The organism is Campylobacter sp. JH23 (genome assembly GCF_017846595.1).
Lineage (GTDB): Bacteria > Campylobacterota > Campylobacteria > Campylobacterales > Campylobacteraceae > Campylobacter_D > Campylobacter_D coli.
The window spans coordinates 1-57,671 of record NZ_JAEQBP010000001.1; the positions used below are offsets into that span (position 1 = coordinate 1).

At 31.8% G+C, this 57,671-nt stretch carries 55 protein-coding genes and 1 pseudogene (1 of these 56 running past the window's edge); 49 read left to right on the forward strand and 7 right to left on the reverse strand.

The window, feature by feature from the left end:
- The 3 genes and pseudogenes from tet(O) to KAR88_RS00015 all read left to right on the forward strand — a co-directional run.
- Positions 1-699, forward strand: a pseudogene (gene tet(O), locus KAR88_RS00005) (tetracycline resistance ribosomal protection protein Tet(O)); the annotation flags it as partial.
- Between the two features lie 51 nt (positions 700-750).
- Positions 751-924 (forward strand): cysteine-rich KTR domain-containing protein, encoded by a 174-nt coding sequence (locus KAR88_RS00010; RefSeq protein ID WP_002779755.1) that lies wholly within the window; start codon positions 751-753, stop codon positions 922-924.
- 203 nt (positions 925-1,127) lie between these two features.
- Positions 1,128-1,790 (forward strand): hypothetical protein, encoded by a 663-nt coding sequence (locus KAR88_RS00015; protein WP_002909884.1) that lies wholly within the window; start codon positions 1,128-1,130, stop codon positions 1,788-1,790.
- On the opposite strand, the gene KAR88_RS08760 is transcribed toward KAR88_RS00015, so the two are convergent.
- Together KAR88_RS08760 and KAR88_RS00025 are read right to left on the reverse strand one after the other, a co-directional pair.
- The gene (locus KAR88_RS08760; protein WP_228761999.1) at positions 1,749-2,588 is read right to left on the reverse strand and encodes a GNAT family N-acetyltransferase; all 840 of its coding nucleotides are present in this window, start codon (positions 2,586-2,588) and stop codon (positions 1,749-1,751) included. The genes KAR88_RS00015 and KAR88_RS08760 overlap by 42 nt on opposite strands.
- Positions 2,589-2,599: 11 nt before the next feature.
- Positions 2,600-3,688: a CinA family protein gene (locus KAR88_RS00025; protein ID WP_002805021.1), complete on the reverse strand. Its 1,089-nt coding sequence runs from the start codon at positions 3,686-3,688 to the stop codon at positions 2,600-2,602.
- 90 nt (positions 3,689-3,778) lie between these two features.
- On the opposite strand from KAR88_RS00025, the gene ileS reads away from it, so the two are divergent.
- From ileS to KAR88_RS00170, 30 genes are all read left to right on the forward strand, one after another.
- The gene (gene ileS, locus KAR88_RS00030; protein ID WP_002831201.1) at positions 3,779-6,535 is read left to right on the forward strand and encodes an isoleucine--tRNA ligase; all 2,757 of its coding nucleotides are present in this window, start codon (positions 3,779-3,781) and stop codon (positions 6,533-6,535) included.
- Positions 6,528-6,650, forward strand: a complete 123-nt coding sequence (locus KAR88_RS08960) for a hypothetical protein (RefSeq protein WP_002824878.1) — start codon at positions 6,528-6,530, stop codon at positions 6,648-6,650. Before ileS ends, KAR88_RS08960 begins: the two co-directional genes overlap by 8 nt.
- Positions 6,647-8,014 (forward strand): Asp-tRNA(Asn)/Glu-tRNA(Gln) amidotransferase subunit GatA, encoded by a 1,368-nt coding sequence (gene gatA, locus KAR88_RS00035; protein ID WP_002786374.1) that lies wholly within the window; start codon positions 6,647-6,649, stop codon positions 8,012-8,014. Before KAR88_RS08960 ends, gatA begins: the two co-directional genes overlap by 4 nt.
- Entirely contained in the window at positions 8,011-9,465 is a 1,455-nt protein-coding gene (guaB, locus tag KAR88_RS00040; RefSeq protein WP_002786377.1) for an IMP dehydrogenase, read from the forward strand. Before gatA ends, guaB begins: the two co-directional genes overlap by 4 nt.
- Positions 9,462-9,635: an exodeoxyribonuclease VII small subunit gene (gene xseB, locus KAR88_RS00045; protein ID WP_002786379.1), complete on the forward strand. Its 174-nt coding sequence runs from the start codon at positions 9,462-9,464 to the stop codon at positions 9,633-9,635. Before guaB ends, xseB begins: the two co-directional genes overlap by 4 nt.
- Complete coding sequence (locus tag KAR88_RS00050; protein ID WP_002834633.1) at positions 9,628-10,404, forward strand: carbon-nitrogen hydrolase family protein; 777 nt, start codon at positions 9,628-9,630, stop codon at positions 10,402-10,404. Before xseB ends, KAR88_RS00050 begins: the two co-directional genes overlap by 8 nt.
- A 63-nt stretch (positions 10,405-10,467) precedes the next feature.
- On the forward strand, positions 10,468-10,719 hold the full coding sequence (locus KAR88_RS00055) for a hypothetical protein (protein ID WP_041161590.1): 252 nt from the start codon (positions 10,468-10,470) through the stop codon (positions 10,717-10,719).
- A gap of 203 nt (positions 10,720-10,922) precedes the next feature.
- Positions 10,923-12,437 (forward strand): LTA synthase family protein, encoded by a 1,515-nt coding sequence (locus KAR88_RS00060; protein WP_002794126.1) that lies wholly within the window; start codon positions 10,923-10,925, stop codon positions 12,435-12,437.
- A 262-nt stretch (positions 12,438-12,699) separates the two neighbouring features.
- Positions 12,700-13,053 carry a hypothetical protein gene (locus tag KAR88_RS08765; RefSeq protein ID WP_002829840.1) on the forward strand — a complete coding sequence of 118 codons (354 nt, stop codon included), beginning with the start codon at positions 12,700-12,702 and terminating at the stop codon, positions 13,051-13,053.
- 9 nt (positions 13,054-13,062) lie between these two features.
- The gene (locus KAR88_RS00070) at positions 13,063-13,269 is read left to right on the forward strand and encodes a hypothetical protein (protein ID WP_002779115.1); all 207 of its coding nucleotides are present in this window, start codon (positions 13,063-13,065) and stop codon (positions 13,267-13,269) included.
- A complete protein-coding gene (locus tag KAR88_RS00075) occupies positions 13,239-13,694 on the forward strand; it encodes a hypothetical protein (protein ID WP_002829842.1) in 456 nt (151 codons plus the stop codon). The genes KAR88_RS00070 and KAR88_RS00075 overlap by 31 nt, the downstream gene beginning before the upstream one ends.
- 178 nt (positions 13,695-13,872) lie before the next feature.
- Positions 13,873-15,171: a UDP-N-acetylmuramate--L-alanine ligase gene (gene murC / locus KAR88_RS00080; RefSeq protein ID WP_023890496.1), complete on the forward strand. Its 1,299-nt coding sequence runs from the start codon at positions 13,873-13,875 to the stop codon at positions 15,169-15,171.
- Positions 15,164-15,514, forward strand: coding sequence for a hypothetical protein (locus tag KAR88_RS00085; protein ID WP_002779109.1), 351 nt, complete (start codon positions 15,164-15,166; stop codon positions 15,512-15,514). The genes murC and KAR88_RS00085 overlap by 8 nt, the downstream gene beginning before the upstream one ends.
- Positions 15,507-17,714 carry an endonuclease MutS2 gene (locus KAR88_RS00090; RefSeq protein ID WP_060785245.1) on the forward strand — a complete coding sequence of 736 codons (2,208 nt, stop codon included), beginning with the start codon at positions 15,507-15,509 and terminating at the stop codon, positions 17,712-17,714. Before KAR88_RS00085 ends, KAR88_RS00090 begins: the two co-directional genes overlap by 8 nt.
- Before the next feature lie 8 nt (positions 17,715-17,722).
- Entirely contained in the window at positions 17,723-21,685 is a 3,963-nt protein-coding gene (locus KAR88_RS00095; protein ID WP_192801870.1) for a restriction endonuclease subunit S, read from the forward strand.
- 42 nt (positions 21,686-21,727) lie between these two features.
- The gene (locus KAR88_RS00100; protein ID WP_192801346.1) at positions 21,728-22,429 is read left to right on the forward strand and encodes an NAD-dependent deacetylase; all 702 of its coding nucleotides are present in this window, start codon (positions 21,728-21,730) and stop codon (positions 22,427-22,429) included.
- Positions 22,422-23,024, forward strand: coding sequence for a LysE family transporter (locus KAR88_RS00105; protein ID WP_192801345.1), 603 nt, complete (start codon positions 22,422-22,424; stop codon positions 23,022-23,024). Before KAR88_RS00100 ends, KAR88_RS00105 begins: the two co-directional genes overlap by 8 nt.
- Positions 23,025-23,027: 3 nt before the next feature.
- The gene (gene dapE / locus KAR88_RS00110) at positions 23,028-24,125 is read left to right on the forward strand and encodes a succinyl-diaminopimelate desuccinylase (protein WP_004283989.1); all 1,098 of its coding nucleotides are present in this window, start codon (positions 23,028-23,030) and stop codon (positions 24,123-24,125) included.
- A 9-nt stretch (positions 24,126-24,134) separates the two neighbouring features.
- Positions 24,135-26,198 (forward strand): N-6 DNA methylase, encoded by a 2,064-nt coding sequence (locus tag KAR88_RS00115; RefSeq protein ID WP_002853051.1) that lies wholly within the window; start codon positions 24,135-24,137, stop codon positions 26,196-26,198.
- Positions 26,198-27,262: a DUF262 domain-containing protein gene (locus KAR88_RS00120; RefSeq protein WP_050396265.1), complete on the forward strand. Its 1,065-nt coding sequence runs from the start codon at positions 26,198-26,200 to the stop codon at positions 27,260-27,262. Before KAR88_RS00115 ends, KAR88_RS00120 begins: the two co-directional genes overlap by 1 nt.
- A gap of 4 nt (positions 27,263-27,266) precedes the next feature.
- Entirely contained in the window at positions 27,267-27,968 is a 702-nt protein-coding gene (locus KAR88_RS00125; RefSeq protein WP_032598636.1) for an MAE_28990/MAE_18760 family HEPN-like nuclease, read from the forward strand.
- Positions 27,961-29,388, forward strand: coding sequence for a restriction endonuclease subunit S (locus KAR88_RS00130; protein WP_052782679.1), 1,428 nt, complete (start codon positions 27,961-27,963; stop codon positions 29,386-29,388). The genes KAR88_RS00125 and KAR88_RS00130 overlap by 8 nt, the downstream gene beginning before the upstream one ends.
- Positions 29,385-29,576, forward strand: coding sequence for a sulfur carrier protein ThiS (gene thiS / locus KAR88_RS00135; RefSeq protein WP_044260438.1), 192 nt, complete (start codon positions 29,385-29,387; stop codon positions 29,574-29,576). The genes KAR88_RS00130 and thiS overlap by 4 nt, the downstream gene beginning before the upstream one ends.
- Positions 29,573-30,376 carry a thiamine biosynthesis protein ThiF gene (gene thiF, locus KAR88_RS00140; protein WP_072216280.1) on the forward strand — a complete coding sequence of 268 codons (804 nt, stop codon included), beginning with the start codon at positions 29,573-29,575 and terminating at the stop codon, positions 30,374-30,376. The genes thiS and thiF overlap by 4 nt, the downstream gene beginning before the upstream one ends.
- A gap of 3 nt (positions 30,377-30,379) precedes the next feature.
- Positions 30,380-31,156, forward strand: coding sequence for a thiazole synthase (locus KAR88_RS00145; protein WP_052782680.1), 777 nt, complete (start codon positions 30,380-30,382; stop codon positions 31,154-31,156).
- 2 nt (positions 31,157-31,158) lie between these two features.
- On the forward strand, positions 31,159-32,304 hold the full coding sequence (gene thiH / locus KAR88_RS00150; protein WP_052782681.1) for a 2-iminoacetate synthase ThiH: 1,146 nt from the start codon (positions 31,159-31,161) through the stop codon (positions 32,302-32,304).
- Entirely contained in the window at positions 32,294-32,899 is a 606-nt protein-coding gene (locus KAR88_RS00155; protein WP_002780305.1) for a thiamine phosphate synthase, read from the forward strand. The genes thiH and KAR88_RS00155 overlap by 11 nt, the downstream gene beginning before the upstream one ends.
- Positions 32,900-32,913: 14 nt before the next feature.
- On the forward strand, positions 32,914-33,804 hold the full coding sequence (locus tag KAR88_RS00160) for an AraC family transcriptional regulator (RefSeq protein ID WP_002779082.1): 891 nt from the start codon (positions 32,914-32,916) through the stop codon (positions 33,802-33,804).
- A 62-nt stretch (positions 33,805-33,866) separates the two neighbouring features.
- Positions 33,867-34,721, forward strand: coding sequence for an ATP-binding protein (locus KAR88_RS00165; RefSeq protein WP_002783315.1), 855 nt, complete (start codon positions 33,867-33,869; stop codon positions 34,719-34,721).
- Positions 34,722-34,728: 7 nt separating this feature from the next.
- Entirely contained in the window at positions 34,729-35,889 is a 1,161-nt protein-coding gene (locus KAR88_RS00170) for a CynX/NimT family MFS transporter (protein ID WP_002779078.1), read from the forward strand.
- Here KAR88_RS00170 and murG read toward each other — a convergent pair.
- The gene (gene murG, locus KAR88_RS00175; RefSeq protein ID WP_002779076.1) at positions 35,882-36,898 is read right to left on the reverse strand and encodes an undecaprenyldiphospho-muramoylpentapeptide beta-N-acetylglucosaminyltransferase; all 1,017 of its coding nucleotides are present in this window, start codon (positions 36,896-36,898) and stop codon (positions 35,882-35,884) included. The two genes, KAR88_RS00170 and murG, sit on opposite strands and share 8 nt — an antisense overlap.
- Entirely contained in the window at positions 36,895-38,058 is a 1,164-nt protein-coding gene (gene ftsW, locus KAR88_RS00180; protein ID WP_002779074.1) for a putative lipid II flippase FtsW, read from the reverse strand. Before ftsW ends, murG begins: the two co-directional genes overlap by 4 nt.
- Before the next feature lie 134 nt (positions 38,059-38,192).
- Here ftsW and KAR88_RS00185 point away from each other — a divergent pair, with 134 nt between their 5' ends.
- The 4 genes from KAR88_RS00185 to KAR88_RS00200 are packed head-to-tail and all read left to right on the forward strand — an operon-like array spanning position 38,193 to position 41,398.
- Positions 38,193-39,635: an acetyl-CoA carboxylase subunit A gene (locus KAR88_RS00185; protein WP_002779072.1), complete on the forward strand. Its 1,443-nt coding sequence runs from the start codon at positions 38,193-38,195 to the stop codon at positions 39,633-39,635.
- Positions 39,635-39,871 carry a hypothetical protein gene (locus tag KAR88_RS00190; protein WP_057030710.1) on the forward strand — a complete coding sequence of 79 codons (237 nt, stop codon included), beginning with the start codon at positions 39,635-39,637 and terminating at the stop codon, positions 39,869-39,871. Before KAR88_RS00185 ends, KAR88_RS00190 begins: the two co-directional genes overlap by 1 nt.
- Complete coding sequence (locus KAR88_RS00195; protein ID WP_002779070.1) at positions 39,871-40,590, forward strand: arginyltransferase; 720 nt, start codon at positions 39,871-39,873, stop codon at positions 40,588-40,590. Before KAR88_RS00190 ends, KAR88_RS00195 begins: the two co-directional genes overlap by 1 nt.
- A 1-nt stretch (position 40,591) precedes the next feature.
- Positions 40,592-41,398, forward strand: coding sequence for an adenylosuccinate lyase (locus tag KAR88_RS00200; RefSeq protein ID WP_002779069.1), 807 nt, complete (start codon positions 40,592-40,594; stop codon positions 41,396-41,398).
- Positions 41,399-41,421: 23 nt separating this feature from the next.
- Here KAR88_RS00200 and cmeF read toward each other — a convergent pair whose 3' ends face one another.
- From cmeF to cmeD, 3 genes are read right to left on the reverse strand one after another with little or no spacing between them, the layout of a single operon-like run.
- Positions 41,422-44,439 (reverse strand): multidrug efflux RND transporter permease subunit CmeF, encoded by a 3,018-nt coding sequence (gene cmeF / locus KAR88_RS00205; RefSeq protein ID WP_002829852.1) that lies wholly within the window; start codon positions 44,437-44,439, stop codon positions 41,422-41,424.
- A gap of 2 nt (positions 44,440-44,441) precedes the next feature.
- A complete protein-coding gene (gene cmeE / locus KAR88_RS00210; protein ID WP_002779067.1) occupies positions 44,442-45,182 on the reverse strand; it encodes a multidrug efflux RND transporter periplasmic adaptor subunit CmeE in 741 nt (246 codons plus the stop codon).
- A complete protein-coding gene (cmeD, locus tag KAR88_RS00215) occupies positions 45,179-46,453 on the reverse strand; it encodes a multidrug efflux RND transporter outer membrane subunit CmeD (protein ID WP_002779066.1) in 1,275 nt (424 codons plus the stop codon). The genes cmeE and cmeD overlap by 4 nt, the downstream gene beginning before the upstream one ends.
- A 125-nt stretch (positions 46,454-46,578) precedes the next feature.
- Between cmeD and lepA the strand changes: the two genes are divergently transcribed.
- The 12 genes from lepA to KAR88_RS00275 all read left to right on the forward strand — a co-directional run.
- Positions 46,579-48,375, forward strand: coding sequence for a translation elongation factor 4 (gene lepA, locus KAR88_RS00220; RefSeq protein ID WP_002837927.1), 1,797 nt, complete (start codon positions 46,579-46,581; stop codon positions 48,373-48,375).
- Between the two features lie 90 nt (positions 48,376-48,465).
- A complete protein-coding gene (gene mapA, locus KAR88_RS00225; RefSeq protein WP_002779064.1) occupies positions 48,466-49,110 on the forward strand; it encodes an outer membrane lipoprotein MapA in 645 nt (214 codons plus the stop codon).
- Positions 49,107-49,682, forward strand: coding sequence for a phosphoribosyltransferase family protein (locus KAR88_RS00230; protein ID WP_002779063.1), 576 nt, complete (start codon positions 49,107-49,109; stop codon positions 49,680-49,682). Before mapA ends, KAR88_RS00230 begins: the two co-directional genes overlap by 4 nt.
- A 39-nt stretch (positions 49,683-49,721) precedes the next feature.
- Positions 49,722-52,289, forward strand: a complete 2,568-nt coding sequence (gene gyrA / locus KAR88_RS00235) for a DNA gyrase subunit A (protein ID WP_002788054.1) — start codon at positions 49,722-49,724, stop codon at positions 52,287-52,289.
- Between the two features lie 67 nt (positions 52,290-52,356).
- Positions 52,357-52,878: a flagellar assembly lipoprotein FlgP gene (gene flgP / locus KAR88_RS00240; protein ID WP_002779060.1), complete on the forward strand. Its 522-nt coding sequence runs from the start codon at positions 52,357-52,359 to the stop codon at positions 52,876-52,878.
- Positions 52,854-53,303 (forward strand): hypothetical protein, encoded by a 450-nt coding sequence (locus KAR88_RS00245; RefSeq protein WP_002779058.1) that lies wholly within the window; start codon positions 52,854-52,856, stop codon positions 53,301-53,303. The genes flgP and KAR88_RS00245 overlap by 25 nt, the downstream gene beginning before the upstream one ends.
- Before the next feature lie 48 nt (positions 53,304-53,351).
- A complete protein-coding gene (locus KAR88_RS00250; RefSeq protein WP_002790196.1) occupies positions 53,352-54,650 on the forward strand; it encodes a sigma-54 dependent transcriptional regulator in 1,299 nt (432 codons plus the stop codon).
- The gene (locus tag KAR88_RS00255) at positions 54,650-55,681 is read left to right on the forward strand and encodes an aspartate-semialdehyde dehydrogenase (RefSeq protein WP_192801221.1); all 1,032 of its coding nucleotides are present in this window, start codon (positions 54,650-54,652) and stop codon (positions 55,679-55,681) included. The genes KAR88_RS00250 and KAR88_RS00255 overlap by 1 nt, the downstream gene beginning before the upstream one ends.
- A gap of 13 nt (positions 55,682-55,694) precedes the next feature.
- Positions 55,695-56,201, forward strand: coding sequence for a YqhA family protein (locus tag KAR88_RS00260; protein WP_002779051.1), 507 nt, complete (start codon positions 55,695-55,697; stop codon positions 56,199-56,201).
- A 53-nt stretch (positions 56,202-56,254) separates the two neighbouring features.
- Positions 56,255-56,455 (forward strand): mini-MOMP protein, encoded by a 201-nt coding sequence (locus tag KAR88_RS00265; protein ID WP_002779049.1) that lies wholly within the window; start codon positions 56,255-56,257, stop codon positions 56,453-56,455.
- 9 nt (positions 56,456-56,464) lie between these two features.
- Positions 56,465-56,896: a c-type cytochrome gene (locus tag KAR88_RS00270; protein WP_002779047.1), complete on the forward strand. Its 432-nt coding sequence runs from the start codon at positions 56,465-56,467 to the stop codon at positions 56,894-56,896.
- A 35-nt stretch (positions 56,897-56,931) separates the two neighbouring features.
- Positions 56,932-57,671: the 5' portion of an ABC transporter substrate-binding protein gene (locus KAR88_RS00275; RefSeq protein ID WP_002783301.1), read on the forward strand. 376 nt of this gene lie beyond the right edge of the window; only the first 740 of its 1,116 coding nucleotides appear in the window; the start codon lies at positions 56,932-56,934; its stop codon lies off the right edge, out of view.

The window sequence follows — 57,671 nt, forward strand, 5'->3', positions numbered from 1 at the left end:
CATGTGGAGGCAGAAATAAAAGAGCCTACTGTTATATATATGGAAAGACCGCTTAGAAAAGCAGAATATACCATCCACATAGAAGTCCCGCCAAATCCTTTCTGGGCTTCTGTCGGGTTGTCCATAGAGCCGCTCCCTATTGGAAGCGGAGTGCAGTATGAAAGCAGAGTTTCACTTGGATATTTAAATCAATCGTTCCAAAATGCGGTTATGGAGGGGGTTCTTTATGGCTGCGAGCAGGGGCTGTATGGATGGAAAGTGACAGACTGTAAAATCTGTTTTGAATATGGATTGTATTATAGTCCTGTAAGTACCCCCGCAGACTTTCGGCTGCTTTCCCCTATCGTATTGGAGCAGGCTTTAAAAAAAGCAGGGACAGAACTATTAGAGCCATATCTCCACTTTGAAATTTATGCACCGCAGGAATATCTCTCACGGGCGTATCATGATGCTCCAAGGTATTGTGCAGATATTGTAAGTACTCAGATAAAGAATGACGAGGTCATTCTGAAAGGAGAAATCCCTGCTAGATGTATTCAAGAATACAGGAACGATTTAACTTGTTTCACAAATGGGCAGGGAGTCTGCTTGACAGAGTTAAAAGGATACCAGCCAGCTATTGGTAAATTTATTTGCCAACCCCGCCGCCCGAATAGCCGTATAGATAAGGTTCGGCATATGTTCCACAAGTTAGCTTAACAGCTTGCAAAAGTCATATAAAATGAGATTTGAAAGGATTAGAGACTAATTATGATGAAATGCGAATGGATATTGTGTCCTGTTTGTGGGAGCAAAACCCGTAATAAAATTAGGAAGGACACTGTTTTGGAGAATTATCCCCTTTATTGTCCAAAATGCAGACAAGAAAGATTGATTAAAGTTGACAACTTGAAGATAACTGTCATCAAAGAGCCAGACGCTTAAGACGCAGAGCCGATGAAATTGTGGAACAATTCACGAATCATCGGCTCTTTTTGTTTCGTATTTGAAAGAACAAACTCACCAAATAAAAAAAACGATATTCGGGTGGGTTATTTTGTTATACCCTAAATTACCCTCTGAGTAAGCACGACCTTAAAGACTTAAAGGAACGGTGCAACGAGCAGAGCTGGGAACAGGGCTTGCATGTGCCGGAGAAAGGAAAGACATTTGCTGGAGAAGTCCGGGAAGAAACGGTGGCATGGAGCAAAGACACCTACCAGCTTTTGAAACAGGCAGAGCAGGGAAAGGTCAAAAGCTATGTGCAGGATATTGCCCTTGCGGTGCTGGATTGTAAGGAAACAGCGACCAGCCGGGAAACCTTTATCCGGCTGATGAATGAAAGAGGGTACGGGGTGGACTGGCAGGACAGCCACAAGTACATCACATATACCGACTTAGCCAGGGAACAGGCAGGAGAAAAGGCTTGTAAAATCAGGGATAACAAGCTGGAAAAATACTACAATATGGATTTTGGAAAGGAGAGTATGGAGCATGAGTTTGAGAGAAATGCACGAACAGCAGAAGCAGAGCAGTCCAAGAGAGCAGCTTCAAGAGTTAAACCGACAGAGCCGGACAGAGCTGGAAAACAGTCTGCTCAAAGAAGCGTTGGCGATGTCGAGCGAGAACTGCGAGGAATTGATGAAGCAGTCAAATCAAGAACAAGTGAGGGCAGAGCAGAACAGGCAGAGAGACGCAGAGCAGAACAGGAAGCTCATCAGCGAGCTGAAGCAGAGCGTAGAGCTGCTGAAGAACAGCAACGAATTGCTTCAAGACGCTATATCGGGCGAGATTGGGAGCCTGAAAGATGAGGTTAAGGAAAACACCGTCCAAGAGGTTAGAAAGGCGTTACAGGCGAATATAGAGGCTATACAGAGGGCTACAAAGCTTCTTGAGAAGCAGTCTGATACACTTACGAGCGTGATGAAGCAGAAGATCCGGGAGCTTGAGGAAAGTAAGAACAGTTTTTTTAGATATGAGGGCTTGAAGTTGTACCTGTTTTGGGGCGGTATGGTCTGCAATATTTTAGTGTTTCTTATGCTGTTGTATGGTATGATTAGTAAGTAAAAAGAAATCGATAAATTAGAATTTGACGGGGAGGTCTCATGAGGACAGAATATAAACACAATCCGCCCATTCCATATAGTCTGCATGATATGCGGGTCAAAAAGATTATAATTCAAGATAAAACAATAGTCCTTGAATTCGAGGACGGATATGAAAAACTTACAGAACCTTTTGAACAGGTCGAGGGAAACATCACAATCGAAGGTGTGGATTTTGATTGTACCTGCGTTATATCCTTGATTTTTTGCCCAAATTTGGATTTTTTTCAAAAAAGCTTGACCTATACCTTTTCCTCTTAAAGTTTCATCTACGACAAAATCACAAATATAAAGACAATGATTATGATAAAGTACATTAAAGGGCATAACTCCACAAGCTGCTTTGAAAGCTCCCTTGTCTTCATATGCAAAAAGTTTATAATGTTGAGTTTTTTTAGCAAGTTGAAATTTTTCTAAAAAATCCTCTAAAGACAGATTATTTCTTAATTGTTTTATTAAGGGATAAATTTTTTCTAAGTCTTCTTTTAAATTAATTTCTCTCACTATCAATCCCTTTAAAATTCAAATATTTCAGGTTTTAATTTTAAAAGCAAGCAAAAAGTCGCTAAAGTAGCTTGTTTTTGCATAAATTCACGGTCGCCACTTAAATAAAGAGTTTCTTGGACGAATGTTCCATCTTTAAACATCGCTCCTATATAAACTGTGCCTGATTTTACCAACCCTTCATCTTGCTCTCCCGTAACACCGCTAATAGCTAGTGCAAAATCAGGTTTTGCGGTCTTAAAGATACCTTTAAGCATAAAATACACACAACGCTCGCTGTATTCGCCTTGATTTTCTAAAATGCTTTCACTAATACCCAACCATTCGTGTTTGATTTTATTAGAATAGCTTACGATAGAACCTTCAAAAATTTCACTCACTCCACTAAATTTTGTAAGAGTGCTTGCGCAAAGTCCGCCTGTGCAGCTTTCTGCAAAAGAAATTTTGATCTTTTTTTCTAAAAGTTTTGAAACGATAAATTGTATAGGATCTTTGCCTAAAAATACTTTTTGTCCAAAAAGATTTTTTACACTCGTTAAAAAACCATCTAGCTTGCCAAAATTAACACAACTTGCTTTAATAAGAGTAAGATTTTCTAATATCTTGCTTGATTTTATACTGACTTCGTAAGACTTGGTTAAGGTATCAAGCAGTAAAACAGCACTCTCATCATCTATGCCTAATAAACAAAAATAAGCAAAATTAGGAAAAATATCTCCAAGCAAAGGAGGAAGTTTTTGTCCTGGATTTGTTTTAATAACATTGATTTTTGAATTGATAAAATCACATATAAAACTATCCTTTTGAAAATAAGCTTTATCGGGGACTAGATTATCCTCTTTTAAGACTAGATTGTCTTCGCTTAGGGTGGCTAAAATTTTTGCTATGGTAGCATAGTGGTTTGGCGTGGTAAAAAGAGTTATGAAATCATAATTGTCTAGTAATTTTTCAAGCAAAAAGGGTAATTCTTTATCGGTTTTATTTTGAAAACGAGTTTCATGAATTTCTTTAAATTTATTTTCATAACTACGATAAATATAATCCTTAAAATTTTCATTCATTATAAGTTCATCACCGATAAGAAAAAGCAAATGTTTCATAATTTTTTCCTTTTTTATAGTAATTATAGCTAAATTTTAAATTATTTTGAGTAGAATTTAAGATTATAAAAACTTCATCTAGGTGGAACAATGGATTATAAAGATACCCTGCTTTTGCCAAATACTACTTTTGCAATGCGCGCTAATTTGGCAGAATTTGAGCCAAAGAGATTTGAAAAATGGTTTAGCAAGAATTACGCTTATGAAAAAATGAAAACAAAACGCAAAGAGGCGAAGAAAGCTTTTACTCTTCATGATGGCCCTCCTTATGCTAATGGACATATCCACATAGGACATGCTTTAAATAAAATCTTAAAAGAAACGATTATCAAAACGCATTATTTTAATGGAGAAAGCATTCGCTTTACTCCAGGTTGGGATTGTCATGGCTTGCCTATAGAACAGCAAGTTGAAATCAAACTTGGAGATAAGAAAAAAAGCTTGAGTAAAAAAGAAATTCGATCATTTTGTAGAGAGCATGCAAACGAATTTGTGAACATCCAAAGAGATGAATTTAAAAGTCTTGGTGTGATTGCGGATTGGGATAAGCCGTATCTTACGATGAAATTTGAATTTGAAGCGGCGATTTACCGCACTTTATGCGAGATTGCTAAAAAAGGTTTGCTTTGCGAGCGTTCTAAACCTGTTTTTTGGAGTTGGGCGGCTAAATCAGCTCTTGCTGAAGCTGAGGTAGAATACGAAGATAAAGAGGATTATTCTATTTTTGTGGCTTTTGACTTAGATGAGCAATCTTGTCAAAAATTGGGCATTTCAAAAGCAAGTGCAGTGATTTGGACTACTACTCCTTGGACTTTGGTGGCAAATCAAGCTATCGCTTTAAATCCAAATGAAAACTATGTTATCACTAAAGAAGGATTGATTTTTGCTAGTGCTTTGCTTGAAAGTATGATAGCTAAAGGTTTGACAAAGGGTGAAATTCAAAAAGAGCTTAATGCAAAAGAGTTTGAAAAATTAGAAGCTATCAATCCTTTAAATTCAAGAAAATCCATCTTGATTATGGGCGAGCATGTTTTAATGGAAGGTGGAAGCGGACTTGTACATACAGCTCCAGGACATGGCGAAGATGATTATTATGCTTGTTTGAAATACGATATAGAAGTGATCATGCCTGTGGATGATGGTGGATGTTATGATGAAACCTTACGCCACAAAGGACTCTTGCCATCTGATTTGCTTGATGAGTTTATAGGACTTCATATCTTCAAGGCTAATGAAAAAATTTTAGAGCTTTTAGGAAATCATCTTCTACAATCTTCTAAATTCATACACTCCTATCCATTTTGTTGGAGAACTCACAAACCTGTGATTTATAGAGCGACTAAGCAATGGTTTATTTTAATGGATGAGCCAAAATTAAAAGGCAAAACTTTAAGAGAATGTGCTAAAGAGCAAATTTTAAAAACAAAATTTTATCCACAAAGTGGAGTAAAAAGAATAGGCTCTATGGTGGAAAATCGTCCTGATTGGTGTATTTCAAGACAAAGGGATTGGGGGACGCCTATAGCTTTCTTTAGAGATAAAAGCACTAAAGAAGTGATTTTTGATGCTGAGCTTTTTGATTTTGTGGCAAATATATTTGAAAAACATGGAGCAGATGCTTGGTGGGAATTTGAAATTAAAGATTTAATACCACAAAATTCAAAATACAATGCAGACAATTTAGAAAAAGTTTATGATATTTTAGATGTTTGGTTTGATAGTGGAAGTACTTGGAATGCAGTTTTAAATAGCGGAATTTACGATGCAGGAGAGAAAAGAGCAAGTATGTATCTAGAAGGAAGCGATCAGCATAGAGGTTGGTTTCAAAGCTCTTTGCTTGTAGGAACAGCTATCAATGAATTTGCTCCTTATGAAAGTATCTTAACCCATGGCTTTACCACGGATGAAAAAGGGCAAAAAATGTCAAAATCCAAAGGTAATGTTATAGCTCCTGAGTATGTAGCTAAAACTTATGGGGTGGAAATTTTAAGACTTTGGATACTTTTGAGTGATTATTCTACTGATTTAAAAATTTCAGACAATATCTTAAAACAAGTAGGCGAGCAATACCGAAAAATAAGAAATACCATAAGATTTTTACTTGCAAATACTAATGACTTGGAAAATTTAGAAGTAGAGGAATTTAGCTTTATAGATAAATGGATACTGACTCGTGCTACACGCGTATTTAAAAGTGCTAAAGAAAATTTCTTAGCCTATGAATTTGCAAAAGGTTTTAATGTGCTTTTAAATTTCTTAAGCGCTGATTTAAGTGGAATTTATCTTGACATAAGCAAAGACAGGCTGTATTGTGATGCTAAAAATAGCAAGCGCAGAAAATCCGCACAAGTGGCAATGGCTTTAATCGCTAGAGAACTTTTAAATTTATTAGCTCCAAATTTAACCTATAGTGTAGATGAGGCTTTAGAGCATGCTAATAGCTTGATAAAAGGCGATGCTAAGGATGTATTTGATTTGAGCTTGGAAGAAAAATTTGAATATGATTTTAATATAGATGATGAATTTTTATTGAGCGTGCGTGAGAAATTCTTTGAAAATATCGATATACTAAAAAAAGACAAAGTGATCAAATCAACATTAGAACTCAATCTTGACACAAATTCAAAACTTTTAAATTCTATACCTAAAGATGAATTAAATGATTGGTTTATGGTAAGTTTTGATGAAAATTTACAGGGTGAAGTTTTGTGTGAATTTGAAGTGGAGAATGAGAGCTTTAGGATTATGAAAGCTACGCTTTGCAAATGTCCTAGATGTTGGAAAGTAGAAAGCGCTAAAGAGGATGAGCCTTGCATGCGTTGCGCTGAGGTTTTAAAACATGCTTGATAATCCTATCCCCAATTCCATTATTATAGCTACTATAGCAATCACCGCTATTTTTTGTGCAGTGGTGGTTGTTTTTATTAAAAATTTGGCAAAGAAACAAAAGGAAAAAGAATGATAACCTTAAAAGAAGCTTTGAAATACTCTAAAGAAGAGCTTGAAAATCTAAAAAAAGAACTCAATGATAAGGCTAAGAAAGAAAATAAAATAGGTGCTTATATAGAGCAATTCTTAGGTAAAGACTTAAGCGATGGGGGTGAAGGTATACCTATAGCGATTAAAGATAATATCAGTGTAAAAGACTGGGAATTAACTTGCGCAAGTAAAATTTTACAAGGATATGTAGCTCCTTATGATGCTACTGCTATTAAAAATTTAAGATCTAAAGGTTTTAGTCCTTATGGACGGACTAATATGGATGAATTTGCCATGGGAAGCTCAAGTGCAACTTCATTTTATGGAAAAACCCTAAATCCTTTAAATTTCGCTCGAGTTCCAGGTGGTTCAAGTGGTGGTAGTGCTGCTGCTGTAGCGGGTGGTTTGGCTTTGGCTAGTTTGGGTAGCGATACGGGTGGTTCAGTGCGTCAACCAGCTGCTTTTTGTGGTTGTGTGGGGTTTAAGCCTAGCTATGGAAGAGTGAGTCGATATGGGCTTGCTTCTTATTCTTCAAGCCTTGATCAAATAGGCGTTTTAACGCAAAATGTAGAAGATGCAGCTATTCTTTATGATGCCATTGCAGGTTATGATAAGATGGATAGCACAAGTGCGAAAGTAGATTTTACACCTACTGCTCCTAATTTAAATGCAGAGAAAAAATTGAGAATTGCTGTGATAGAAAATTATGTCAATGAAGCAAGCGCTGAAGTAAAAGCCGCGCTTTTAAAAAGTATAGAGATGTTAAAAGCAAATGGACATGAAATTGTTTATAAAAATATGCTTGATTCTAAGTTTGATATCGCAGCGTATTATATCATCGCAACAGCTGAAGCGAGTGCAAATTTAAGTCGTTATGATGGGGTGCGTTATGGAAAACGCTCGCAAAATACAGAAAATCTTAAAGATATGTATATTAATACTCGTAGCGAAGGTTTTGGTGAAGAGGTAAAAAGAAGAATTTTACTAGGAACCTTTGTTTTAAGCAGTGGTTATTATGATGCTTATTATATAAAAGCACAAAAAGCTAGGGCTTTTATCAAGGCAAAATATGAAGAAATATTACAAGATTGTGATCTTATTTTTATGCCTGTAACTCCTACAACGGCTTTTAAATTTGATACTCAAAAAAGCCCTATGCAAACTTATTTAGAAGATGTTTATACTATCTCTGTAAATTTAGCAGGACTTGGGGGTATTAGTGTGCCTGTGGGCGAGGATAAAGAAGGGCTTAATATCTCAGCCCAGCTTATTTGCAAGGCTTATGATGAGCAAACCTTGCTAGATGGAGCTTTAAGTTTAGAAAAAATTATAAAGGAAAATAAATGAATATAATTAAGCGCGCTTTGACTTTTGAGGATGTACTTTTACGCCCTTGCTATTCCGAGGTTTTACCTAAGCAGGTAAAAATTCATACCAAACTTACTAAAAACATCACTTTAAATATGCCTTTAATCTCTGCTGCTATGGATACAGTGACAGAGCACAGAGCTGCTATCATGATGGCAAGACTTGGTGGACTTGGTGTAATTCATAAAAATATGGATATAACTTCACAGGTAAGAGAAGTAAAAAGAGTGAAAAAAAGTGAAAGCGGGGTGATCATAGATCCTATTTTTGTAGGTCCTAAAGCAAGTGTAGCAGAGGCTTTGGAAATCATGGCAGAATATAGAATTTCAGGAGTTCCTGTGATAGATAGCGATAGAAAGCTCATAGGCATTCTTACTAATCGCGATTTGAGATTTGAAAATGATTATTCAAATTTGGTTGAAAATATAATGACTAAGGCTCCTTTGATCACAGCTCCTAAAGGGTGCACTTTAGATGATGCAGAGAAAATTTTTAGCAAAAACAAAGTAGAAAAACTTCCTATAGTTGATGAGCAAGGACGCTTAGAAGGACTTATCACCATAAAAGATCTTAAAAAACGCAAAGAATATCCAGATGCAAATAAAGATAGTTTTGGAAGATTGCGCGTAGCGGCTGCGATTGGAGTAGGGCAAATGGATCGAGTAGATGCTTTGGTAGAAGCTGGAGTAGATGCTGTAGTTCTTGATTCAGCGCATGGGCATTCTAAAGGTATCATTGATACAGTAAAAAGCGTTAAAGAAAAATATCCAAATTTAGATTTAATCGCGGGCAATATCGCTACCGCAGCTGCTGCAAAAGCACTTTGTGAAGCAGGCGCTGATGCTGTTAAAGTGGGTATTGGCCCAGGAAGTATTTGTACTACGCGTATCGTTTCAGGAGTAGGTGTGCCACAAATTTCAGCCATTGATGAATGTGCTATGGAGGCTAAAAAATATGGTGTTCCTGTGATCGCTGATGGAGGGATTAAGTATTCAGGTGATATTGCAAAGGCTTTGGCAGCGGGTGCGAGTTCGATCATGATAGGTTCTCTTTTGGCAGGTACTGATGAGAGTCCAGGTGAGCTCTTTACCTATCAAGGAAGACAATACAAATCCTACCGTGGCATGGGATCGATAGGGGCTATGCAAAAAGGAAGTTCAGATAGATATTTTCAGCAAGGAACTGCACAAGATAAATTAGTTCCTGAGGGTATAGAAGGACGCGTGCCTTATGTAGGAAGTATAAAAAATGTCGTGCATCAGCTTTTAGGAGGACTTCGCTCTTCTATGGGTTATGTGGGTGCTAAAGATATAGAAGATTTTCAAGCAAGGGCTGAATTTGTCGAAATCACAAGTGCGGGACTTAAAGAAAGCCATGTTCACGATGTAACGATAACTCATGAAGCGCCAAATTATAAGGTAAATCAATGAGTTTTGAAGAAAACTTAAAAAATGCAAACGAATCCTTAGAAAAGCTCAATGATAAAGAACTAAGCTTAGATGAAAGTGTGAAAATTTATAAAGAAGGATTAAAAAGCATTGAAAAAGCAAGGCTTGCTCTTGAAAAAGCAAGGCTTGAAGTGGAGCAAATCGATGAGTAAAATAGCAGCTTTGCAGTTTCCGACTTTAGCATTGAGCGAATCAAGGCTTGATTATTATCTAAAAGCTTCTAAGGATAGTGGAGCAAATTTAGTCGTTTTGGGCGAATATGTGCTTAATAGTTTTTTTACAGAACTTTTACACATGCCAAAAAATATGATAAAAGAACAAAGCGAAGCTAAAAAAGAAAGCTTGATTAAACTTGCTAAAAAATACGAATTAGAAATCATCGCTCCTTATGTTAGCGTTGAAGCTAAAAGTTATAAAAAACTCTGCTTAAAAGTTACTCCAAATGGTGTTAAAAGTTATGAACAGCAAATTTTAATGCCTTATGAACATTGGAATGAAGAAAAATTTTTCAGCAACAAAACTCCATCAGAATTAAAAATTTTTACTTTTAATTATGAAAAATTAAAATGTGCTTTGCTTTTTGGTTTTGAGACACATTTTGATATTTTTTGGCAACAAATTATGGCTAAAAAGATTGATTTAGTTATCGTTCCTAGTGCTTGCACCTTTGAAAGCAAACAAAGATGGGAAGAGCTTTTGAAAACAAGAGCTTTTTTAAATTCTACAAATATCTTAAGGGTAAATCGCATAGGCACTACAAAAGATGAATGGAGCTTTTATGGCGATAGTATGCTTATCAATGCTTTTGGAGAGATAGAAAGCAGACTGGGCTCTGAAGAAGAAATGCTTATCGTAGAACCTAAAAAAGCAGATGAAGCTAGAAAAATTTGGGCTTTTGATAAGATAGTTAAAAACTTTTAAGACTAATTTTATTAGATATATAAAAATTTTTTACATAATGTGATTTTATTTTAAAGGATAATAATGAGAAAGATTTTATTGCAAATTTTTTCTTTTAGTTTTATTTTTATGGGAATTTTTGCTTTGGTTAGGTCTTTAATGGTAAAAAATTTAACCAATGAAAGTGAAAATAGCCTAATGGTGTATATGTATGGATTAGGCCATGATATGAGAACTTTTAGTGCTATTTTTTTACCTTTATTTTTGTGCGGTTTATTTTCTTATATAGGTTTAGCCTTTAAAAATAGAAAATATAATATCATGGGGGGGGGGTAATCTCTAAATTTTATTTCTACCTTTCTAGTCTTTATATAGCTTTTATATCTTTTATTGTTTTAATTTCTACTTTTATACATTATTATTATTTTCAACTCTATGCGAGTAAAATTGATATTTTTATTTTTGGTTTAAAAGATGACGATACTAAAGCTATACTATCTATAGTCTTTTCTGATTATCCTATTATAAGAATGCTTCTTTTGGCTGTGATTTTTAGTATATTTTGCATTTGGATCAATATTAAAATTCTTAATTTAAAATTAAAAGAAATACAAATAAAGCCAATATTTTTTATCTTTTTAAATATTTTACTAATCTATGCTTATGTTGTGGCATTGCGAGGACATTTTACTTACAATGCCTTAAGGGTTTCAAGCTATGAATTTAGCACTATAAAGGCTTTTAATGAAATTTCAACAAATCCTTTGATGGCTTTTTCTTGGGCATATAAAGAGTACAAAAATCAACAAGAATTTAAAAGTGTAGATACAAAACAGCTTAATCAATTAGAGGAAAAACTTTTTCCTATGTTTGACACTACTTTACCACATCAAAATCATGCCAAAAATCACATTTATGTTAATATCATGGAAAGTTTTGGTTTAAATTTGGCGGAGTTTAGCACTAAAAAAATTGATCTTTTTGGAAACTTAAAAAAACATTTTGAGCAAGATATTGTTTTTACTAGGTTTTTATCTAGTGCAAATAATACTATAGAAAGCCTTAATCGTTTGATTTTTTTAAGCCCAAATACTATTTCAAATGGTTTATATCAAAAAGAAGAGTTGGCCTTCACACCTTTGCAAATTTACAAAAACGCAGGATATAGAATAATATTTGTTTATAGTGGTAATGCTTCTTGGTATAATCTTGGAAATTATTTTAAAAATCAAGGTGCGGATCAAATCATAGATGAAAATACACTTATGCAAGATTTTCCACAAGCTAAAGAAACAAAACATAAATATGGCATAGCTGATGAGTTTATGTATAAAAAAATATATTCTATTTTTGAAAATGCTAAAAGTCCCACGCTTGTCATCTCTCTTAGTATTTCCACTCATAGGCCTTATATACACAAAAGTAAAAAACAGCTTATTGATACAGAAAATCTAGATGAAAAAATATTAAATCAATTTATTATTGATAATTCCACAGAAGCTTTAAATACTTATGCGTACGCAAATGATGAATTTGGAATGTTTTTAGATCGCATAAAAGAAAGTAAATTTAAGGAAAATATTATTATTGCTGCTACAGGCGATCACAGGTTTAGAGATATTAAGATGGATATAAACTCTCAAAAAGCTTTTGCTTATAGTGTGCCTTTTTATTTATATCTTCCAAAGTATTTAAAAAATGATATTTATTATGATAAAAACCGCGTAGGTTCACATAAGGATATTTTTCCAACGCTTTACAATCTTACTCTTAATAACACAAAATATTTAAGCCTAGGTGGAAGAAATATGCTAGCACCTATAAAAAATCAAAAATTAGAATTTGGTTTCAATGAGGTTGTTTGGATTGATCAAGATGGAGTATATGATGGAAATAAAGGTTATTATTTTGAAAATAATGCTAGTATAAAAGATACAAATAAAGCTTTTGAGTTAGATTTATATCATAAGAATTTTTCAAAAATTTATAAAGAGTTGTTTCAAAAACAATTAAGCTATAGATTGGTTAATTTAAAAACTAAAAACAATGAATAGATTTTGTATTTAAGGGTTTTTCTATATTTTTTAATAAAAAAGTATTAAAGGCTTAAATAATGAAAAATATCCATTTTATCGGTTAGGTGGTATAGGAATTTCCGCTTTTGAAAAATTAGTAGGATTAAGCAATACTTTAAATGTAGGAGTAGATAATAAAGTAAGAATAGCTAAAAACTCTCATGAGTTTGTAGGAGAAAACAAAGACATAGAAATAGGTGCTAATCAAAATACTATTATCCATAAAGATGAGATAAGGAATGTGAAGGGAGAAAATAAATTATTAATAGAAAAGTCTTTAACCCAAACAATAGAAAAAGAATTTTTCCTTAATGTTCATCAAAATTTATCCGCCCATATACAAGATAACACATCTTTAAAGTCTAATTCCATGCAAACAAAGATAGAAGAGCAATATTCTTTAGAATCAGACAATTCAACTTTTGACTTTCAAACAGATTGTGAAGTAAAAGCAGGCAATCAAATCCTCCATCAAGTAGGTGATACTCAAATTGTTACTAAGAAAGATTGTGTTATTATTAAAGCAGGCGGAGTAGAAGTGATTATAGACTCTAATGGACTTGTGGTTAATGGTGGAGAGCTTAAGGCAGAGTAAAGGATAAAAATGAGCCAAACAAACAATAACACAGAAATCAAAGAACAAGACACTCAAGATGAAATCATTTGGGAAGGAAAAAAGGATATACTTTCGTTTTTGCTTTATTGGATAACATATATTGTATTTTTATGTTTTTTTCTTTATTTATTTCCTAGATTATTTAATAAAGAAATAGATTATAAATGGTTTATAGTTTTTTTACATTTCTTTTAGGCATATATGCATTTGCACGAGCGATCTATAAAATGGCAAATATTAAAAGAATTTATATCACAAAAGAAAAACTTGTGATTGAGTATTATATTAAAAATGATTTGATTTTTCCTTTAGGAACTTTTTTTGTGTATTATCGTAAAATTTCATATTCACCTTCTCCAGGACATATAGTGATACATACCTTTGGAGATAAGGCCAAAGAATACCTTGAACCTGGTTTATTCAGTGATGGCGATGATCCAACAAAAGGTTGTTTTGAAAGAATTAATGCCATTATAAAACCCTATGTAATGCCTTATTTGCTAGGCTTAAGTGATGAAGAATTTGAAAAAATCTTTTTCCATGTAAACGCTACTAGTGAAATTGATACCACTTTCCTTAAAGAAGCAATGGAACTCAGAAAAGAGAAAAAAGATGAATGAAAATAATACACAAGGAAATGAAAAATTGATTTTTTTAAAAATGAAATGATTTGGGAGTTAATAAAGAATATATAAATTTTTAAAAATAATGCTTTTTTATAAAGTTTTAAGAGCTTTTTTATATTTTTATTTTAGTAAAAAAGTGTTAAAATTTAAGCTTTACAATACAAAGGCTTAGATAATGCAAAATATCCATTTTATCGGCATAGGCGGTATAGGAATTTCCGCTTTAGCAAGATTTTTAAAAGAAAAAGGCTTTAAGATTAGCGGGAGTGATCTTAAAGAAAGTAAAATCACTAAAGAACTAGAAAAAGAAGGGGTTAAGGTCAGCATCCCTCATCATAAAGACAATATTTTAAATAAAGATTTAGTTATTTATTCTGCCGCTATCAAAGAAGAAAATCCTGAATTTAAACACGCTAAAGAATTAGGCATTGAATGCCTTTCACGCAAGGAGGCCTTACCTCTTATCTTAGAAGATAAGCGCGTTTTTGCAGTTGCAGGAGCACATGGAAAAAGCACAACTTCAAGTATTTTGGCTTCTTTGCTTGATGATGCTTCTGTGATCATCGGAGCGATTTTAAAAGAATTTGGTTCAAATATGATTTATAAAGAAAGCCAAAACCTTGTTTTTGAAGCTGATGAGAGCGATAGTTCTTTTTTAAATTCAAATCCTTATTTGGCTATAGTTACTAATGCAGAAGCAGAGCATTTAGATCATTATGGCAATGAAGTTTCAAAACTCCATCATGCTTATACGCAGTTTTTAGATGTGGCTAAAATTCGCGTGATTAATGCTGAAGATGAGTTTTTGAAAAATTATAAAAATGAGTCAACCAAGCTTTATCCGAGCAAAGATATCAAAAACTGCACCATGTGTATAGAAAATTTCAAACCTTTTACAAGCTTTGAGTTGAAAGATTTAGGTGAATTTAAGGTTTTTGGCATGGGATATCATTTAGCCCTTGATGCGTCTTTGGCGATTTTGGCGGCTTTAAATTTCTTAGATATAGAAACGATAAGAACTAGGCTTAAAAATTATCAAGGTATTAAAAAGCGTTTTGATATTTTACATGCTGATGAAAATTTGGTTTTAATCGATGATTATGGTCATCATCCTACCGAAATAAAAGCGACTTTAAGCGCAGCACAAGAATACGCAAAATTAGGTAGATATAAAAAAATTACAGCCATTTTTGAACCTCACCGCTACACGCGTTTGGCTACAAATTTAAAGGAATTTGCAAAGGCTTTTGAAGGTGTTGATGAGCTTGTAATTTTACCTGTTTATGCTGCAGGAGAAGAGCCTATAGAACTTGATTTAAAAGCGGTTTTTCCTAAGGCTTTATTTGTAGAAGATATCAAAAGAGAGGGTAAATTTTTGGTGGCTTCTAAGGGGCAAGTTTTTGAAGAAGGGCTTATTATAGGTTTTGGTGCAGGAGATATCAGTAATAAATTAAGGCAAAAAAATGAGTAGGTTTTTTTTATATCTTTTAATTATTTTAATTTTAGCCTTAATCACTTTTGCTTTGCGTGAAAAATTAGGCAAAAAAACTAAACCTTTTTTTGGTATTTTGCTTGTGATTTTTATTGTTTTAGCGGTATTTTTTGAATTTGAAAACACGCAAAAAAGTCATTTAAGAACAGATATTATCGTAGCTTTTAATCAAAATAAAAATATTTTATGTAAAGATATAAATATCTCTAAAGCTTATTTTAATTACGAATTTGGGACAGGAAGCTTTATATCAAAGGATAATAATCAAAGCTTTAATTCGTTGATTATCGATATTAGAGATTGTAGGTTAAACGATGAATGAGATCAAAGAAGAATTACTTTTAAAACTTGATTTAAATACTTATTTGTATGAATTTAAGTCTTGTTTTGCAAGGGATAAAGAAATTTTTTTACAGGGGGATTCTCACCTTCATTTTAAGCGTATCAATGAGCTTTGCGAGACTGAATTTCCAAATTTGCCCGAGCTTTCAAATTTGGATAAGGCTTTGGTACATTTAAGCAAACAAGGAGTTTTACATTTAGATGAGATTTTTGAATTTGTAAAAATTTTTCGCTATTTTGAAAAGATCAAAAAGCTCAATTTAGGCAGCAATTTAAATTCATGGCTTGAAAAGATTGAATTTGTCAATGGAATTTTAGATCTTTGTGAAAAATTTGATGAAAAGGGCGAGTTAAAAGAAAGCTTAGATGAAAGATTGGTAAATATCAATACAGCTCTAAGATTAAAAAATGAAAGCATAATAGCTGAGTTTAAGAAATTTTGCTATACAAAAGCTTTAATGCCTTATCTTATAGATACACAAATCCATCTTATAAACAATCTTGAAGCCTTGCTTGTAAGAGGGGGATTTAACCACGCTATAAAAGCTAAAATCATAGGTAGAAGTAGTGGGGGAGGATTTTACATCGTTCCGCTTAGTGTTGAAAATTTGCAAAATGATATAGAAAAAATCAAAAATCAAAAAGAAGAAATTTATTATGAATACGCTAAAAATTTCTCAGCTTTTTTGGCAAAAAATCTACCTTTTTTAAAATTTATCAATACAGCCTTTGATCTTTTTGATCATTATAGTGCTAGGGTTTTGCTTGCTAAAAAAAGGGATTTTGAATTTGTTTTGTGTGATCAAAGTACGGATTTAGTGCTTAAAAATTTCGCTCATCCTGCCTTAAAAAATCCAAAAAGCGTGAGTTTGGAATTTAAAAAACAAGTTTTAATCATCACAGGGGTAAATGCAGGCGGAAAATCCATGCTTTTAAAATCCATGCTAAGCGCAGCATTTTTAGCTAAACATCTTTTGCCTATGCATATAAAAGCAAGTGAAAGTAAAATCGGTACTTTTAAAGAATTTGATGCCATCATAGAAGATCCGCAAAATGTTAAAAACGACATTTCAACTTTTGCAGGAAGAATGTTGCATTTTTCTAGACTTTTTTCTAGGAAAAATTTGCTTTTAGGTATCGATGAAATAGAGCTTGGAACAGATTTTGAAGAAGCGGCTTGTTTATATAGTGTGTTGATTTCAAAACTCATAGCTAATAATCTTAAAATCATCATTACTACACACCACAAACGCCTTGCCATGCTTTTAGCAAAGAATGAGCAAGTTGAACTCATCGCTGCCTTATATGATGAAGAGCTTTCACGCCCAAAATACGAGTTTTTAAAAGGCACCATAGGAAAATCTTATGCCTTTGAAACCGCTTTGCGTTATCAGATTCCGCCGAATTTAGTTAGCGAGGCTAAAAAGCTTTATGGCGAGGATAAAGAAAATTTAGAAGAGCTTGTGGGTAAAAATATCAATCTTGAATTAGAACTAAAAGCTAAGCTTGAAAATGTCGAGAAAAAAGAGCAAAAAGTCGATGAAATTTTACTTTCCTTAAAAGAGCAAAAAGAAAAAAATGAACAAGAATTTCGTACGAGTTTGAGAAATTTAGAATTTAAATTTCACAAAGCCATAGAAGAAGCTAAAAAAACCATACAGCTTAAAGATATGAAAGACAAGCAAAGAAGTCTTAATAAAGCCAATGAACTTAAAAAAGAAATCATCTTGCCAAGTATGGAGCAAAACGAAGAATTGCGTGTGGGGGATTTTGTAAAATATGAAAAAATTAAGGGTAAAATCATAAGCATTTCTAAAAATGATGCTATGGTTGAAAGTGATGGGATCAAACTTCGTGTGCCTTTAAAACTGCTTAAAAAAAGTGGCGCAATGCCAAAAAAAGTAGCAAAAACAAGTATAAGCATAAGCAAACCAAGCAATCTAAGTGTAACTTTGGATTTGCATGGACTTAGGGGTGATGAGGCTATTTCAAGGCTTGATAAATTTATTTCAGATGCTTTGCTTGCAGGATTTGATGAGGTTTTGATCTATCATGGCATAGGCACAGGAAAGCTTGCCTTTGCGGTAAGAGAGTTTTTAAAAACTCATAAAAGTGTCAAGGGCTTTAATGACGCACCGATCAATCAAGGTGGTTTTGGTGCTAAGGTGGTAAAATTATAAGGAAATAAATGATTACAAAAGATAATTTAAAACAAGTTTTAGAAAACTTAGGCTTTAAAAATAAAAATGAAAATTATGTAAAAACAATCAATAATTACACTCTTTTAATAGATTATAAAAACCAAAGTATTAATTACCCAAAAGAAATAAAAATTCACGATAAAACTACTTCTAATTTTTCACACCCTGAAAATTTTGTAGTTTTTGAATGTGTGCATAGACTTTTAGAAAAAGGTTATAAGGCTGAACATTTAGAGTTAGAGCCAAAATGGAATCTTGGCAGGGATAAAAAAGGTGGTAAGGCTGATATTTTAGTAAAGGATAATGAAAACAATCCTTATTTGATTATAGAATGTAAAACCACAGATTCTAAAAATAGTGAATTTATAAAAGAATGGAATAGAATGCAAGAAGATGGCGGGCAGCTTTTTTCTTATTTTCAGCAAGAAAAAGGTGTAAAATATCTTTGTCTTTATGCAAGTGATTTTAGCGATAAGTTAGAATATAAAAATTACATCATACAAGCTTACGATAACGAAGAATATCTAAAAGAAAAAGAATTACAAAATTCTTATAAAAAATCTAATAACAATATAGAACTTTTTAAAACTTGGAAAGAAAGTTATGAACTGCAATATTTTAAACAAGGTATTTTTGAAGAAAATGTCAATGCTTATAAAATTTTAGAAATTACTCCAACTTTTGATAATCTTAAGGAACTTAAAGAAGAAGGTAAATATCACGAATTTGCAAAAATTTTACGCAAGCATAATATATCAGGCAAGGAAAATGCCTTTGATAAACTTGTAAATATTTTTCTTTGTAAAATCTATGATGAAACTTTTAATAAAAACAATCTCAAATTTGGATATTTTGGTGTAATGGCAGATACTTATGCAAATATGCAAGATAGATTAATGTGGCTTTATAAAGAAGCTATGAAAGAATTTTTAGGAGAGAAAATTACCTTTGTATCTAATGAAGATATAGAAAAAGACTTTAAGCAATTAAAGATAAAAACTTTAAAAGAAGTAATGCAAAATTACATCAAAGAATTAAAATTTTATTCAAATAATGATTTTGCATTTTTAGAAGTGCATAATAAAGAATTATTCTTAAAAAATGCACTTGTATTAAAAGAAATAGTAGAGCTTTTTGCAAATTACAAGCTTACCCAAAACTCTACAAATCAATTTTTAGGCAATCTTTTTGAACTTTTTTTGCAAAAAGGTATGAAGCAAGATGAAGGGCAGTTTTTTACCCCTATTCAAATTTGTGAATTTATTATGTATTCTTTACCGCTTCAAGAAATGTTAAACAAAAACTCTAAAGCTTTAAGGGTGATTGATTATGCTTGTGGTGCTGGACATTTTTTAAACACCTATGCCAATGAGCTTAAGCGTTATCTAACAGAAGATGAGCTTAAAGAGCATTATAAAAATATTTATGGTATTGAAAAAGAGTATCGCTTAAGTAAGGTTTCTAAGGTATCAAGTGCAATGTATGGGCAAAATGAAATCAATATTTTATATGCTGATGCACTTGCTTCTTTTGAATTAGCAAATACAAATAATTTAGAAGGAGAAAAAGCAAAACCACAAATAGAATCAAATAGTTTTGATTTGCTTATAGCAAATCCGCCTTATTCTGTAAAAGGATTTTTAGAAACTTTAAGTGATAAATCTAAAAATACCTATAAACTTTTTAACGATGATATAAACATAGAAACAAATAATTCTATTGAATGCTTTTTTTGTGAGCGAGCAAATCAAATTTTAAATGATAATGCTAAAGCTGCCATTATCTTACCAAGTTCTATTTTAAATAAAGATTCTATTTATAAAAATACAAGAGAAATATTATTGCAAAATTTTGATTTTATTGCCATTGTAGAGCTAGGTAATCAAACATTTGGAGCAACAGGGACAAATACGATTATTTTATTTTTACGCAAAAAAGAAACTTTTAAACAAGAAAATCATCTTATTTCTCAAGATTATAGTTTGATTAAAGAACGCATAGAAGCTGAAAATTTAAAAGACAGTGAAAACTTTTATCAAAATTATCTAAGTGCGTATTGTGATTTTAGAAAATTTGATAAAGAGCTTTATAGCAATTTTTTAAATGGAAACTTAGATTCTAAATTTGCAGAGCTAGAAGCCTTTAAAGATTATCGCAATGCATTTAGGCAAACAAGTGATTATAAAAAACTTAAAGAATCTAAAATTTATAAAGAAAGTAAAGATAAGCAAGATTTAGAAGATAAAGCCTTTTTAGCTTATGCTCAGGCAATAGAAAAGGATAAATTGCTTTATTTTAGTCTAAGTCTTAATCAAGAAGTTTTAATCATAAAATCCCCAAGTGATATAAAAGAACAAAAGAAATTTTTAGGTTATGAGTGGAGTAATAGAAAAGGTGATGAAGGTTTAAAAGAATTGCACGAGCCTTATTTAAGCCCACTTTTTGAAAGAGGCAATCCGCAAAATGAAACTAAGCTTAATACTTTAATTTGTAAAGCATTTTTAAAAACTCTTAGCGATATACCAAAAGATTTGCAAGGCTATGCTATTAAAGCGAGGCTTATTGATATGATGGATTTTGAAAAAGTGGAATTTAATAAAGCTATAAGTTTAAACGTAAAATCAAGAGATGAGTTAAATCCTTTTAAGAATTCTAAGTATGAGTTGGTGAGATTAGGGGAAGTGTGTGATTTAAATAAAATTAGAAATCAAGCTAGTGCGACACAAATCGAAAAAATGAATTTAAACAGTGGAAATGTAAAACTTTTACCAAGTTCTAAAAACTACGAATGGTGGACAGATGAAAAAACAGCTGGACAATTTATAAACGAAGGTGAAGTAATTACTTTAGGAGTGGCAAGATATGCAAATATTAAAAAACATAAAGGTAAATTTGTTTCAGCAAATAATCATATTTTGAGTGTTAAAGATAAAAGCAAGATTATTTTTGATTTTTTGTATATTTTATTAGAAATTTGCGGACAAAAACTATATAAACAAGGACAACAGTATCCACAGTTTGATACTAATATTTTTTATAGTTTTAAAATCCCGCTTCCACCGCTTGAAATTCAAAAACAAATCGTAGCAGAGTGTGAAAAGATAGAAGAGCAGCATAATACTTTAAGCTTGAGTATAAAAGAGTATCAAAAGCTAATCAAAGCAATGCTTCAAAAATGTGGTATTATAGAGGACAATCAAGAATATGAACTAAATTCTATTTTAGAAAATTTGCAAAAATTAGAATCTAAGCTTGATTTTAATCTCTTGTTTTCATTTATAGATGATTTTACTAATGCAAGGCAAGAAGACTTAAAGAAAATTAAAGAATTCGTCAAGAATATAAAAGCTATTTTAGGCACCTTTTCAACACCACCAAAACAAGGTTGGAATAAAGAAAAACTAAATGAAATTGTTAGCATTCAAAGCGGAGGAACACCTGATAGAAAAATTAAAGAATATTGGAATGGAAATATCAATTGGGTAAAATCTGAAGTATGTCAAAATTGTTATGTTTATGATTATCAGGTTAAAGAAAAAATTACAGAATTAGGATTACAAAAATCATCGGCAAAATTATTAAAGAAAGAAACAACATTAATTGCATTAGTTGGTGCTACTATAGGTAAAATCGGTTTTTTAACTTTTGAAAGTGCAACAAATCAGAATATTACTGGCTTATATCCAAAAAATCTAAAAATCTTAAATACAAAATATTTATATTATGCTTGTATGGGCTTATATGGCCAATTTAGAAAATTAGGAGATTTTGCTATGGCTAATTCTAATTTTATAAAAAATCTTACAATCTCACTCCCACCGCTAGAAATTCAAGAAAAAATTGTTCAAAACATTGAATTAGTGGAACAACAAATTGATTTTCTTAATCTTAAATTAGAATTGTTAGAAAAAGAAAAAGAAAAAATCTTACAAAAATATTTATTTTCTTAAAGCATTTTTCGCTAAACTTTGTAAATTTTATAAGGTTTAGCTATGAAAAACATTATGATATTAAGCGGAGCGGGTTTGTCTGATCCAAGCGGGCTTAAAACTTTTAGAGACAATGATGGACTTTGGGAAGAATACGATGTGATGGAGGTTTGCTCTGCAACAGGTTTTAGAAAAAATCCTAAAAAAGTACTTGATTTTTACGATGCAAGAAGGGCACAACTTCAAAATGTAAAGCCAAATCACGCCCATGAAAAAATCGCACAGTTAAAAGAAAAATGGGGTAAAAACCTTTTTGTCATCACGCAAAATGTAGATGATTTGCTAGAGCGTGCAGGGTGTAAAGATGTAGTACATTTGCATGGATTTTTGCCCGAACTTCGTTGCCTAAAATGTGAAGGAATTTTTAATATAGGCTATGAAAAATTCACAGATAAACAATGTCCAAAATGCAAAAGTAAGGATTTAAGACACAATATAGTCATGTTTGAAGAGCAAGCCCCTGCTTATGCTACGCTTTATTCTTTGCTAAATCAAACTTCGCTTTTTATCAGCATAGGCACAAGTGGGGCGGTTTTGCCTGTAGGGCGTTATGCTTCAATATGCGAAAAAAGTATTTTAAATATCTATGAAAAAGATGCGAATTTAGAGCGGTATTTTGATAAAATCTACACTGAAGATATTATAAGCGCTATTGATAAAATCGCACTTGATATAGAAAATTTTATGAAAGATGGCAATGTTTGATTCTTTTTTAAGTGGAGTTTTTTTGGGCTTTGGAGTGAGTGTGCCTTTTGGACCTGTAAATATTTTGATTTTAACTTATGCACTAAAAGTTTTTAAAAATTCCATAGCTGTAGGACTTGGAGCATTTAGTATAGATATGCTTTATCTTTTTTTGCTTCAATTTGGGCTTTTAAATTTCTTAGACAATGTCATTTTTATGCGTTTTTTGGCGATTTTTGGTTTTTGTTTTTTAACTTATATGGCTTATTTGATGTTAAAAAAGAAAAATGAAGATTTGCATTTGGATCAGCATAAAGATTTTAAAGAAAGTCTTTTAAAAAGCTATGTTAAAGGTATCATTTTAAATGGCTCTAATCCTTATGTGATAGGTTTTTGGCTTAGCGCTGCAAGTGTGGTTTTAAGTAGTGATCATGCTTATTTGATGACTTTAGGGCTTGTTGTGGCTATACTTTTTTGGGTAAGTGCTTTAGCCTTTGTGGTGGCAAGATATAGTCATGTTTTTAGTGCAAAAGTTGTTTTTATAATCAATATAATTTCAGCTATAATTATAGAGTATTTTGCTCTTAATTTATTATATAAAACTTTCTTAGGATAAAAAATGAATGCAAAAGAATTTTTAATCGAACTTTTAAAATTTAAATCTGTTACGCCAAATGATGATGGAGCTTTAAATTTCATCGCTATGGAACTGAGTGATTTTGAAGCTTTTTTTATAGAAAAAGAAGGCATTAAAAACCTTTTACTCACTAAAAAATTTAAAGATGAAGGCGAGCATTTAGCTTTTGGTGGGCATGTAGATGTGGTGCCTGCAGGCGAGGGTTGGAGTAATAATGCTTTTGCGCCTGTGGAAAAAGAAGGCTTTATCTATGCAAGGGGTGCTCAAGATATGAAAAGCGGAGTAGCAGCCTTTGTGGATGCGGTAAAGAATGCGGATTTTAAAGGAGCAAGACTGAGTCTTATTTTAACAAGTGATGAAGAAGGCGAAGCTATATATGGAACTAAGGCTGTTTTAGAATGGATGCAAGAAAGAGATATGCTACCTGATTATGCTGTGGTTGCAGAGCCAACCTGTGTTAAAAAAATCGGCGATAGTATTAAAATAGGGCGTCGTGGTTCTATCAATGGTAAGCTTTTGATACGCGGAAAACAAGGACATGCGGCTTACCCTGAAAAATGTATCAATCCTGTGCATGATTTCGCACCGGTTTTAAAACTTTTAGCGGGTTTTGATCTTGATCCAGGTAGTGCTGAATTTAGCCCTTCAAAAATCGTTATAACTGATATTCGTGGAGGTATGGGGGTGTGTAATGTTACTCCAAATGATTTAAGACTTATGTTTAATGTTCGCAATTCTCCTGATACAAATTTAGAAGATGTAAAAAGTTATGTAGAAAAAATTTGTCATGGTTTAAACTATGAGTTAGAGCTAAAACAATCAAGCGAAGCTTTTTTGACAAATATCGACAATAAAATCGTTCAAAAAATGAATGAAAGCGTTCAAAAAATCACCCATGAAGTGCCAGAGCTTAATACTAAAGGCGGCACAAGTGATGCAAGGTATTTTGCAAAATACGGTGTAAAGGTAGTGGAATTTGGGGTTTGTAATGATAGAATTCACGCTATTGATGAAAGAGTAAGTATAGAAGAATTTGAAAAACTTTGCCTTGTTTTTAAAGACTTGATAGAAAATTTTTAAAGGTTTAGAATGATTGAGGAAATTTTAAAAGATAGTGATTACAAGCTAGATCTATTTAGTAAAAAAGCTATTGCTGAATTGGAAACTAAAATTATAGCTAAAACAAACAAAAATAACCAAATTATATACTATACTAATTGCCTTATCCGCGATAAAGAAATTAAACTTACGCCAGAAGAAATTGTGCGTCAGCTTTATATCGATAAGCTTTTAAATGAATATAACTATCCTAAAGATATGATAAAAATTGAATTTGGTGTGCATTTTGGACGCGAAGTAAAAAGGGCTGATATTGTGATAATGGATAAAATCCAAATCACAACCCCATACATCATTATAGAAGTAAAAAAGCCAAAGTTGAAAGATGGCAAAGAACAATTAAAAAGTTATTGTAATGCTACAGGTGCAACTATGGCTGTGTGGTGCAATGGTAAAGAAATTAGCTATTATCATAGAAAAGATCCAAATTATTTTGAATCTATTCCAAATATTCCTGCATCAAACCAGACATTACCAGATCTGTTGAAAGTAAAATTTACCTTTGATGATTTGATTAAAGAAGATATTTTAAAAAGTCAAAAGCGAAGTTTAAAGAATTTAGTTACAGAAATGGAAGATGAGGTGTTGGCAAATGCTGGAGTTGATGTATTTGAAGAATGTTTTAAGCTTATATTTATAAAACTTTTTGATGAGCTAGAGGGTGCAAGAGATAGAACAAAGAGCTTAGAGTTTAGAAATTATGGAGAGTCTGATTCTGAACTTAAGCAAAAAATAGAAAAACTCTTTGATAAAGCAAAGAAAAAATGGGAAGGTGTATTTAATAATGATGAGAAAATTAAACTTTCTCCTTCGCACCTAAGTGTATGTGTATCATCATTGCAAAATGTAAAGTTATTTAACTCAAATTTAGAAGTGATTGATGATGCTTTTGAATATCTAGTGAATAAATCCTCAAAAGGTGAAAAAGGGCAATATTTTACTCCGCGTTATGTAATAGATATGTGTGTAAAAATGCTAAATCCTAAAAAAGATGAAAGTATGATAGATACTGCAAGTGGAAGTTGTGGATTTCCGATACATACTTGTTTTTATGTGTGGCGTTCAATTTATAAAGAAAGAGGCATAGAAGCAAGCCATCTCTTTACAGCCCAAGAAAAGATTTCTGAGTGTCAAGATTATGTAAAAGAAAAAGTGTTTGGTATAGATTTTGATGAAAAGAGTGTGCGCGTATCAAAAATGCTTAATCTAATTGCAGGTGATGGGCATACAAATGTTTTGTATTTAAATTCCATTGACTTTGATAGATGGGATGAATGGGTAAAAGATGATGAAGATTGGCAAGATGTGTATTTTGAAGGTTTTAAACGCTTAAAAAATTTAAGAGCAACTAGAAATCAAAATAGGGATTTTAATTTCGATATTTTAATGGCAAATCCGCCTTTTGCAGGAGATATAAAAGAGAGTAGAATTTTAGCTAGATATGAGTTGGGCAAAAAGGAAAATGGCAAACCTCAAAGTAAAGTAGGAAGAGATATTTTATTTATCGAACGAAATTTAGACATGTTAAAGCCTGGTGGTAGAATGGCTATTGTATTGCCACAAGGGCGTTTTAATAATTCAAGCGATAAATATATAAGAGAATTCATTGCACAAAAAGCTAGAATCTTAGCGGTTGTAGGACTTCATGGAAATGTCTTTAAACCACACACTGGGACAAAAACAAGTGTTTTATTTTTACAAAAATGGGATGATAAATTATGTCCAAAGTGTGAGGACTATAATATCTTCTTTGCTACTATGAGTGAGCCTAGCAAAGATAATTCAGGCGAAAAGATTTATTACCCACTTTTAGATTCTCATGATCATTTAGTAGTAAAACATGATTTATTTAATCCGCATTTAGAAGGAGATGAGCCTATAAAACAAAAAGATGAAAGCCAAGAAGAGTTTGACAAAAGAATACAAGAATATAGATTAAATGTAGAAAAATATAAAGACTTGCAAAAAGATGGCATAGCTGAAGCTTTTATTGAATTTGCAAAAGCAGAAAATTTGAGTTTTTGGAGGTTATAATGGCAAGCAATAAATCAATGTTAAGTTCAGATGAAATAACCAATATATTAAAAGAAAAACAAAAAAATATTAAATATGATACAAAAGATTGGTCTATTGAGTTAGTATTAAGCAAATTTCATAAACAGACAGAAAAAAATCAAACTGAAATTAATATACCATTTTATCAAAGAGAATTTGTTTGGACGTCAGATCAAATATCTAAACTGATTGAAACAATTTTATTAGGATTACCATTGCCTTTGATTTTTTTAGAGCAAACAGATGATGGGTTGCTTGAAGTGATTGATGGATCACAGAGAATAAGAGCTTTGGATAAATTTTTTAACAATGAACATAAATTAAATAAATTAGAAATTTTGGGTGACTTTAATGGTATGAAATTTGAAGATTTTCCACCTTCGATTCAGCGAAAAATGAAAGATAGTTCATTGAGAATTATTGTATTAGAATCCAATGAAGAAGAAAATGCCAAGGATATTGCAAACAAAATATTTGAGCGTATTAATACAGGAGGAACAAATGCTACAGCTATGGAAGCAAGAAAAGGATCAAATTATGGTAAATTTGTTGAATTTGTTTATAGTGAATGTTCTACTGAAGAATTTGAAAATATAGCTAAACTTGGAAAAACAGCTTCTTTAAGGGGGTATCAACAAGAGCTTATTATTAAGTTTTTTGCTTATTATGATTTATATATTAAAAACAACAAAATAGAATTTAATGAAACTATAAATGCTGTGCTTGAAAATTATATGAAAGAAAAAAATAAGAGTTTTGATGATGATGATAAAAATAAAGACGAGCTTCTAACATTATTTAAAAATGTAATCAATATTATAGAAAGATGTAAGATTACAGAAAATGATTCTTACAAATTAAGAAAAAAAGATAAGCTTTTGCCTATTATGTTAGCAATTGCAATTTATATTAAGGATAATCCAAATTATACTAATAAAACTTTCGATGTTTGGTCTCAAGATTTTATAAGCAAATCAAACAACAGTAGCTTACAAACTCTTAATAATAATATTATGTTAATCTTAGATAGTTTAAAGCAATAAAGTCATGGAATCTTGGACAATATATAAAGAACAAAAAAGTTTTTTAAAAGATCTGTTAAGAGATATGGAAACGATGGATAAAGGAAACAACAACAGCTTCTACAATAAATATGCGCAATCAATGAAATCAAAGTTTGTGATTATGCTCTATACAATGTTAGAAAGTGTAATTATGCAAAGTTTGCAAGATATTTTTGATCATATTAAACAAAACAAAATCAGTTTTTATGATTTACATGATAATATGAAGAAGATTTATTTCCAAGCAAAAATTAAAAACAAAGAAAGACATTTCAACGCTATTGTTGCTGATAATTTAATTGAGGTAATAGAACAATTAAACAATGGTGTAGTAGAAATTAATTTAAAAAAAGATTTCAACAGCGAAAACCCATTTAATGCCGGCTCTTTAAATTATAAGAATGTTAAAGATAATATCCTCGCGATACTGATGTCATCAGATAGTATTGATAGCAATATAAATAAATTTAATAAATATTTTAAAATTAATATTCAAGAGGTAATTGGAGTAAATACCAAAGATAGAAACAAACTTGCTCATGGAGAAAAAAGTTTTCAAGATTTTGGAAGTAATATAACTGTAGATGATTTAAAAAAAAGATATATCAGTATTATTATATTTTTGCATAAATATCTAAAAAATATAGAATATTATATTATTAACAAAGGCTATAAAAATGCTTAACCAGACTTTGCAGGAAAAATACCCGCATTTAGAAATTAGAGTATTAAAGCTTAGTGAAGTTCAAAAGGATAATGAGAGTAAAAGAATAGATTCTGAGTTTTTCAAGAAAGAATATTTTGACGCTATGGAGACTATGCAATTAAATCAAGTTGAATATTTGGGTGATAATATGAAATTTAATTCTCGGTATTCGCAACCGAAATATGACGAGACAAGCAAGATAAAAGTTATCAATAGTCAATATATTAGGAATGAATATATTGACTATGAAAATGCAAAAAGTGGGTATGGAAAAATTGTTCCAAAAGAATCTGTATTGATAAATGCAACAGGTGTGGGAACTTTAGGTAGAGTGTTTATCAATATACTTGATTTTGATTTTAGTATAGATAGTCATATTAATGTTATTGTTGTTAAAAATAAAACATATTTAAACCCTTATTTTTTGGCTATTTTTCTGCAAAGTTATTATGGCCAGATTCAAATAATCAGATATTATAGTGGAACTTCCGGGCAAATTGAAATTTATCCTAGAGATTTTAATTATTTTAAAATTCCCATTTTCCCTATGGAATTTCAGTTAGAAATTCAAAATTTGGTAAAAGATTCTCATAAGGCATTAGAAGAAAGTAAGGAGTTATATAAAAAAGCAGAGGAAACTTTATACCTTGAGTTAGGACTTGATCCAAAGAATCCATTGCAAAGTTTGCTAGATTCTAAAACAAATAATCCTACAAACTCACCAAATATTTCTATACACACATTAAAAGAATCTTTTCTAAAAACAGGAAGATTGGATTCTGAATATTATCAAAGTAAATATGAAGACATAGAAAAGATGATTAGAAGTTATAAAGATGGCTTTTGTAATTTAAAAGATTTAGTTAATGATATTTCAAGTGGTTTTGCATTTTCAAGTGATGACTACCAAGATGTTGGAGAGCTTGTATTAATTAGGATTAATAATATAAAAAATGCTACGCTAGATTTAAGTAATGTTATCTATCTTAAAAATGAAGCTTATAATTTAAGCCCTAAAGATAAAATAAAAAAAGGTGATATTTTAATTTCTATGTCTGGTAGCATTGGTTTGTCTTGTGTGGTTAGAGATGATATATCAGCTATGGTTAATCAAAGGATTTTAAAAATTTCGATTAAAAATTTTAATAGTGATGTTTTGGTATTGCTTTTAAATTCTTTTATTTGTAAAATGCAATTTGAGAGAATTGGTACAGGTGGGGTTCAAACAAATCTTTCTTCAATAGATATGCAAAATATCCTTATCCCTAAAATAGATTCTACAACTCAAGAAAAAATTGCAAAATATATACAAGAAAGCTTTAATTTAAGGAAAAAATCTAAACAATTATTAGATAATGCAAAAATTAAAGTAGAAGAGCAAATACAAGGAAAAGTATGATTATCAACGGAGAAAAATTTGAATTTAAAGAGCTTAGATTTATGGATTTTATCAAAGAAAAGGGTTTTAAAATCGAACTTATCGCCTTGGAATTAAATGGAGAGATTGTACCTAAGAGCGAATTTGAAAATTTGATTTTAAAAGAAAACGATAAAGCTGAAATTGTAAGTTTTGTAGGAGGTGGCTGATGAGAATTAAATTTAATGGCAAGGAACTAGATACAAAATTGAGCACCAGTTTGGATTTTTTCAAAAGTGTAAGTAAAAATGAAAATGATGTGTGGATTATCAATGGTTTTGCAACGAAAGAAAATATAAAAATTCACGAAAACGATGAGCTTTTTTGTATAGAAAGAAATGCCCTACCTCCAAAAGATGCCTTAGATGCGATGATGAGAGCAAGACATACGCCAAAACTTCACGATAAGCTTAAGATTTCGAGCGTAGCGGTTTGTGGTTTAGGTGGACTTGGCTCACATATAGCGATAAATTTAGCAAGAAGCGGTGTGGGGTATTTAAAGCTGATTGATTTTGATGTGGTTGAACCTAGCAATCTTAACCGCCAAGCTTACCGCGTAAGTGATTTGGGGAAATTTAAAACCGAAGCTTTAAAAGAGCAAATCAGTGAAATAAATCCTTATATCAAAACTGAAATTTGCACTTTAAAAATCGATGAAGAGAATTTGCCTGATTTATTTAAAGGTATAGATATAGTCTGTGAGGCTTTTGATGGCGCGCTTGCAAAGGCTATGATAGCACAAAATTTTCATAGATTTTATAAAGACACTACTTTAATCTGTGCTTCAGGGCTTGCAGGATATGGCGATAGCAATAGTATACAAACAAGAAAAATCGCTAAAAATTTCTATGTGTGTGGAGATTTGGTAAATGGTGCTAAAGTGGGAAATGGACTTATGGCACCGCGTGTAAATATTTGCGCTGGACATCAAAGCAATCTTGTCTTAGAGCTTTTGGCAAATAAGGAGTAAAAAATGCAAGAAAATTTAAAAAATGATAGCTTAAAAATAGGAAAATATGAATTTAAATCAAGATTTATTTTAGGATCAGGAAAGTATTCTTTAGAGCTTATAAAATCAGCTATAGAAGAAGCTAAAGCACAGATTATCACTCTAGCCTTACGCCGTGCAAATACAGGGGAAATCGCTAATATACTTGATTATATCCCTAAAAATATCACACTTTTACCCAACACTTCAGGCGCAAGAAACGCCGATGAAGCCTTACGCATTGCAAGGCTTTCAAGAGAGCTTGGTTGTGGAGAACTTATCAAGATAGAAGTGATAAGCGATAGTAGGTATTTGTTGCCTGATAATTATGAAACGATTAAAGCTTGTGAGCTTTTAGCTAAAGAGGGTTTTACGCCCCTACCTTACATGCATGCTGATCTTTACGCAGCTAGAGCTATGCGTGATGCTGGAGCTGCGGCTATCATGCCTTTAGCAGCGCCTATTGGGAGTAATAAAGGTTTATGTGCTAAGGAATTTATACAAATTTTGCTTAATGAAATTGATTTGCCTATCATTGTAGATGCGGGTATTGGAAGTCCTTCACAAGCTTGTGAAGCTATGCAAATGGGAGTAAGTGCAGTGATGGTAAATACAGCCATAGCTGAAGCTAAAGATATAGCCTTGATGGCTAGAGCTTTTTCTTTGGCAGTAAATGCGGGAAGAGCGGCTTTTTTAGCAGGTGTGGCAAGTGTGAGTGAAGCTAAAGCAAGTTCTCCATTAACAGGCTTTTTAAGGGATTGATTATGCAAGATTATATGCAGTATTTACCTCACATGCAGGAAATAAAAAGCGAAATTTTAAATAAGGTTTTAAGTCAAGTTCAAAGCTATGATGAGAGTCAATTTAGCGCTAAAGATGTTAAAAATGCTTTAAATCAAACACATTTAAGCATAGAGCATTTAAAAGCCTTGCTTTCAAGTGCAGCAGAAGATTTCATAGAAGAATTAGCCTTTAAATCCGCTAAAGTCAAGCAAAAATATTTTGGAAATTCTATCTCTCTTTTTACCCCACTTTATTTGTCAAATTATTGTAATTCTAAATGTGTTTATTGTGGTTTTCAAAAAGGTAATAAAATCGCAAGAGCTAAGCTAAATGAAGCTGAAATTCACGAAGAAATGCAAGCCATTGCTAAAAGTGGTTTAGAAGAAATTTTAATGCTAACAGGCGAGGGCAGGGAGTTTGCAAGTGTAGAATATATAGCAAATGCTTGTAAAATAGCTAGAGAGTATTTTAAGGTTGTGGGCGTTGAAATTTATCCTATGAATGAAGATGAATATAAAATTTTGCATGAAAAGGGTTGTGATTATGTGACTGTTTTTCAAGAAACTTACAATCCTCTAAAATATTCTAAAATTCATTTAGCTGGTGAAAAACGCATTTTTCCTTATCGCTTTAATGCTCAAGAAAGAGCTTTAAAAGCGGGTATGCGTGGAGTGGCTTTTGCGGCACTTTTGGGTATAGATGATTTTAGAAAAGACGCTCTTGCTACGGCGCTTCATGCACATTTTTTACAACAAGCTTATTCGCATGCTGAAATTTCTATTTCAGTGCCGCGTTTAAGACCTATTATCAATAATGCCAAAATCCATCCTAAAGATGTAAGTGAAAAACGCCTTTTGCAAGTACTTTGTGCTTATAGGCTCTTTTTGCCTTTTGCGGGCATTACCATTTCAAGTCGTGAAAGAATAGGTTTTAGAGATGAGGTTATCAAGCTTGGTGCTACTAAAATGAGTGCAGGAGTGAGTGTGGGTATAGGTGAGCATAAGGGTGAGAAAAAGGGTGATGAGCAGTTTGAAATTTCAGATGAACGAGGCGTGGATGAAATTTTAGCTATGCTTAAAAACTCAAATTTGCAAGCTGTGATGAGCGATAGTATTTATGTGGGATAAAAAAATCATTGCTATAAGCGATAGAAAATGTGTCGAGATAGACTTTCTAAAACAAGTAGAAAAGCTTGCTAAATCAGGCATAGACGCTTTTGTGCTTAGAGAGAAGGATTTGAGTGAATTTGAGTATTATGATTTGGCTAAAGAGGTTTTAGCTATTTGTGCTAAACATAAAACAACTTGTTTTTTGCATTTTTTTGATAGAGAGTGTTTAAAGTTAGGACATCGCTATTTTCATATGCCACTTGCTTTGTTAAGGCAAGAGCCAAAGATGAGTAAGTATTTTCATATGATAGGCACTTCAGTGCATAGTAAAGAAGAGCTTTTAGAGGCGATGAATTATGGGGTAAATTATGCTTTTGTAGGTCATATTTTTGAGAGTTCTTGTAAGAAAGATTTAGAGCCAAGGGGGCTTGAATTTTTAAATTCTTTACTTTCTTTTAGCCAAATTCCACTTTATGCTATAGGCGGGATTAATGTACAAAATATTGCAAGCTTTAAAGATATCAATGTAGCTGGTGTTTGTATGCGTGAGGTTTTAATGCGCGAAAAAGATGTGAAAAAATATCTTGTTGAATGTAAAAGAAACTTGCTTTGATGAAGAGTGAAACAATGGAGCAAATTCTTTCCTTGCCACAAGATTTAAAACAATTAAAAGGTGTGGATTATAAAAATTTTAAATCCTGTACTTTTGCAAAATATACCCAAGTAAGCGCCTCACACTCTTCTTTTGTCAATGTAGGCAGCCATCTTTTAACCTTTGTAAGAAAAGGATATAAAATTTTACATACGGCATCAAAAGACTATAAAATCGACTCTTATGAAACCTTATTTTTAAAAGCGGGAAATTATACTTTAAGCAATGTAGGACTTAGTAGCGGTGTTTATGAAGCTTATTTGTTTTTCTTTGATAATGCTTTTTTAATCGAGCTTATTTATAAGTATAAAGATCTTTTTAAACTAGAACAAGCAAGTGAGGAGAGTGAAATTTTTTGGGTAAAAAATGATAAAATTTTACAAGGAATTTTAGAAAGTTTTACCCCGCATTTTGATGAGAATACACAAATTTTAGATCCCATAGTCAGTCTTAAATTTGAAGAGATTTTTTTGCATTTACTTTTAAATAAAAATACTTATTTCATAGGCTTTTTAGCTGGAATTTTAAAAGAATTTCGTTTAGATCTTTCGCAGCTTTTTGAGTATTGTGGGAGAGAATTTGTAAGCGTGAGCGAAATGGCTGATTTTGCAAAGCTTGATTTTGCTACTTTTTCTAGAGAATTTAAAAAATGCTTCGGGCAAAGTCCTAAAAAATGGCTAGATGAAAAAAGATTGCAAAAAGCTAAAGTTTTGCTTGAATTTTCTAAAAAAAATGTAAATGAAATAGCTAATGAATGTGCTTTTTCTTCAGTGGCTTGGTTTATCGAGAGATTTAAAGAAAAATACAATCAAACCCCTAAGCAATATCAAAAATCAAAAAACTTGTATTTTTTATCAAAAAACTAGCACACTTTTTCTATCTAAATCAATATAATCAGCATAAATATTTTTAACAAAAGGAGAAAAGTATGAAAAAATATGTTTTAAGTTTAGCGCTTGTTGGAGCAAGTTTGCTTGGAGCAAGCGAGTTGAAATATCAAGAATTTGATGGCTTTAAAAGCCCTGAAAGTATTTTTGTAGATAAAAATTCTGTATATGTATCTAATGTAGGTGAAAAACTTGAGCCTTTGGCAAAAGACAATGATGGTTTTATCTCTAAGCTTGATAAAAATGGCAAAGTGCTTGAGCATAAATTTATAAGTAATCTAAATGCCCCAAAAGGTATGATGGAAGTTGCAAATACGCTTTATGTGGTGGATATTGATGTGGTGCGTGGTTTTGATTTGAAAAGCAAAAAAGAAGTGTTTAATTTGCCTATAAAGGGTGCAATTTTTCTAAATGCTATCGAAAAACTAAATGACGATACACTTTTGGTAAGCGATACAGGCACAGGACTTGTTTTAAAAGTGGATTTAAAAGCGAAAAAATATGATGAGTTATTAAAACTTGATATCGCTAAATTTGGCGGTCCTAATGGACTTTACTTAGATAGAAAAAATGATAAGCTTTTTATAGCAGGATATCATCCAGATGGTGCTAGTGGCGGTGTTGTGATGAGTTATGATTTAAATGACAAAAAACTAAGCGTGATTAAAAATGAAAAAGAAGCTTATGATGGAATCGTTCCTTATGAAAATGCCTTGCTTGTAAGTTCTTGGGGTGAAAATTTAAACGGGGTGATTTATCGTTTAGAAGATGATAAAGCATTAAAGCTTGATTTGCCTTCTATCAAAGGTCCTGCAGATATCTTTATAGAGGGTGATACTTTATGGATTCCTAAGATGGTAGAAGGTAAAATACTTAAAGTAGAACTTAAAAATTAAGGATTTAATGCTTTCTTTTAGAAAAATTTTTTGGTTAAATGTTGCTATTGTCATAATTGTAGCATTTAACCTTAGGGCTCCTATTACTGCGATAGGACCCATGATCGATATTATCCAAGATGAGTATAATCTTAATTCCACTCTTGCAGGTGTGCTTACTAGCCTTCCTTTGATAGCTTTTGGTAGCATTTCTTTTATAGTGGGTTATTTTTCTCCTATTCGTGCGATTATTGTTGGAATTTTTCTTATTTTTATCGCAGAACTTATTCGTTCTTATTTAGGTGTTTATGGTTTATTTTTAGGAATGCTTGGTATAGGTTGTGGTATAGCTATTGCCAATGTGTTATTGCCAAGTTTTATTAAGGAAAAATTTCCTAAAAAAATGGCAAGTATGATGGGAATTTATAGTCTTGTTTTAAGCATTTCTTCTATAGCAGGAATTGCTTTATCTATGCCTTTGTTAAATATATTTGATTTAGCGGGTGCTATGGTTTTTTGGTCGGTTTTTTCTTTTATTGCCTTAATGATTTATTATCCCCAAGCTAAAAATGGCCGCTTTTTTCGTACCAAGAAAAAAGAGAGTAAAAAAATCAATCTTTTAAAAAATCCAACCACTTGGAAAATCACTCTTTTTATGGGTTTTCAAAGTTTTTTGGCTTATTCTTTGTTTTTTTGGTATGTGCAAATAATCGTAGAAAAAGGCTATGATAAAGATTTTGCAACCAATATAGTACTTTTTTCTCAACTTGTAGCCGCTCCAATCTCTCTTTTTGGTCCCTTGCTTTTAGGAAAACTTAAAAAGAGTTTACATACGCCTTATATAGCTATATTGTGCGCGATGTATGCGGTATCTTTTGGAATTTTACTTGCATTTGATACTCGGTTTATGATTATGCTTGCTGCATTTATTGTGGGGTTTCCTTGGGGTGGTGTTTTTGGCATCGCTTTGCTTTTTATCGCTCAAAAAAGTTCTAATGCAAAAATAGCTGCAAGACTTTCGGCTTTTGCTCAAGGGTTTGGATATTTAATCGCAGCGCAAGGGCAATGGATCATAGGATTTTTCCATGATATGTTTGGAAATTTTACAAGCTCTATTTGTATACTTTTTATCGTGGGCATACTTGTTAATATTTTTGGATATTTAGCCTATAAAAGCAAAGTTATTTGATAAGCTTTAATGCCTTTTCAAGCAAAATATCTGCACCATTTTTTTGTGCCATATCTTTAAGCTTTGTAGAAATATCTTCTAAATTTAGCTTGAATATAGCTTTTAAAATTTCATCAGGATAGGTGTTATTTTGCATAAAAATTTGACATAAAGCTTTATCTTGTAAAAATTTAGCATTAAAATACTGATGATTTTTAGCAGCGTGAGGGTAGGGTATGAAAATACTTGGTAGAGTATTGGCACAAAGTTCAAAAAGTGTGCTTGCACCCGCTCGCGAAATAGCCAAATCTGCATTTTGCATTTTTTCTTCTAAATGAGGGCTAAAGTCAAATACATCAGCTTGTATATTTAAGTCTTTATAAGCTTGTTGATACTTTTCAAGCTCGTTTTTTCCGCATTGATGAATGATATTAATGCCTTTTTTTTGAAGTTCTGGAGCTAGGTTTAAGGCTAAGTCGTTTATAAATTTAGCTCCTTGGGATCCGCCTAGAAAAATGATATTTTTTAATTCTTTGCGAATTCTTGCTTTTTCAAAAAATTTATCTGCCACAGGGTAGGGTACGATTTCTTTTTCAAAAGCGCTATAAAATTGCTTAGCAAAAGGCTTTAAAAGTTTATTTAAAGAGCCGCTTTTTGAATTTTGCTCGTGAATAAATAAAGGCAAGTGTGAAAACAAAGCAGCAAAAGAAGCAGGAGCAGCACTGTATCCTCCTACGCTAAAAACCGCTTTGATATCATAATCTTTAAAGATTTGCTTACATTCTTTACTAAGCTTGAATGTGTGGAGTAAGGAATTGATTTTTCCAAGTTTGTTTTGATTGACAACCCCACGAGAACTTAAAAAGAATTTCGCTTTAAAACGAGTTTCGCTTTCAAACCAAGCTCTATCTTGACCATTTTGACTTCCTATATAAACACACTCTATGTTTTTTTTAATCGCACTTTCTAGTAAACATCGCACAATGGCTAGGTGTCCACCCGTTCCGCCACCTGTTAGAACTATTGTCATAATTTAACCTTTTTTGAAATCATTAAAACATATCCAATTCCTATACAAATTGCCCACATTGAACTTCCCCCATAGCTTAAAAGAGGTACTGCAACCCCTTTTAAAGGCGTAAGAGAAATGATACCAAAGGCATTCATAAAGAATGAAAAGAGTAAAAGCAAAGCAATGCCTGAACAAAATATAAAATCTTGTTTTTCTTCACATCTTCCTGCAATTCTAAAAATTCTTAAAATCATCCAAAGATAAATAAAACAAATAAGCCCCAAGCCAAAAAGTCCTATCTCTTCTGTGATGCCTGAAAGAACGAAGTCAGTATGCACCTCACTTAAAAAACCAAGTTTAAAAGTACCTAGCCCAAGTCCTTCACCAAATAACCCTCCATGAGCTATGGCATTTAAGGAGTGTGAAATTTGATAAGGCTCGCTATTGCCACTTACCCTTAAAGCATCTGCCATCCAATCAGGAAGCATAGGCAAGAAAGCATCTTGTATATTTCCCCACCAAGAAGCTATCCTTTGGATACGCCTTTGATTGCTAAAAATTACCATGATTCCTATCATCATAATGATTAAAATTCCAAAGGCAAAAAGTCTTTTGCTAGCACCTGCAAAAAAAGCTAGAGCTAAAATTAAAAAGAAAGAAATAACGCTTTGCCCTAAATCATTTTGTGTGATGTAAATATAGCCTATCACGATAGAAGCTAAAATACAATAAGGCAAGAGAATTAAAGCTTCATGCTTAATCGCTTTTTTGCTATCATCAATGCGTCTTGTATAACTCCAAGCTAAAAAATAAATCAGTCCTATTTTAAAAAATTCCACAGGTGAAATAGAAAGAGGTCCTAAGCGAATCCAACGCTTTGCGCCCCCACTAGCAGTCGCCAAAGCAGAGGGTAAAAAAGGCAGGATAATAATACATATAAAAGAGCCTATAAGTATGGCTAGGATAATTCTTTTAGCAAGTATTTTATCAGGATCAAGACGAGAAATAAAAAACATGATTAATATACCGCTAAGCCCAAAAAAGAGTTGGCGTATAAAAAAGTGAAATTCATTATAATCAAAAAAAAGCACAGTAAAAACAGTAAGAGAATATGAAAATACTATACCTATGCTTATTAAAATGCAACTTAAATAAAATAATTTTTTATCGGCAATCATGTAAAATTGTAATTTTTCTTTCGGAATAATTTAAAAGTTTATTATAACTAAAATAAATTAAATTTTTTGCTAAGTTTTTGTAAGGATATTTTGCTAGAATATGAGTATGTAAATAAAATTTATAAAGGCAAATTATGGTACAAATTCATAAGATTCTTATAGCAAATCGTGCTGAAATAGCTGTCCGTGTAATCCGTGCTTGTAGGGATTTACATATTAAAAGTGTTGCGGTTTTTACAGAACCTGATCGTGAGTGTTTGCATGTAAAAATTGCCGATGAAGCTTATCGCATAGGCACAGATGCTATAAGGGGTTATTTGGATGTAGGAAGAATTATAGAAATTGCTAAAGCTTGTGGGGCTGATGCTATACATCCTGGTTATGGATTTTTAAGTGAAAATTATGATTTTGCTAAAGCTTGTGAGGAAGCAGGAATTATTTTTATAGGTCCAAAATCTGAAGTTATCCACAAAATGGGAAATAAAAACATAGCTCGTAAATTAATGGCTCAAAATGGGATTCCTATCGTTCCAGGAACAGAAAAATTAAATGCTTATAGTATGGATGAAATCAAAGTATTTGCAGAAAAAATAGGCTATCCTGTGATTTTAAAGGCTTCAGGAGGTGGTGGCGGACGAGGAATTCGCGTCGTTCATAAAGAAGAAGAATTAGAAAATGCTTTTGATTCGTGTAAAAGAGAAGCATTGACTTATTTTAACAATGATGAAGTATTTATGGAAAAATATGTAGTCAATCCTCGCCATATAGAATTTCAAATTTTAGGGGATAATTATGGAAATATTATCCATCTTTGCGAAAGGGATTGTTCTATCCAAAGAAGACATCAAAAAGTGATCGAAATCGCACCTTGTCCTGGAATTTCAGACAATCTAAGAAAAACTATGGGTGTTACTGCTGTGGCTGCTGCTAAGGCTGTTGGCTATACAAATGCGGGGACTATAGAATTTTTACTTGATGATTATAACCGCTTTTATTTTATGGAAATGAATACAAGAATTCAAGTAGAACATCCTGTAACTGAAGAAATTACGGGTGTGGATTTGATCGTGCGTCAAATTCGTATCGCAGGCGGGGAAATTTTAGATCTAGAACAAAGTGATATCAAGCCAAGAGGTTTTGCTATAGAAGCAAGGATTACGGCTGAAAATGTATGGAAAAATTTCATTCCAAGTCCAGGTAAGATAGGGGAGTATTATCCAGCACTTGGACCATCTGTAAGGGTGGACAGTCATATTTATAAAGATTATACCGTGCCTCCTTATTATGATTCTATGCTTGCAAAATTAATCATAAAAGCTACAAGTTATGATTTAGCGGTTAATAAACTTGAAAGAGCTTTGAAAGAATTTACCATAGATATTAGAACAACTATACCATTTTTGATCGCGATTACTAAAACAAGAGAATTTAGAAGAGGGTATTTTGACACTTCTTTCATAGAAACTCATATGCAAGAATTATTAGAAAATACCGAAGATCGCCATCAAGATAATAAAGAAGAAGTTATCGCTGCAATCGCAGCTACTTTAAAGAAAATACGCGAAAGTAGAGAATAATGGATTTTTTTGATAGTCTTAAGAGCATAAAAAAAGAAATGCAAACTCATTCTAAGGAGCAAAAAAGCCCTAAAAATTCAAATAAAAAGGATATGAAGCATTTTAATGAAGAGATAAAAACACAGCTACCAGAAATGAACTTAGATAAAGAAATGCAAGAAGTTTTTTTAAAACAAGAGAAATTACAGGATGAGTTTTTGGAATTTATTAAAAATGCAGATATTAAGAAAATTTAATGCTAGAAATTGGTTTTTGTACTCTTGAAGACGAATGTCCTTATCTAAAAGATAGGCGTTCTAGGATAGAGTACAAATATATAGAAAATTGCTCTAAGGAAATTAATAGCGAGCTTATCAGGCGTGGCTGGCGTCGTTTTGGTAGGTATTTTTCTCGTCCTATTTGCAAGGATTGCAAAGAATGTTTAAGCCTTAGAATTTTAGTAGATGAATATCAATTTTCGCGCAGCGAAAGAAGAGTGATCAATAAAAACACAAATACCAAAATCATATTAAGAAAACCTTTACTAAGTAATGAGCATTTGTTTTTGTATGATAAATATCACCGCTTTATGGAAGAGAAAAAAACTTGGAAAAGATATGATTTAAATTTCAGACAATATTACAATCTTTATGTTGATGGATTTATGAATTTTGGCTATGAGCTTGCTTTTTATGTGGAGGATAAGCTTGTTTGTGTGGATTTAATCGATTGGCTTGAAGATGGAATTTCTAGTATTTATTGCTTTTATGATCCAGATTTTTCTCATCTTTCTTTGGGTAAATTTTCTTTACTTAGCGAAATAAAGATAGCCAAAAAAGAAAAATTAAAATATATTTATTTGGGATATTTTGTAAAAAAGTGTCAATCTTTATCGTATAAAGCCGATTATACACCCAATGAAATTTTAAAAGGCACAAAAGAGCTTTTTGAGAATGAGATTTTATGGGAGAGATGAGATGCAGATCGTGCAAACTTTAGAAACTATCAATGTTAATACCGATGATATTAATGTTTTTCAGTATTTTAAAGACTTAATTACCAAAAATTTCACAAAGGTAGTAGGGCGTAAAAATAAAATTTTTTCTTTTTTTGAAGAAAATGAAATTCCACAGCGCCGTTATTTCTTAAAAGTTTTAGATCAAAAATATCGTAAAAGCACAAATGAAGGTATAGAGAATTTACAAGATGCTCATTTTAAAACTTTTAGATTAATTTTTGAGCAAAATAATATGCTTAAGCCTATGTTGTTTATCAAGATTGATTTTGTTGCGGGTAGAATTTTGATGAAGTTAAGCTCTAATGAAAAATTATTTATTACTTATATAAGAAATTATTTTCAAGATCATAATATAGAATATAATGAAATGACAAATATTCTAATTTTAGAATATAAAAACGAGAATACCCTTGAACTTTTTGAAGCTTTTGCAAATGAGAGCGAGCATTTAAAATATTGCGTGAATTTTGAAGTTGACCGCGAAGAGTATAAAAAATTTCGCCAAAATATTCACAATAAAGAAAATATGAAATGGAAATTTAATGCTTTAGCTAAGCTTTTTAGTAATTATTTTAATACTTTAGAATGCACTCCGCAAAATGATCTTAGTGAAATCAGACAAAAATATTTGATTTTGGTAAAACTTTATCATCCTGATTTTCATCAAGGAAAAAGTGCAATAGAAAAAGCTTACGCAAGAGAACAGTTTGAAAAAATACAAATCGCCTATGATAACTTAAAAGCACTTTATAAGAATAATACTTAAAAAAATTAAATTAATCATTTTGGTTAATTTAATTTTTCTCTCTCATAAATTTTTCTTAATTTGCTATCTAGTTTAAAACAAAATTTAAAAAGTGCAGGTACTACGAGTAAGGTAAGCAAAGTCGAACTTATAAGTCCAAAGATAATGGCTATTGCCATAGGAGAATTAGCTTCATAGCCCGCACCCCTTGAAAGAGCAAGTGGGAGCATAGCAAAAATCATAGCAAAAGTTGTCATCAATATAGCCCTTAAGCGCGATTTTCCAGCGATTAAAAGAGCTTTATCGGGATCTAAACCTTCATGGCATTTTTTATTAGCTACATCTACGAGTAAAATAGCATTTTTCCCTACCATACCAAAAAGTAAGATGATGGCAATAAGTACAAAAAGTGAAAAATTATGCCCTGTGATAAAAAGCCCTATAGAAGCTCCGCCAAAGGCTAAAGGCATGGTTATCATGATGATTAAAGGCAGAATAAAACTTTCATAAAGTGCGGCTAAAACAAGATAAATTAAAACAAAAGCAAGTGCTACTGCCATAGCAAAACCTTGCACGGTTTCACCTAAAAGATTGATAAAGCCTGAAAAAGCATAGCTAAGACTTGGATTGTTATTTAAAATTTTATCCATATTATCTAGTAAAAGTTTTTGCACCGCTCCTAAGGAAAGATCATTCACTCCAGCTGTGATTTTCACAGAGCGGTTTTTATTGTAACGATTGATAGTTTTTAAATCTTTACTGTATATAAAATCCACCACGCTTGAAAGTTCTAAATTTATACCTTGGTTGTTTTTAATGCTAATGCGCTTTAAAGCTTCTATGTCTTTTTTAAATTCTGGAGCAAAACTTAGGATAATATCATCTTTTGAATTGCCTCTATCCATGCTTCCTACGCTAAGTTGCGAGAAAGAATACCCTAAAACCCCAGCGATATATTGAGGATTGACATCTAAAAGTTTGGCTTTTTCTTTGTTGATGTGTAAGGCTACTTCATCTTTTGTAGCATTAGCATTATCACTTATATCTACAATGCGTGCATTAGTGCCTAAAATTTCTTTTGCCTGAGAAGCAGCTTCTTTTAGAGTGTTTAAATCATCTCCTAAGATTAAAAATTGCACGGGATCATCAATGCCTGCACCCTCTATCTTTGGAAGTTCTAAAATTTTGATTTTTAAACTTTCATCTTGAAATTTTTGACGATATAAACTTACTATGGCACTTTGTCTTAAATTTCTTTCGTCTAAATTTTTAAGTTTAACATAAATTTTAGCCTTTGTAGCATCTTTGGCATCATCATAGCCTACAAGTAAAAAAGCGTATTTGACATTGCTATCATTTTTGATTTTTTCAAGCAAATTTAAACTTTTTTCTTTCATGGCTTCTAAACTTAAATCCTTTTTGCTTTCAAGCAAAACTTGAATTTCACTATCATCTTCCATAGGTAAAAAATCAAGCCCTATGCGAGTGGCTAAAGCAAAAGAAAACCCTATAAAAACAAGAGTGGCTAGGATAAATTTTACTTTATTTTGTAAAATTTTATAGAGTAAATTTTCATACTTTTGCTCTATTTTTTCAAAAAAAGCTTCTGTTTTTTCATAAAACTTGCTTTCTTTTGGATTTAAAAATCTTGCCCCAATACTAGGTATTAAAAATACAGAAACCAAAAAGCTTATAACTATCCCACTTGCAACGCTTATGCCTAAGGCATTGAAAAAAAGCCCTGATATAGAGTTCATATAAGAAATAGGGATAAAAACACAAAGTAAAACTATACTTATGCTTAAAACGCTAAAACCTATTTCATTGATACCTAAAAAAGCAGCTTGTAAAGGCGGATAAGTTTTTAGTTTTTTAGCAATATTTTCAATCACTACTATAGCATCATCGATAAAAATTCCTATGCTTAAGGTTAAAGCTATAAAAGTTAAGCGGTTTAAATCATAGCCTAAAAGATCGATAATAAAAAAAGTTGAAATGATAGAAGTAGGTATAGCTATGCAAGCAATGAGAGTTGCACTTAAATTTCTTAAAAATAAAAACACGATAACAAGGGTTAGAAAAATCCCCAAAACCATATCAAAAATCACTTGAGAAAGGTGCTTGTGGATATTTAAGCTTTTATCATAAAGCATATTAATGCTTATATCTTTTGGAATTTGTTTTTCTAAAATAGGCAAGGCATTTTTGACATTTTTAATCATTTCAAGGGTGTTATAATTTGTGATTTTTCCGAGTTCTAAAAGCACCCCTTCTTTACCTTCGTATAAAGCACTTTGTTTTTCATCTTCATAAAGGCTTGAAATATTAGCAATATCACTTAAAAATACTCCTGTTTTTATGCGAAGATTGCTAAGTTCTTCTAAATTTGTGGCTTCAAAATAGCCTTTGATGATATAGTTATCTTGATTGTTGTTAAGTTCACCTAGGGCTTGTTTAAAATTTTGACTTTTGATGATATTTGCTACATCAAGGGCGTTAAGATTGTATTTTCTAAGTTCGTTTGGTTTTAATTCTATGCGAATTTGGGGTTCTAAAAACCCCTTAGCTTCGATTTTTCCTACCCCATCAATCCTTTGCAAAAAAGGCTTGATTTTATCATTAATTTCACGCATGAGTTGTAATTTATCTTTAGAATATAGAAAAAGTGAAATAGCAGAACCAGAATCTGAACTGATTTTTTCAATTTCAGGCTTAGAAGGTAGGCTTAAAGTTCCTATTTTATCACGCACATCATTGGCAGCTACTTCAAGATTTTTACCCAGTTTAAACTCAACTACACTTACACTAAAATTATCATATGCAGTTGAGGTTATGGTCTTTACTCCATCGATTTCACTTAAAGCATTTTCTATTTCTTTAGTGACTTTTGATTCTACGAAATTTAAATCCCCATTTATCTTGCTTGTGATTTTTATAAGAGGTATGGAAACATTAGGAAATAAATTTACACTCATGCTAAAAGCAGAGATTAGCCCAAAAATCATAAGAGCTAAGAAAAACATTAGCACGGTAATAGGTCGGTTTATAGCTAGTTTAAACATTTTTAATCTTTAGTGATGATTCTACCTTCACCAAAAAGCCCTGGTGTTAGATTTGTGGTTTGCACTTCAGCATAAATTTTTCTTGTTTTTACTTCTATACTTGGATAAATAAGGCTGATTTTTCCTTTCAATTCTGTACCATTTTGATCGATTTTATAAAAGAAATCATCGCCTAATCTAACTTTATCTTTATATTTTTCATCAAAACTTAAAATCAGTTTGCTTTGTGGATAGGAAAAAATTTCTATCAAAGGTTGAGCTACTCCTCCTACTCCTTCGCCCACTTGTATAAATTTGTTTGCGATAATAGCATCATAAGGTGCACGCAATTCTTTTTTTGCCATGATATTTTTATAATAAGCTATATTGATTTTTGCTTTGATTAAATTTAAATTAGCTGCATCAAATTTAGCTTTCATATCTTCATAGCTTTGTTTGTCTATAACATTTTCTACAGCTTTGATTTTTTGCATTCTACTTTTAGTATTTTCGTATTCTACAAGGGCAAGTTGATAAGAATTTTGAGCATTTTGAAGAGCTATTTTTTCACTTTCTTGATCAAGAGCAAGTAAAAGTTCTCCTTTGCTGACTTTTTGTCCAATTTCTACAGGAATTTTTTGAACTAAACCTATGCTTTCAAGGGTAAGCTTGCTTTGTTTTGATGCTTCTACATTGAAACTCGCGTAAATTTCTTCGCCAAAGGCGTAATTAAAAGCAAGAAGTAAAAATAGAATTTTTTTCATTCTTTAACCTTTGAATTAAGATCTATACCCGCATTAAAATAATAATTTGCTTTAGTAATTTCAAATTCATTTTTAGCAAGCTCTAAATCGCTTTGTGCTTTAAATTTAGCCTCTAAAGCTTGAAGATATTCCACATAAGAAACAAGTCCTGCTTGGTATTTTTTATCTACACTTTCAAAAGCCAAATTTGCAGCATTTAAGCTAAGATTAAGAGCTAAAATTTGTTCTTGTAAAACTTTTAAACTTTTGTCTAAATAATTTAATTCTTCTTTATTTTTTCTCTCACTAAATCTTGCGTTTGCATTGGCTATTTGAACGTTTAAACGCTCTTTTTCAACTTCTTTAGCCCTTGCATTGAAATCAAAAATTTTCCATTCCATACCTAAAATAAACTGATTACCTTGAGAATATTTTTCTAAGAATTGATCTGCTAAGTTTACAAAAGGAGCTGGAACTTTTGGATTATAATTGTTTTTATAAAAGTTAAAATTATCTTGAATATAAAATTTTGGAAAATATTCAGCTTTTGCTAAATTTACACTTTCTTTAGCAAGATTGATTTGTTCTTTAGCTATCATTACTTCATAGTTTTGACTTTTTTCTTGTTGCGGATTTTCTAAAAAAGCATTCCCTTGCACTTTAAAATCTGTATCACTTAAAATTTTAATCTCTTTTTGTATATTGGCAAGTTTTAATTCATTTTGACTGAGCTCTAATAAGCTTAAATGGTATTTAGCTTTAATGCTTTCAAGTTCATCTTTAGGGCTAAGTCCTGCGTCGTAAAATTTTTGCAATCTTTCAAAAGTTGATTTTAAAAAAGCTACTTTTTGTTGATTTGCTAGTAAAATTTTTTTAAGACTTAGGGTGTTAAAATAAAGTGTGATTGCATTTAGGGCAAGGTAATTTTTGCTTTGTTCTTTGTCTAAAAGGCTTAATTTTTCTTTGCTTTCTAAAGCTCTTAAATTAGCCTCTCTAGCACCCCCATCAAAAAGTAAAAAATTAAGAGAAACTTTAGCAAATAAACTTTCTTGTGGATCGATAATGAAGCGATCTTTATTGTTGGCTACATAAGCTGAGTTTAGACTAAGAGAGGGTAGGTAATTTCTAAAAGCTTGTTCTTTGTCTAAATTTGCTTGTTCGCTTTGCATTTGCTTAATGAGATAGGATTCATTATTTTGACTTAGTGCTATAAATTCGTGCAAATTAGAAGCTAACATTGCTAAGGGATAAAGAGCTAAAAATATAGCTGATTTTAAATATTTTTCAAGCATTTGATATTTTAATATGCTTTATATAAATTTCAATTGAAGTTTTTTATATAAAATAAAATTTATTTGTTTTAAACATAAATTTTGTTAAAATCCTAGCTTTAAAATTTTATATTTAGGATGAAATTTTGTCGGTAAAAAATATTAGAAATTTTTCTATTATAGCTCATATAGATCATGGAAAATCTACTCTTGCAGATAGGATTATTAGTGAGTGTGGTGCTATTAGCGATAGGCAGATGAGTTCACAAGTTATGGATACTATGGATATAGAAAAAGAGCGTGGTATCACCATAAAAGCACAATCAGTGCGTTTAAATTATAAATTTAATAATGAAAATTTTGTTTTAAATCTTATTGATACTCCTGGCCATGTGGATTTTTCTTATGAAGTGAGTCGTTCTTTGGCAAGTTGTGAAGGAGCTTTGCTTGTAGTAGATGCTTCTCAAGGTGTTGAAGCACAGACTATAGCTAATGTTTATATAGCGCTTGAAAATAATCTTGAAATCATTCCTGTGATTAATAAAATCGATTTACCTAATGCTGATGTTGAGAAAGTAAAGCATGAAATCGAGCATATTATAGGTATAGATTGCAAAGATGCAATTTGTGTGAGTGCAAAAACAGGAGTGGGTATAAAAGAGCTTATAGAAACAATTATTACTAAAATCCCTGCACCAAAAACAGATGATGAAGCTCCTACTAAGGCTTTAATTTATGATTCTTGGTTTGATAATTATCTAGGGGCTTTGGCTTTGGTTAGGATTTATGAAGGAAGTATTGCTAAAAACGATGAAGTTTTAGTCATGAGTACGGATAAAAAACATATAGTTCAAGATCTTTTTTATCCCCACCCTTTAAGTCCAATTAAAACTCAATCTTTACAATCAGGCGAAGTAGGTGTGGTGGTTTTAGGGCTTAAAACCGTAGGTGATGTACAAGTAGGCGATACCATCACTTTGGTAAAAAACAAAGCTAAAGAAGCCATAGGTGGTTTTGAAAAGGCTAAAGCTTTTGTGTTTGCGGGACTTTATCCTATAGAAACGGATAAATTTGAAGATTTAAGAGATGCTTTGGATAAATTAAAGCTTAATGATAGTTCTATTACTTATGAGCCTGAAACTTCTTTGGCCTTAGGCTTTGGTTTTAGGGTAGGATTTTTAGGGCTTTTACATATGGAAGTTATCAAAGAAAGGCTTGAGAGAGAATTTAATCTTGATTTGATTGCTACAGCTCCAACTGTGACTTATGAAATTTATCAAACCGATGGAGAGCTTATTAAAATTCAAAATCCTAGCGAGCTTCCTCCTGTTAATAAAATCGATCATATAAAAGAGCCTTATGTTAAAGCTACTATCATTACTCCAAGTGAATTTTTAGGGAATTTAATCACTCTTTTAAATCGCAAAAGAGGAGTGCAGGTTAAAATGGACTATATCACACCTGAGCGTGTTTTGCTAGAATATGATGTGCCTTTAAATGAGATTGTGATGGATTTTTATGATAAATTAAAGTCCTTAACAAAAGGTTATGCGAGTTTTGATTATGAGCCTATAGAATTTAGAGTAGGGGATTTGGTAAAACTTGATATTAAGGTAGCGGGTGAAAATGTTGATGCGCTAAGCATTATCGTGCCTAATGAAAAAGCGCAAAGTAAAGGAAGAGAACTTGTTAGTGCTATGAAAGAAATAGTTCCTAGACAGCTTTTTGAAGTGGCCATTCAAGCAAGCATAGGCAATAAAATCATCGCAAGAGAAACTGTTAAATCCATGGGTAAAAATGTGACAGCAAAATGTTATGGTGGGGATATTACTAGAAAAAGAAAGCTTTTAGAAAAGCAAAAAGAAGGTAAAAAAAGAATGAAAGCTATAGGTAAGGTAAATTTACCTCAAGAGGCTTTTTTGAGTGTTTTAAAGATAGATTGATGATAAATTTAAAACTTGGCTTGAAATTTGCTTGTATTTTTAATACAATTTAGAAAAATATTTTTCAAAATATTTTTTAAGGAGAAAAAGATGAATAAGAAAATTTTATTTTTTATAGCATTGGCTTTATTTTTAAATGCTTGTGCGAGCAAACAAAATACTTTTACTCAAGTAAATCAGCTTTCTAAAGCTTCTCAGTGTGTTCCTTGCGAGAGTTCTAGTGGTTTTGAGGCAAAAATCAAAGGCCTTTTATATGTTAGCGATATTGGGATACAATGTTGTGCAAATAAAAGAACTTTAGATACGGGTGTGGCTCTCAAAAAAGTCTACTTGCATAGATTTTATGATTTAAAAGAAGAGCAAAAAGTGCTTAATGCCAATGGGCAAAAATTATTTGTAAATCTTGATTTTAATGCTATTTTTTATGTTTATTTAAAACAAGAGCTTGAAGCAAGAGGTATTATCGTCCTTGATGATAATAAAGCCAATTCACCTTATGTAACTAAAATTGATCTTGCTTTTACGGGTTATAGTGCAAAACAAGATAGTCTAGGACTTCATTCAAGACTTGTTGGAGTATTAAGCTTGAGTGATATTAATAAAAATAAAAAATTCACTTTACGCACCAAACAAGATGTTCAAGGTTTTGAAAATTTAAAAGATATCAGTTTTTACACACATTTACTGATTAAACAGATGGCAAATAAAGCAGCAAGCATAATCTCAGAGCTTTGAAATGTTTAAATTGCGGAGTTTTTACTCTGCTTTGTTTTTGTCATCATTGCGCTGAAGAATTATCGGAATTTTCTTTAGGCGTAAGAGAACTTGAAAAAGATTTTAAAGTTTATTCTTTTTATAAATATCATGAGATTAAACATCTTTTGCACGCTAAACATAAATTTTATGGTTATTTTGTATTTCATTTCTTGGCAAAATTAAGTTTTTTTAAATTTAAAAATTTTTTTTCTGTAAATGAGCAAATTAATGTTATTCCTTTAGATGATAGAGTTGAAAATTTACTTTATTCTCATTCAGCCATCTTAGCAAAATATTTAAAGACAGAATTTATTAAGCCTATATTTGGTGCCTTACATGCACAAAATCATCTAAAGTATTCTGGAAAAAGTTTAAAATTTAGACAAGACAATAAAAGAAAATTTAAACTTTTAAAAAAAATTAACAATCCTGTAATCTTGGTAGATGATATTGTATCTTCGGGTTCTAGTTTACTTGAAGCTAAGCAATTTTTAGAAAAAAATAAAATTTCTGTTCTTTTTGCGGTTGTTTTAGCTGATGCAAAAGTTTAATATGCTATAATAATAGTTTGAAATTGCGAAGGAAAATTGATGGAGAATATTTTTAATAAAGATTCTGATATTGAACTTATAGATATAGAAAATTCTATTAAAAGTAGTTATTTAGATTATTCTATGAGCGTTATTATCGGTCGTGCACTTCCTGACGCTAGAGATGGCTTAAAGCCTGTTCACAGAAGAATACTTTATGCTATGAATGATCTTGGCGTAGGAAGTAGAAGTGCATATAAAAAATCTGCTCGTATAGTAGGGGATGTTATCGGTAAGTATCATCCACATGGAGATATAGCAGTTTATGATGCTTTGGTTAGAATGGCTCAAGATTTCTCTATGCGTTATCCAAGTATCGATGGACAAGGAAACTTTGGTTCTATCGATGGTGATGGCGCTGCTGCAATGCGTTATACTGAAGCTAGAATGACAATTTTAGCAGAAGAGCTTTTACGCGATATAGATAAAGATACGGTAGATTTTGTTCCAAACTACGATGATTCTATGAGTGAGCCCGATGTTTTACCTGCTAGGGTGCCAAATTTATTATTAAATGGCTCTAGTGGTATTGCTGTAGGTATGGCGACAAATATTCCTCCGCATAGTCTTAACGAGCTTGTAGATGGACTTTTGTATTTGCTTGATCATAAGGATGCTAGTTTAGAAGATTTGATGCAATTTATCAAAGGTCCTGATTTCCCAACGGGTGGGATAATTTATGGCAAAAAAGGCATTATCGAAGCTTATCGCACAGGGCGTGGTAGAGTAAAAATAAGAGCTAAAACTCACATAGAAAAAAAATCCAATAAAGACATTATCGTTATAGATGAACTTCCATATCAGACTAATAAAGCAAGACTCATAGAACAAATTGCAGAGCTTGTAAAAGAAAAGCAAATCGAAGGAATTTCAGAAGTTAGAGATGAGAGTGATAGAGAAGGAATTCGTGTTGTAATCGAACTCAAGCGTGAGGCGATGAGTGAGATAGTGCTTAATAATCTTTTTAAATCTACTACAATGGAAAGTACTTTTGGTGTGATTATGCTTGCTATTCACAACAAAGAGCCAAAAATCTTTTCTTTAATTGAACTTTTAAATCTTTTCTTAAACCATAGAAAAACAGTGATTATCAGACGAACAATTTTTGAACTTCAAAAAGCAAGAGCAAGAGCTCACATTTTAGAAGGTTTAAAAATAGCTTTAGATAATATTGATGAAGTTATAGCTTTAATTAAAAATAGTCCTGATAATACTACAGCAAGAGATTCTTTGGTAGCTAAATTTGGACTTACCGAGCTTCAAGCTAATGCGATTTTAGATATGAAACTCGGCCGTTTAACAGGACTTGAAAGAGAAAAAATTGAAAATGAACTTGCAGAGCTTATGAAAGAAATCGCAAGACTTGATGAGATTTTAAAAAGCGAAACTTTGCTAGAAAATCTTATCCGCGATGAATTAAAAGAGATAAAAAGCAAATTTGATGTGCCGCGTATTACGCAAATAGAAGATGATTATGATGATATTGATATTGAAGATTTGATTCCTAATGAAAATATGGTTGTAACCATTACTCATCGTGGATACATTAAAAGAGTGCCAAGTAAACAATACGAAAAACAAAAACGCGGTGGAAAAGGTAAGCTTGCTGTAACGACTTATGATGATGATTTTATCGAAAGTTTCTTTACTGCTAATACTCATGATACATTAATGTTTGTTACTGATAGAGGACAGCTTTATTGGTTGAAAGTTTATAAGATACCTGAAGGCTCAAGAACAGCTAAAGGAAAAGCGGTTGTTAATTTGATTAATTTACAAGCTGATGAAAAAATCATGGCTATCATTCCGACTACTGATTTTGATGAAAACAAATCCTTATGTTTCTTTACTAAAAATGGTATAGTAAAACGCACCAATTTAAGTGAATATCAAAATATCAGAAGTGTGGGTGTAAAAGCGATTAACTTAGATGAAAATGATGAATTAGTTACTGCTATTATCGTTCAAAGAGATGAGAATGAAGAAACAGGACTTTTAGATGATGACAGTCTTAATGATGAAAATACAAACTCTGATGAAAATTTAATTGAATCCATTAAGGGTAAAATGCTCTTTGCAGTGACTAAAAAGGGTATGTGTATTAAATTTCCTCTTGCAAAAGTGCGTGAGATTGGTCGCGTAAGTCGTGGGGTAACAGCTATTAAGTTTAAAGAGAAAAATGACGAATTAGTAGGTGCTGTTGTTATAGAAAATGATGAGCAAGAGATTTTAAGTATCAGCGCTAAGGGTATAGGAAAGCGAACAAATGCGGGAGAATATAGACTTCAAAGCAGAGGCGGAAAAGGTGTCATTTGTATGAAGTTAACCGATAAAACCAAAGAGCTTATTAGCGTTGTAATTGTAGATGAAAGTATGGATTTAATGGCACTAACAAGCAGTGGTAAAATGATACGCGTTGATATGCAAAGCATTAGAAAAGCGGGGCGTAATACCAGTGGTGTTATTGTGGTTAATGTTGAAAATGACGAGGTGGTTAGCATCGCTAAATGTCCTAAAGAAGAGCTTGAGGATGAAATAAGCGATGAAAACTTAGATTTAAATTTATAATAGTTATTTGAGTTGGAACGCTTTTTGCTTTTTTATCAAATAATTACAATATTTTGAAGGTGTAAATATGAAAAAATTTTATTTTATGCTAATAATAGCAGGAATTTTTGCAGGGTGTACAGCGAGTACAAACAGTACTACAGCTAAAAATCCAAATAGTCCAAGTACTTCAGCTCAAGCATCGGATATTGTTGTTCAAAAAGTGGATAAAGACGATGTTCGTGATATTATTAGAGAAGAAAAAATGCTAGCTCCTGATGTAAGCGAAAGTGAGCTTAGTTTTAGTGCTGTAGGAGAAGGAATTGCTCCTCTTAATACTGTTTCAAGTGCTCAAGCTTTAGCATTAGCAAAAAGAGCCGCAATTACAGATGCTTATAGACAGCTTGCAAGTAAGCTTTATGGCGTTAAAGTTAATGGTAAAGATACTGTAAAAGATGCAATGCTTAGAAGCTCAACCATCACTGCACAAGTAAATGGTTTAATTAAAAATGCTAGCATAATTGATGAGAATTTTAATCAAGGCCTTTACAGAGTTAATGTAGAACTTAAGATTGATGCGGACAAGTGGAAAGAATTGTTTGCTTATTAATATTTTTTAGTTTTAAACTAATTGCCCAAGATGAATTTATATTTTGGGCAGAACTTTCTAACAAAAATTTAATCCTTTTTCATCAAAGTCAAAATTTATCCCCTGCAATGACGCGTAGTGAAAATACTATAAGTGAATTTGCTTGCGAAATTTCTTATACTGATGATGATTTAAAAAAACTTCCAAGAACAGAATTGGGTATGATAGATGATGATATGTCTAAGGCTATTAAATTTGATTTTTTAAATGCCCATAAAGATGAATTAAGTGATTGTTTTATGGGTGCTAGAATTTCTGTAAAAGATATAGTCAAAACAGACTTGTTAAAAGCACAAAATGAAACCTATGTTAAAATTTTACCTTTGCGTTTTAGTGTAGAATTTGGAGAAAGAAATGCTTTGATTTACTATCTTAAAAAAAAGTAAATTTAAGCCGTATTTTGCTATTATTTGCTAAAAAATCAAAGGCTAGTTATGAATTTGGTGATTGTTGAAGATGATATCAATATGCGAAAATCCCTTGAAATAGCTCTTGGGGAATATGAAGAATTTCAAATAAAATCTTACAAATCAGCCACAGAAGCTTTAAAAAAAATTGATTCAGATACAGATTTGATTATTACAGATATTAATATGCCTGGAATTGATGGACTAGAATTTATTAAGGCTTGTGAAAATAAATATGATTTTATCATTATGACAGGAAATGCAACTTTAAATCGCGCCATAGAAGCGGTACGCTTAGGTGTGAAGGATTTTTTAACTAAACCTTTTGATATAGAAACTTTGGTTGAGGCTATCAAGCGTGCAAAAGTTATTCGAGAAAAAACTGCGGATAAAAAAATAAAAAAGCAAGAAGAAAAACAAGAAAATGGTTTTTTCTCGAGTTCTGATAAATTAGAACAAGTTTTAAGCTTGAGTCAAAAGGCTGCTAAAACAGATGCATCAGTTATGCTTTTTGGTGAGAGTGGCGTGGGTAAAGAAGTTTTTTCACGTTTTATTCATCAAAATTCTAAACGCTCCCAAAAGCCTTTTGTAGCTATCAATATGGCTGCCATCCCTTCAAATTTGATAGAAAGTGAGCTTTTTGGATTTGAAAAAGGGGCATTTACTGATGCTAATGCCACCAAAATAGGACTTTTTGAAATGGCAAATAATGGAACTTTATTTTTAGATGAAATAGGTGAAATGCCTTATGAAATTCAAGCCAAACTCTTAAGGGCCTTGCAAGAAAAAGAAATCACAAGACTTGGAAGTACTAAAAGTATCAAAATAGATGTAAGGATTATTAGTGCGACCAATGCAAATTTGCAAGATAAGATCGATAATGGAGAATTTAGATCGGATTTGTATTATCGTTTAAATACAGTTCCTATTAATATACCCCCTTTAAGAGAAAGAAAAGAAGAAATTTTGGGCATAGCGCAAAAAGTTTTAGAAAATACTTGTAAAGAGTATGAGCTCGAAATGAAAAAAATAAGTCAAGAAGCTCAAAAAGCTTTGCTTGAATATAATTTTCCAGGCAATATAAGAGAGCTTATTTCTATAGTTCAGCGTGCTTGTATTTTAAGCGAGGGATTAGAAATTTCAGAACAAGATTTATTTTTAGAAGCAAGAAGTGTAAAAAAAGATGTAAAAAATTTAGAAAAAGAATTGCTAGAGCAAATTTTAGAGCAATGTGAATTTGATAAAGAAAAAGTAAGCAACGAACTTGGAATGAGTATAGAAAATTTAAACAATAAAATCAAACAATACAAAATAAAGGAAAAATAATGTCAAAAAAACAAAAAATAGCTATAGTTGGAGCAACAGGTGCGGTTGGAGAAGAGCTTTTAAATGTATTAGATGAGCTTGATTTTCCAGTTGAGAGTATTTTGCCTTTGGCTAGTGCAAAAAGCGCAGGTAATCAAATAGAATTTAGAGGCAAATCTTATACAATAAAAGAGCTTACCGAGGATGTTTTTAGAGAAAATCCTGTAGATATAGCTTTTTTTAGTGCAGGCGGAAGTGTAAGTGAAAAATATGCTAAATTTGCTGTAGAAGCAGGTGCTGTGGTAATTGATAACACAAGTCATTTTAGAATGGAAGAAGATGTGCCTTTAGTCGTTCCAGAATGCAATCCTGAAGATATTAAAGAATGGAAAAAAACAGGTATCATTGCAAATCCAAATTGTTCAACTATACAAATGGTGCATATTTTAAAACCTTTAAATGATGCTTTTGATTTAAAGCGTGTGGATGTAAGTACCTATCAAGCAGCAAGTGGAGCAGGTAAGGAAGGTATGGAAGAATTGGTTCGCGCAATGCAAAGCTTTTTTGCTTTCAAGCTTGATGAATTTGAAGCTCAAACATTTCCTCATACTTTAGCACTTAATTTGATTCCTCAAATTGATGTATTTATGGATAATGGCTATACAAAAGAAGAGCTTAAAATGATCAATGAAACACAAAAAATTCTTCATAAAAATTTAGAAATTTCAGCTACTTGTGTAAGAGTTCCAGTTTTAAGAAGTCATAGTGAAGCAATTACTATGCATTTTGCAAAAGAAGTAGATGTAAATAAAGCAAGAGATATACTCCAAAATGCACCAAGTGTTGTTGTTATAGATGAACCAAAAGATAAAAAATATCCTATGCCTTTAATGACTAGCGATACAAATGAAACCTATGTGGGTAGAATTCGCTTAGATGTTGCACATAAAAATATACTTCATCTTTGGTGCGTAGCAGATCAAATTCGCGTAGGTGCTGCTACAAATGCAGTGCGCATTGCTCAAAAATGGTTAGAATTAGAAAATAAATAAAAGGAGTAAAAGAGTGTTAGAGAAAATTTTTGAATCCTTGCTTGTTAAAAGTCGTATTGTTACAATTTTACCCGTAATATTCGGTCTTGTGGGCGCTTTTGTTTTATTTTTTATTGCAAGCTATGATGTTTTAAAAGTAATTCTTTATACTTATCAATATTTCTTTAGCGCTGGAATCAAGATTGATTTACATGAAGATGTGGTAGCTTTGATTATAGGAGCTGTAGATCTTTATCTTATGGCTTTGGTTTTATTTATTTTTTCTTTTGGAGTGTATGAACTTTTTATTAGCGAGATAGAAGAATTTAAACAAACCAAGCAAAGTAAAGTCTTGGAGGTGCATAGTTTAGATCAGCTTAAAGATAAGCTTGCAAAAGTGATTATCATGGTTTTGGTAGTAAATTTCTTTCAAAGGGTATTACAAATGAAATTTGCTACTCCTACAGATATGGCTTTTCTTGCCGGATCTATTTTAGCTCTTTGTGTGGGGCTTTATTTTTTACACAAGGGCGGACATTGAGGCTTGATTATCTTTTTTTGATATAATTAAAATTTTGGTTTGTAAGGGTGATTATGAAAAAGCTATTTTTGATTTTATTGGCGGTAATTAATGTTTTAACTTTTTCTTATGCGGCTCCCTTAGATGAAGTTTTTAAAGATGTTGAAGTTTCGGGCGTTGTGCGCTATAGATACGAGACGCAAAGGGTTAAAAAAACAGATAATAAAAACAAAAAACACAATGTTACAAACCGCACCGAAATCACTATAAAATAGAGGTAGGATATGTTTCGTTACTTGACAATTTTTTCGATTTTTGTTGTAGCGCTTTTTGGTATAAATTTGAAGTCTTTTTTTACTTATACTTTTGATGCAAATAAACAATACGATATGGTTCAAGCCAAGGATTTATATTTTAAAAATAAATGCAATACTTGCCATGGAGATAATGCTGAAAAAAGTGTCGCAGGTTCTAGAGTATTAAAAGATATGTCTCCTGAGGATATTAAAGCGGCCTTGGTGGGTTATACTCTTGATGGTAGTACTTCTGCTAATGCTTCACAAATGGCTTTTTATGCTAGAAATTTAAGCCACGATGATATGGATAATATCATTGCGTATATCAAGGGTGGAAATTTTGCTGTTGATTTGCAAGTGAAAGATTTATTAGAAGAAGAACCACCGCAAAAAACGAAACATAATACTTTTTTAAAATAAAATATTGAGTTTAATTTAATGAAAGGATGGATAAGATGAAAAAAGTTACTTTAGTTTTTAGTGCCTTAGCTTTGGCAAATTGTTTATATGCAAAAACAATTAATTTAGGAGTAGTGTTGCCATTAACAGGACCAGTGGCTGCTTATGGGCAAGATGTTTTTAATGGTATAGAACTTGCTAATAAATTAAATGCTAAGTTAGATAATGGTGATGAAGTAAAGTTAATCGTTATTGATACTAAAGGCGATAAACTTGAAACTACAAGTGCAGTAAATCGTCTTATAGCGCAAGATAAGGTTATAGGGATTATAGGAGAGGCTACCACGCCAAATACTATACAAGCTATATCAATTGTAGAAGATAAAAAAATTCCACTCATTGCTCCAGTAGCTTCAGGAGATAAACTTCTAGAGGGCAAAAAATACGCTTCTCGTGTGTGCTTTAGCGATAGTTTTCAAGGGGATAAATTTGCGAGTTATGTTACAAAAGAATTAAACCTTAAAAATGCTGTTGTTATTATAGATCAAAGTAATGTTTATTCTTTAGGACTTGCAAAAGCTTTTGAAAAATCTTTAAAAGAGAATGGCGGTAAGGTGATCAAAAAACTTGCAATCAGTTCAGGCGATAAAGATTTTAGAGCTGTAGTTTCACAGCTTAAAAGTTTAAATCCTGATTTTGTTTATATGCCAATTTATCATCCTGAAGCTGCTCTTATTGCTAGACAAGCTAAACAAATTGGTTTTGATAAATTATTAGCTGCCGGAGATGGGGTTAA

Coding starts and splice junctions, on each gene's coding strand:
- thiH (WP_052782681.1), top strand. CDS start 31,159: ATGCAAGATTATATGCAGTATTTACCTCACATGCAGGAAATAAAAAGC.
- KAR88_RS00120 (WP_050396265.1), top strand. CDS start 26,198: ATGGCAAGCAATAAATCAATGTTAAGTTCAGATGAAATAACCAATATA.
- KAR88_RS00145 (WP_052782680.1), top strand. CDS start 30,380: ATGCAAGAAAATTTAAAAAATGATAGCTTAAAAATAGGAAAATATGAA.
- KAR88_RS00170 (WP_002779078.1), top strand. CDS start 34,729: ATGCTTTCTTTTAGAAAAATTTTTTGGTTAAATGTTGCTATTGTCATA.
- ftsW (WP_002779074.1), bottom strand. CDS start 38,058: ATGATTGCCGATAAAAAATTATTTTATTTAAGTTGCATTTTAATAAGC.
- KAR88_RS00200 (WP_002779069.1), top strand. CDS start 40,592: ATGCAGATCGTGCAAACTTTAGAAACTATCAATGTTAATACCGATGAT.
- KAR88_RS00190 (WP_057030710.1), top strand. CDS start 39,635: ATGGATTTTTTTGATAGTCTTAAGAGCATAAAAAAAGAAATGCAAACT.
- KAR88_RS00070 (WP_002779115.1), top strand. CDS start 13,063: ATGAGCCAAACAAACAATAACACAGAAATCAAAGAACAAGACACTCAA.
- KAR88_RS00010 (WP_002779755.1), top strand. CDS start 751: ATGATGAAATGCGAATGGATATTGTGTCCTGTTTGTGGGAGCAAAACC.
- KAR88_RS00050 (WP_002834633.1), top strand. CDS start 9,628: ATGAGTAAAATAGCAGCTTTGCAGTTTCCGACTTTAGCATTGAGCGAA.
- KAR88_RS00270 (WP_002779047.1), top strand. CDS start 56,465: ATGTTTCGTTACTTGACAATTTTTTCGATTTTTGTTGTAGCGCTTTTT.
- KAR88_RS00155 (WP_002780305.1), top strand. CDS start 32,294: ATGTGGGATAAAAAAATCATTGCTATAAGCGATAGAAAATGTGTCGAG.
- guaB (WP_002786377.1), top strand. CDS start 8,011: ATGAATATAATTAAGCGCGCTTTGACTTTTGAGGATGTACTTTTACGC.
- KAR88_RS00165 (WP_002783315.1), top strand. CDS start 33,867: ATGAAAAAATATGTTTTAAGTTTAGCGCTTGTTGGAGCAAGTTTGCTT.
- KAR88_RS00115 (WP_002853051.1), top strand. CDS start 24,135: ATGATTGAGGAAATTTTAAAAGATAGTGATTACAAGCTAGATCTATTT.
- ileS (WP_002831201.1), top strand. CDS start 3,779: ATGGATTATAAAGATACCCTGCTTTTGCCAAATACTACTTTTGCAATG.
- KAR88_RS00090 (WP_060785245.1), top strand. CDS start 15,507: ATGAATGAGATCAAAGAAGAATTACTTTTAAAACTTGATTTAAATACT.
- KAR88_RS00105 (WP_192801345.1), top strand. CDS start 22,422: ATGTTTGATTCTTTTTTAAGTGGAGTTTTTTTGGGCTTTGGAGTGAGT.
- KAR88_RS00195 (WP_002779070.1), top strand. CDS start 39,871: ATGCTAGAAATTGGTTTTTGTACTCTTGAAGACGAATGTCCTTATCTA.
- KAR88_RS00095 (WP_192801870.1), top strand. CDS start 17,723: ATGATTACAAAAGATAATTTAAAACAAGTTTTAGAAAACTTAGGCTTT.
- KAR88_RS00025 (WP_002805021.1), bottom strand. CDS start 3,688: ATGAAACATTTGCTTTTTCTTATCGGTGATGAACTTATAATGAATGAA.
- KAR88_RS08960 (WP_002824878.1), top strand. CDS start 6,528: ATGCTTGATAATCCTATCCCCAATTCCATTATTATAGCTACTATAGCA.
- KAR88_RS00130 (WP_052782679.1), top strand. CDS start 27,961: ATGCTTAACCAGACTTTGCAGGAAAAATACCCGCATTTAGAAATTAGA.
- KAR88_RS00250 (WP_002790196.1), top strand. CDS start 53,352: ATGAATTTGGTGATTGTTGAAGATGATATCAATATGCGAAAATCCCTT.
- cmeF (WP_002829852.1), bottom strand. CDS start 44,439: ATGTTTAAACTAGCTATAAACCGACCTATTACCGTGCTAATGTTTTTC.
- KAR88_RS00160 (WP_002779082.1), top strand. CDS start 32,914: ATGGAGCAAATTCTTTCCTTGCCACAAGATTTAAAACAATTAAAAGGT.
- cmeD (WP_002779066.1), bottom strand. CDS start 46,453: ATGCTTGAAAAATATTTAAAATCAGCTATATTTTTAGCTCTTTATCCC.
- gatA (WP_002786374.1), top strand. CDS start 6,647: ATGATAACCTTAAAAGAAGCTTTGAAATACTCTAAAGAAGAGCTTGAA.
- dapE (WP_004283989.1), top strand. CDS start 23,028: ATGAATGCAAAAGAATTTTTAATCGAACTTTTAAAATTTAAATCTGTT.
- KAR88_RS00075 (WP_002829842.1), top strand. CDS start 13,239: ATGGTTTATAGTTTTTTTACATTTCTTTTAGGCATATATGCATTTGCA.
- KAR88_RS00255 (WP_192801221.1), top strand. CDS start 54,650: ATGTCAAAAAAACAAAAAATAGCTATAGTTGGAGCAACAGGTGCGGTT.
- KAR88_RS00085 (WP_002779109.1), top strand. CDS start 15,164: ATGAGTAGGTTTTTTTTATATCTTTTAATTATTTTAATTTTAGCCTTA.
- thiS (WP_044260438.1), top strand. CDS start 29,385: ATGATTATCAACGGAGAAAAATTTGAATTTAAAGAGCTTAGATTTATG.
- KAR88_RS00185 (WP_002779072.1), top strand. CDS start 38,193: ATGGTACAAATTCATAAGATTCTTATAGCAAATCGTGCTGAAATAGCT.
- KAR88_RS00265 (WP_002779049.1), top strand. CDS start 56,255: ATGAAAAAGCTATTTTTGATTTTATTGGCGGTAATTAATGTTTTAACT.
- murG (WP_002779076.1), bottom strand. CDS start 36,898: ATGACAATAGTTCTAACAGGTGGCGGAACGGGTGGACACCTAGCCATT.
- flgP (WP_002779060.1), top strand. CDS start 52,357: ATGAAAAAATTTTATTTTATGCTAATAATAGCAGGAATTTTTGCAGGG.
- mapA (WP_002779064.1), top strand. CDS start 48,466: ATGAATAAGAAAATTTTATTTTTTATAGCATTGGCTTTATTTTTAAAT.
- gyrA (WP_002788054.1), top strand. CDS start 49,722: ATGGAGAATATTTTTAATAAAGATTCTGATATTGAACTTATAGATATA.
- KAR88_RS00100 (WP_192801346.1), top strand. CDS start 21,728: ATGAAAAACATTATGATATTAAGCGGAGCGGGTTTGTCTGATCCAAGC.
- KAR88_RS00125 (WP_032598636.1), top strand. CDS start 27,267: ATGGAATCTTGGACAATATATAAAGAACAAAAAAGTTTTTTAAAAGAT.
- xseB (WP_002786379.1), top strand. CDS start 9,462: ATGAGTTTTGAAGAAAACTTAAAAAATGCAAACGAATCCTTAGAAAAG.
- KAR88_RS00055 (WP_041161590.1), top strand. CDS start 10,468: ATGAGAAAGATTTTATTGCAAATTTTTTCTTTTAGTTTTATTTTTATG.
- cmeE (WP_002779067.1), bottom strand. CDS start 45,182: ATGAAAAAAATTCTATTTTTACTTCTTGCTTTTAATTACGCCTTTGGC.